The 43,988-nt window shown below is 59.2% G+C and carries 42 protein-coding genes and 1 tRNA gene; 30 read left to right on the top strand and 13 right to left on the bottom strand.

The genetic code is table 11. From position 1 onward, the window contains the following. The 7 genes from NDJ10_RS14080 to NDJ10_RS14050 all read left to right on the top strand — a co-directional run. The coding region (locus NDJ10_RS14080) for an FAD-binding protein (protein ID WP_296163398.1) at positions 1–559 on the top strand (559 nt) is incomplete at its 5' end. A 131-nt stretch (positions 560–690) separates the two neighbouring features. Then, positions 691–2,472, top strand: coding sequence for an acyl-CoA dehydrogenase (locus NDJ10_RS14075; protein WP_296163396.1), 1,782 nt, complete (start codon positions 691–693; stop codon positions 2,470–2,472). Between the two features lie 44 nt (positions 2,473–2,516). Next, positions 2,517–3,149 (top strand): acetate uptake transporter, encoded by a 633-nt coding sequence (locus NDJ10_RS14070; protein WP_296163395.1) that lies wholly within the window; start codon positions 2,517–2,519, stop codon positions 3,147–3,149. Between the two features lie 94 nt (positions 3,150–3,243). Then, the gene (locus NDJ10_RS14065; protein WP_296163392.1) at positions 3,244–4,590 is read left to right on the top strand and encodes an acetyl-CoA hydrolase/transferase C-terminal domain-containing protein; all 1,347 of its coding nucleotides are present in this window, start codon (positions 3,244–3,246) and stop codon (positions 4,588–4,590) included. Between the two features lie 37 nt (positions 4,591–4,627). Continuing rightward, positions 4,628–5,476 (top strand): 3-hydroxybutyryl-CoA dehydrogenase, encoded by an 849-nt coding sequence (locus NDJ10_RS14060; RefSeq protein WP_296163389.1) that lies wholly within the window; start codon positions 4,628–4,630, stop codon positions 5,474–5,476. A 104-nt stretch (positions 5,477–5,580) separates the two neighbouring features. Then, positions 5,581–5,657 (top strand) — tRNA-Ile (locus tag NDJ10_RS14055). 82 nt (positions 5,658–5,739) lie between these two features. Further along, positions 5,740–7,881, top strand: a complete 2,142-nt coding sequence (locus NDJ10_RS14050; RefSeq protein ID WP_296163387.1) for an adenylate/guanylate cyclase domain-containing protein — start codon at positions 5,740–5,742, stop codon at positions 7,879–7,881. A 22-nt stretch (positions 7,882–7,903) separates the two neighbouring features. Here the strand turns inward: NDJ10_RS14050 and NDJ10_RS14045 are convergent, their stop codons facing one another. The 5 genes from NDJ10_RS14045 to glsA form a co-directional block, all read right to left on the bottom strand. Next, a complete protein-coding gene (locus NDJ10_RS14045; RefSeq protein ID WP_296163385.1) occupies positions 7,904–9,856 on the bottom strand; it encodes a TolC family outer membrane protein in 1,953 nt (650 codons plus the stop codon). A 36-nt stretch (positions 9,857–9,892) separates the two neighbouring features. Further along, a complete protein-coding gene (locus NDJ10_RS14040) occupies positions 9,893–10,366 on the bottom strand; it encodes a FecR domain-containing protein (RefSeq protein WP_296163383.1) in 474 nt (157 codons plus the stop codon). A gap of 141 nt (positions 10,367–10,507) precedes the next feature. Continuing rightward, on the bottom strand, positions 10,508–11,845 hold the full coding sequence (locus NDJ10_RS14035) for a hypothetical protein (RefSeq protein WP_296163382.1): 1,338 nt from the start codon (positions 11,843–11,845) through the stop codon (positions 10,508–10,510). A gap of 77 nt (positions 11,846–11,922) precedes the next feature. Then, positions 11,923–12,288, bottom strand: coding sequence for a cyclic nucleotide-binding domain-containing protein (locus NDJ10_RS14030; protein WP_296163404.1), 366 nt, complete (start codon positions 12,286–12,288; stop codon positions 11,923–11,925). Then, on the bottom strand, positions 12,210–13,469 hold the full coding sequence (gene glsA, locus NDJ10_RS14025; protein WP_296163379.1) for a glutaminase A: 1,260 nt from the start codon (positions 13,467–13,469) through the stop codon (positions 12,210–12,212). The genes NDJ10_RS14030 and glsA overlap by 79 nt, the downstream gene beginning before the upstream one ends. A 215-nt stretch (positions 13,470–13,684) precedes the next feature. On the opposite strand from glsA, the gene NDJ10_RS14020 reads away from it, so the two are divergent. The 9 genes from NDJ10_RS14020 (at position 13,685) to aspS (ending at position 24,914) form a co-directional block, all read left to right on the top strand. Beyond that, positions 13,685–17,581, top strand: a complete 3,897-nt coding sequence (locus NDJ10_RS14020) for an FAD/FMN-binding oxidoreductase (RefSeq protein WP_296163377.1) — start codon at positions 13,685–13,687, stop codon at positions 17,579–17,581. A gap of 32 nt (positions 17,582–17,613) precedes the next feature. Next, positions 17,614–18,027 carry a DUF971 domain-containing protein gene (locus tag NDJ10_RS14015; protein ID WP_296163375.1) on the top strand — a complete coding sequence of 138 codons (414 nt, stop codon included), beginning with the start codon at positions 17,614–17,616 and terminating at the stop codon, positions 18,025–18,027. Positions 18,028–18,056: 29 nt separating this feature from the next. After that, a complete protein-coding gene (gene ubiE / locus NDJ10_RS14010) occupies positions 18,057–18,788 on the top strand; it encodes a bifunctional demethylmenaquinone methyltransferase/2-methoxy-6-polyprenyl-1,4-benzoquinol methylase UbiE (protein WP_296163373.1) in 732 nt (243 codons plus the stop codon). 59 nt (positions 18,789–18,847) lie between these two features. Next, entirely contained in the window at positions 18,848–19,837 is a 990-nt protein-coding gene (locus NDJ10_RS14005) for a TIM44-like domain-containing protein (protein WP_296163370.1), read from the top strand. A gap of 35 nt (positions 19,838–19,872) precedes the next feature. Then, positions 19,873–20,424 carry a hypothetical protein gene (locus tag NDJ10_RS14000; RefSeq protein WP_296163366.1) on the top strand — a complete coding sequence of 184 codons (552 nt, stop codon included), beginning with the start codon at positions 19,873–19,875 and terminating at the stop codon, positions 20,422–20,424. Next, positions 20,421–21,989 (top strand): ubiquinone biosynthesis regulatory protein kinase UbiB, encoded by a 1,569-nt coding sequence (gene ubiB, locus NDJ10_RS13995; protein ID WP_296163364.1) that lies wholly within the window; start codon positions 20,421–20,423, stop codon positions 21,987–21,989. The genes NDJ10_RS14000 and ubiB overlap by 4 nt, the downstream gene beginning before the upstream one ends. A gap of 83 nt (positions 21,990–22,072) precedes the next feature. Continuing rightward, entirely contained in the window at positions 22,073–22,399 is a 327-nt protein-coding gene (locus NDJ10_RS13990; protein ID WP_296163362.1) for an FmdB family zinc ribbon protein, read from the top strand. Positions 22,400–22,404: 5 nt separating this feature from the next. Beyond that, positions 22,405–23,061, top strand: coding sequence for a DUF502 domain-containing protein (locus NDJ10_RS13985; protein WP_296163360.1), 657 nt, complete (start codon positions 22,405–22,407; stop codon positions 23,059–23,061). 50 nt (positions 23,062–23,111) lie between these two features. Then, positions 23,112–24,914, top strand: coding sequence for an aspartate--tRNA ligase (aspS, locus tag NDJ10_RS13980; RefSeq protein WP_296163358.1), 1,803 nt, complete (start codon positions 23,112–23,114; stop codon positions 24,912–24,914). A gap of 213 nt (positions 24,915–25,127) precedes the next feature. Here the strand turns inward: aspS and sugE are convergent, their stop codons facing one another. Continuing rightward, a complete protein-coding gene (gene sugE, locus NDJ10_RS13975) occupies positions 25,128–25,442 on the bottom strand; it encodes a quaternary ammonium compound efflux SMR transporter SugE (RefSeq protein ID WP_296163356.1) in 315 nt (104 codons plus the stop codon). A 482-nt stretch (positions 25,443–25,924) separates the two neighbouring features. Here sugE and nudB point away from each other — a divergent pair, with 482 nt between their 5' ends. From nudB to NDJ10_RS13940, 7 genes are all read left to right on the top strand, one after another. Then, the gene (gene nudB, locus NDJ10_RS13970; protein ID WP_296163354.1) at positions 25,925–26,404 is read left to right on the top strand and encodes a dihydroneopterin triphosphate diphosphatase; all 480 of its coding nucleotides are present in this window, start codon (positions 25,925–25,927) and stop codon (positions 26,402–26,404) included. Continuing rightward, a complete protein-coding gene (locus NDJ10_RS13965; protein ID WP_296163352.1) occupies positions 26,401–27,135 on the top strand; it encodes an endonuclease/exonuclease/phosphatase family protein in 735 nt (244 codons plus the stop codon). The genes nudB and NDJ10_RS13965 overlap by 4 nt, the downstream gene beginning before the upstream one ends. Before the next feature lie 8 nt (positions 27,136–27,143). Next, positions 27,144–28,364: a cardiolipin synthase ClsB gene (gene clsB / locus NDJ10_RS13960; protein ID WP_296163350.1), complete on the top strand. Its 1,221-nt coding sequence runs from the start codon at positions 27,144–27,146 to the stop codon at positions 28,362–28,364. 104 nt (positions 28,365–28,468) lie between these two features. Next, on the top strand, positions 28,469–29,170 hold the full coding sequence (gene folE / locus NDJ10_RS13955) for a GTP cyclohydrolase I (protein ID WP_296163348.1): 702 nt from the start codon (positions 28,469–28,471) through the stop codon (positions 29,168–29,170). A 2-nt stretch (positions 29,171–29,172) separates the two neighbouring features. Beyond that, entirely contained in the window at positions 29,173–29,595 is a 423-nt protein-coding gene (locus tag NDJ10_RS13950; protein ID WP_296163347.1) for a BLUF domain-containing protein, read from the top strand. Between the two features lie 15 nt (positions 29,596–29,610). Beyond that, the gene (locus NDJ10_RS13945) at positions 29,611–30,453 is read left to right on the top strand and encodes a DUF429 domain-containing protein (RefSeq protein WP_296163402.1); all 843 of its coding nucleotides are present in this window, start codon (positions 29,611–29,613) and stop codon (positions 30,451–30,453) included. A 9-nt stretch (positions 30,454–30,462) separates the two neighbouring features. Continuing rightward, positions 30,463–30,948 (top strand): thermonuclease family protein, encoded by a 486-nt coding sequence (locus NDJ10_RS13940; RefSeq protein WP_296163345.1) that lies wholly within the window; start codon positions 30,463–30,465, stop codon positions 30,946–30,948. A gap of 4 nt (positions 30,949–30,952) precedes the next feature. Here NDJ10_RS13940 and moeB read toward each other — a convergent pair whose 3' ends face one another. From moeB to gpmA, 3 genes are all read right to left on the bottom strand, one after another. Then, a complete protein-coding gene (moeB, locus tag NDJ10_RS13935) occupies positions 30,953–31,723 on the bottom strand; it encodes a molybdopterin-synthase adenylyltransferase MoeB (protein ID WP_296163343.1) in 771 nt (256 codons plus the stop codon). An 8-nt stretch (positions 31,724–31,731) separates the two neighbouring features. Further along, a complete protein-coding gene (locus NDJ10_RS13930) occupies positions 31,732–33,204 on the bottom strand; it encodes a S41 family peptidase (protein WP_296163341.1) in 1,473 nt (490 codons plus the stop codon). Between the two features lie 82 nt (positions 33,205–33,286). Further along, the gene (gene gpmA / locus NDJ10_RS13925) at positions 33,287–34,030 is read right to left on the bottom strand and encodes a 2,3-diphosphoglycerate-dependent phosphoglycerate mutase (protein ID WP_296163339.1); all 744 of its coding nucleotides are present in this window, start codon (positions 34,028–34,030) and stop codon (positions 33,287–33,289) included. Between the two features lie 96 nt (positions 34,031–34,126). Between gpmA and NDJ10_RS13920 the strand changes: the two genes are divergently transcribed. From NDJ10_RS13920 to nadA, 6 genes are all read left to right on the top strand, one after another. Beyond that, a complete protein-coding gene (locus NDJ10_RS13920) occupies positions 34,127–34,534 on the top strand; it encodes a rhodanese-like domain-containing protein (protein WP_296163336.1) in 408 nt (135 codons plus the stop codon). 15 nt (positions 34,535–34,549) lie between these two features. Next, on the top strand, positions 34,550–34,810 hold the full coding sequence (grxC, locus tag NDJ10_RS13915; RefSeq protein WP_296163334.1) for a glutaredoxin 3: 261 nt from the start codon (positions 34,550–34,552) through the stop codon (positions 34,808–34,810). Between the two features lie 64 nt (positions 34,811–34,874). Then, entirely contained in the window at positions 34,875–35,324 is a 450-nt protein-coding gene (gene secB / locus NDJ10_RS13910) for a protein-export chaperone SecB (protein ID WP_296163332.1), read from the top strand. A gap of 49 nt (positions 35,325–35,373) precedes the next feature. Continuing rightward, positions 35,374–36,399 (top strand): NAD(P)H-dependent glycerol-3-phosphate dehydrogenase, encoded by a 1,026-nt coding sequence (locus NDJ10_RS13905; RefSeq protein WP_296163330.1) that lies wholly within the window; start codon positions 35,374–35,376, stop codon positions 36,397–36,399. 30 nt (positions 36,400–36,429) lie between these two features. Further along, complete coding sequence (gene nadC / locus NDJ10_RS13900; protein WP_296163327.1) at positions 36,430–37,308, top strand: carboxylating nicotinate-nucleotide diphosphorylase; 879 nt, start codon at positions 36,430–36,432, stop codon at positions 37,306–37,308. A 43-nt stretch (positions 37,309–37,351) separates the two neighbouring features. Then, on the top strand, positions 37,352–38,473 hold the full coding sequence (nadA, locus tag NDJ10_RS13895; protein WP_296163326.1) for a quinolinate synthase NadA: 1,122 nt from the start codon (positions 37,352–37,354) through the stop codon (positions 38,471–38,473). A gap of 16 nt (positions 38,474–38,489) precedes the next feature. Here the strand turns inward: nadA and NDJ10_RS13890 are convergent, their stop codons facing one another. Beyond that, a complete protein-coding gene (locus NDJ10_RS13890) occupies positions 38,490–39,395 on the bottom strand; it encodes a DMT family transporter (protein WP_296163324.1) in 906 nt (301 codons plus the stop codon). Positions 39,396–39,501: 106 nt separating this feature from the next. Between NDJ10_RS13890 and NDJ10_RS13885 the strand changes: the two genes are divergently transcribed. After that, positions 39,502–40,497: a quinone oxidoreductase gene (locus NDJ10_RS13885; RefSeq protein ID WP_296163322.1), complete on the top strand. Its 996-nt coding sequence runs from the start codon at positions 39,502–39,504 to the stop codon at positions 40,495–40,497. 3 nt (positions 40,498–40,500) lie between these two features. Here the strand turns inward: NDJ10_RS13885 and lspA are convergent, their stop codons facing one another. From lspA to NDJ10_RS13870, 3 genes are all read right to left on the bottom strand, one after another. Next, on the bottom strand, positions 40,501–41,001 hold the full coding sequence (lspA, locus tag NDJ10_RS13880) for a signal peptidase II (protein WP_296163321.1): 501 nt from the start codon (positions 40,999–41,001) through the stop codon (positions 40,501–40,503). After that, a complete protein-coding gene (gene ileS / locus NDJ10_RS13875) occupies positions 41,001–43,895 on the bottom strand; it encodes an isoleucine--tRNA ligase (RefSeq protein WP_296163318.1) in 2,895 nt (964 codons plus the stop codon). The genes lspA and ileS overlap by 1 nt, the downstream gene beginning before the upstream one ends. Further along, positions 43,885–43,988, bottom strand: a 104-nt coding sequence (locus tag NDJ10_RS13870; RefSeq protein ID WP_296163400.1) for a riboflavin kinase, incomplete at its 5' end; no start/stop codon positions are given. The genes ileS and NDJ10_RS13870, both read right to left, overlap by 11 nt.

The raw sequence follows: 43,988 nt of genomic DNA, 5'->3' as shown, positions 1-43,988 counted from the left end.
GCGCCCCATTTATGCCGGCAACGCCATTGCCACGGTGCAAAGCACAGACGCCATCAAGGTGCTGACGGTGCGCACCACCGGCTTTGACGCCGCCGCACAAGGGGGTGCAGCGGCCATTGAAAGTGTGCCCGCGCTGGCAGTTGCCGGCAACACCACTTACCTGGGCTCGGAGATCGCCAGGAACGACCGCCCCGAGCTGACCGCCGCCAAAGTCATCGTCGCCGGTGGCCGGGCGCTGGGTTCGGCGGAGAAGTTTGCCGAACTGCTGACCCCGCTGGCCGACAAGCTGGGTGCGGCCATTGGTGCCAGCCGTGCTGCGGTTGACGCGGGTTATGCCGCCAATGACCTGCAAGTGGGCCAGACCGGCAAGATCGTGGCGCCCCAGCTCTACATTGCAGCGGGCATCAGTGGGGCCATCCAGCACCTGGCGGGCATGAAGGACTCCAAGGTGATCGTGGCCATCAACAAGGATCCCGAGGCACCGATCTTCAGTGTGGCCGACTACGGGCTGGAGGCCGATCTGTTTGTGGCCTTGCCTGAGTTGACGGCCGCGCTTTGATACCTTGCGGGTCAGACCACTCGCGCAGCGACGTGCTCTGACCCCAACTAGTTTGCGAATTGCGCCAGTTCCTGGCGTAGCACGGTTTTTCGATCCAGATTCATTCATTCAATTATTTTTAGGAGCATCACATGAGTTATCGCGCACCCGTCAAAGACATGCTGTTTGTCATGGACAAACTGGCAGGACTCCAAAACGTCACCCAACTGCCGGGCTTCGAGGATTACGGCATCGAGACGGCACAAGCTGTTCTGGAAGAGTCAGCCAAGTTCTGCGAATCCGTGGTGGCGCCGCTGAATTGGGAAGGTGACAAGACGCCGTCGTCGTTCAAGGACGGCGTGGTGACCACCACGCCAGGTTTCAAAGAGGCCTATGCCCAATACACCAGCGGTGGCTGGCAGGGTGTGGTCCATCCTACCGAATACGGTGGCCAGGGTTTGCCTAAGCTGATTGCCACCGCTTGCACCGAGATGCTGCACGCCGCCAGTTTGTCGTTTGCCTTGTGTCCGATGTTGACCGACGGTGCCATCGAAGCGATGTTGACTGCGGCCAGCGACGACTTGCGCAGCAAGTACGTCGCCAAGCTGGTCTCAGGTGAATGGACCGGCACCATGAACCTGACCGAGCCGCAGGCCGGTAGCGACTTGGCCGCGGTGCGCACCCGCGCCGAGCCCCAGCCCGATGGCACGTACAAGGTCTTCGGCACCAAGATCTTTATCACCTACGGTGAACATGACATGGCCGAGAACATTGTGCACCTGGTGCTGGCGCGCTTGCCCGATGCGCCCGAAGGCGTCAAAGGTATCTCGCTGTTTGTGGTGCCCAAATTCCTGGTCAACGCCGACGGCTCGTTGGGCAAGCGCAATGACGCATGGTGCGTGTCGATCGAGCACAAACTGGGTATCAAGGCCAGTCCGACTGCGGTATTGCAATTTGGTGACCAGGGTGGTGCCATCGGTGAACTGGTGGGTGAGGCCAATCGTGGCCTGGAATACATGTTCATCATGATGAACGCTGCGCGGTTTGCCGTGGGCATGCAGGGCATTTCGGTGGCCGACCGCGCGTACCAGTTGGCCGTGACCTACGCCAATGACCGGGTCCAGTGCCGCGATCTGGCCGGCTCGCCAGGCCCGGTGGCGATCATCCATCACCCCGATGTCAAACGCATGCTGCTGACCATGCGTGCCACCACCGAAGGCGCGCGGGCTCTGGCCTATGTGGCAGCCGCCCTGTGCGATGTGGCCCACCACAGCCCCGATGAAGAGGTGCGCCGGCAGAACCAGGCGGTCTACGAATACCTGGTGCCAATCGTCAAAGGTTATTCGACCGAGATGTCACTCGAAGTGACGAGCCTTGGGGTCCAGGTGCACGGCGGCATGGGTTTTATTGAGGAAACCGGGGCTGCGCAGCACTACCGTGATGCCCGTATCCTGCCGATCTATGAGGGCACGACGGCGATTCAAGCCAATGATCTGGTGGGTCGCAAGACGGTTCGCGACAAGGGCGCCGTGGCCAAAGCCTTGTGCGCGCAGATCGCCTTGACCGAGCAGGATCTGGCAGCACGCAATCACCCTGCTTGTGCTGTGATGGGCGCGGCGCTTGAGGCCGGACGACTGGCGCTGGAGCGCAGCGTTGACTATGTGGTCGGCCATGCCAAGACACAAACCAAGTCGGTCTATTGCGGGGCGGTGACTTATCTTCAGTTGGCCGGTATCGTGCTTGGCGGCTGGCAAATGGCACGCGCCATGATGCTTGCGCTGGATCTTCATGACTCGGACCCTGCCTTCTATGACGCCAAGCTGGCCACCGCACGTTTTTATGCCGAGGCCATTTTGCCCAAAACCTCGGCCATGGCCACGGCGGTGGTGCTGTCCGGCAACACCGTCAACAGCATATCTGCCGACATGTTCTAAGGCTAAGACGCCCATTCACCCTCAAAAATAACAGAAGGACAAGTATGCAGCAGCAACCCGTTACCGAAACCAAGATCGTCATGTCCGATCCCACCGCCCTGGGCGTTTTTGGTTTGTCCATGGTCACGTTCGTGGCGGCTTCGGCCAAGATGCACTGGACCAATGGCGTGACCTATCTGATTCCCTGGACGCTGTTTTTGGGTTCGATCGCCCAGATCTGGGCATCGACCATCGACTTCAAGAAGAACAATTATTTCGGTGCGGTCGTGCTCGGGGCCTACGGTCTGTTCTGGATCTCGGTGGCCATGCACTGGGCCATCAGCCTGGGCTGGTTCGGCCCGGTCGATCCGAGCAAGGCCGATCCAAGGCAGTTCGGGTTCGCCTGCATCGGCTACTTCATCTTTTCGCTGTTCATCATGGTTGCCGCCTTTGAGGCGAACAAGGTGTTCGGCGCCATCCTGATTTGCATCAACATTTTGCTGCCTTCCCTGGCGTTCTCGATCTTTGGCATCAATCCGGTGTTCTTTGGCGATGTGGCCGCCTGGGCTGAGTTGGCTGTTGCCGTGCTGGGCTTCTACTGTGCCGGCGCGGTATTTCTGAACAGCTTTTTCGGTCGGGTCATACTGCCGCTGGGCGCGCCCATGGGCTTCATACGCAAGGGGCCGGCCAAGGTATGAGTCAGATCAAGGGCAGGATGGCCGCAATTTTCGCAGTGCCATCCTGTCGCATTCTTATTTTTGATAAAGCAACTTCTATTGCAAAGGTTAGGTCATGACAACACGTCTACAGGATCAATATCGGCAAAAGCTCGTTAGCGCCGAACAAGCCGCCAGACTGGTGAACTCGGGCGACGTCGTCTTCATGGGTGAATTCGTGCAGACTGTGGAAGCCTTCGACGCGGCATTGGCATTGCGCAAGAACGAGTTCAAGGACGTCAACCTGGTCACCACGACCCGTGTCAAACCCTTGAAGTGCGTCGAGGCCGATCCGACCCGCGAATCCTTCATCTGGGACGACTGGCATTTCTCCGGGCTCGGGCGCAAGATGGCCGAGCAGGGGCTGGCCAGCTATATCCCTCTGTGTTACCACCAGGGTGGGCGTGGCGTTGAGCTGTATCAGGAACCTGACCTTGTCGTGGTACAGGTCACGCCGATGGACGCGCATGGGTTTTTCAATTTCTCGACCAGTTGCTCGATGTCGCCAGCGTACTGCCGCAAAGCCAAGAAGGTGGTGCTTGAAGTCAACACGAACACGCCGCGCTGCCTCGGCGGACTCGACGATTCGATCCATATCTCCAAGGTCGACATGATCATCGAGGGACCCAACAGCCCGCTGGTCCAGTTGCCAGAGTCCAAGACCAGCGAGACCGACCGCATCATCGCCGGCCATGTGATGGACCTGATTGAGGACGGCTCGACCATCCAACTCGGCATTGGCGCGCTGCCCAACATCGTGGGCTCGATGATTGCGCACAGCGGACTGAAGGACCTGGGGGTGCACACCGAGATGCTGGCCGACTCGTATGTGGACATGTACGAGGCCGGGCGTATCACCGGCAAGCGCAAGTCGATCGATCGCGGCAAGATGGTCTACACCTTCGCAATGGGCTCGCAAAAGCTTTACGATTTCCTCGACAACAATCCGGCGGCAGCGATCTTCCCGGCAACCTACACCAACGACCCCTGTGTCATCGGTCAGAACCCGAAGGTGGTGGCGATCAACAACGCGATCGAGATCGACCTGTTTACCCAGGTCGCCAGCGAGGCTGCGGGGATACGGCAAATCTCAGGAACTGGGGGTCAGTTGGACTTCATCCTGGGCGCCTTCAAATCCGAGGGGGGCAAGGGCCTGATCTGCATCAACTCGACCTACAAGAAGAAGGACGGCTCGATTGGCTCGCGGGTTGTGCCAACGCTGTCGCCCGGCACCATCGTCACCTGCCCACGTTCGATCGTGCACTACGTGGTGACCGAGTTCGGCGTGGCCCAGATGAAGTCGAAGTCGACCTGGCAGCGCGCCGAGGCGCTGATCGATATTGCGCACCCCGACTTCCGCGAGCAGCTGATCAAGGATGCCGAGGCAATGGGCATCTGGCGCCGCTCCAACAAGATGCTTTAACTTTTTTTGACAAATCGATTTTCAAGGAGTATTTGCAGTGAACATTACAACAGTTGGTATTGTTGGCGCCGGCACCATGGGCAACGGCATTGCGCAGGCGTGCGCCGTGGCGAGCATCCAGGTGATCATGGTTGACATTTCGGAGCAGGCCGTGGCCAAGGGCCTGGCGACCGTCTCGGGCAGCCTGGATCGCTTGCTGAAAAAGGAAAAGATCACGGCGGACGACAAAGCGGCCGCGCTGGCGCGCATCAAGGGCAGCACCCGTTATGAGGATCTGAAAGCGGCGCAGTTGGTGATCGAGGCTGCCACCGAAAATTACGAACTCAAAGTTAAGATCGTCAAGCAGCTCGATGCCTTGCTGGCGCCCGAAGTCATCCTGGCGACCAACACCTCGTCAATCTCGATCACCAAGCTGGCAGCGGTGACCGGCCGGGCCGACCGCTTCATCGGCATGCACTTCTTCAATCCGGTGCCGATGATGGCGCTGGTTGAGCTGATCCGTGGGTTGCAGACCAGCAACGCCACGCACGACACGGTGCATGCCATGGCCAAATCGTTGGGCAAGTCGCCGATCACGGTGAAGAACGCTCCGGGCTTTGTGGTCAACCGCATCTTGATTCCCATGATCAACGAGGCGTTTTTTGTGCTGGCTGAAGGTTTGGCGACGCCCGGGGACATTGATGCCGGCATGAAGCTGGGCTGCAATCAGCCGATTGGTCCGCTGGCGCTGGCCGACATGATCGGCCTGGATGTTTGTCTGGCCGTGATGGATGTTTACATGGCCGAATTCAACGACAGCAAGTACCGTCCTTGTCCGCTGCTCAAGGAGATGGTGGCGGCCGGCCGGCTTGGGCGCAAGACCGGGCAGGGCGTTTATAGCTATTGAGGTCCGTTTCAAAGGCACGACGATGAAACTTGGGCATCCGGTCCAAATTGGTCAGCAACGCGCTGAGTCACCACAAGTAGCCCATTACAATCCGCAGCTCGGTCGGGCCGTTAGCTCAGTTGGTTAGAGCAGAGGACTCATAATCCTTTGGTCGTAGGTTCAAGTCCTACACGGCCTACCATTCTGTCTGAAACTCGAACAGAGCAGCGGCATGACAGCGCTTGATCCGCGTTTATTCTTTCAGCCGTATGAAGGACCACACAATGCGTCGCTGGTTTCATTTGAGCTTGAACATACTGATGCCAGTGTTGGCGGTCGGTATCGGTGCCGCCCTTCTGCTGATTGACCCGCCCTTGATGCAAACCTTGCGTCAAGCGGTGTTTGACCAATACCAAAGAGTTCACCCGCGCGTCTATCAGCCGGCACCGGTCAGGATCATTGACATTGATGAGGAGAGCCTGGCCAAAGTCGGTCAGTGGCCCTGGCCCCGCAGCCGGATTGCAGAGTTGGTGGAACGCATGCGCAAGGCCGGGGTGGCGGCGGTGGGCTTCGACGTATTGTTTGCCGAACCCGACCGGACCTCGCCCAAGGCCATGCTCAATATCTGGAACCTGCCTGCCCCAGCCCGGCACAGTATTGCCGGCCTGCCGGATCATGATGATCTGTTTGCCGCTGCGCTTGAACCTGGTGGCGTGGTGCTGGGTTTGTCCGTCGAGCGTGAAGGCATCGGGCTGGACTTGCCGGCCCAGAAATACCGTTTTGTGAACATGGGCGAGTCGGCCTTGCCCTTTGCCCATGTCTTTAGCAGGGCGGTACCGTCCTTGCCGCTGTTGAGTGAGGCCGCCGCAGGCAACGGCGTGTTGACGTTTGTGCCTGACAACGATGGCGTGGTACGCCGCGTGCCGCTGCTGTTGCGCTTAGGCGACACCCTGGTGCCTTCGCTGGTGGCGGAGGTGCTGCGGGTGGGGCAGGGGGCACAAAACTACGTGCTGCGCACCTCCGAAACCCCGGGTGTTGGCATGACCGAGGTGAAGATTGGCCAGTTTGCCGTGCCCACCACCGCTGCGGGCGAGGCCTGGGTTCACTTTACCGGACCGGTCAAGGAGCGCACCATCCCGGCCTGGAAAATTCTGGCGGGAGAAATCCCGGATGCCGATTTGCAGGGAACCCTGCTGCTGGTGGGCACATCTGCCCAGGGCCTGATGGACCTGCGTTTCAGCCCGCTTGGTGGTGTCATGCCAGGGGTTGAGGCGCATGCGCAATTGCTCGAACAGGTGCTCACAGACAGTTACCTCTATCGCCCGGCCTGGGCCAATTCGATCGAAGCCATGACCATCGTCATTGGTGGCCTGGCGCTTGGCACGCTGGCACTGGTGACGGGCGCGCTGGCCTCTGCCCTTGTCGCCTTGCTGGTGATCGGCGGCGTCATCTGGGCTGGTTGGCTGGCCTTTATCGATCACCGCTTGCTGCTTGACCCGGTCACACCTGCCCTGGGCATTTTCATTGCCTTTTCGCTGTCCAGTGTGATGCACCATCTTTCAACCGAACGCCGCCAGCGCTTTGTTCGTGAGGCCTTTTCGCGCTATGTGTCGCCCAATCTGGTGTCATACATTGTGGAGCACCCCGATCAACTGGAACTTGGCGGGAAACGCCAGGAGTGCAGCTTTGTATTTACTGATCTGGCAGGTTTTACCAGTCTGATGGAAAAGATCGATCCGGGTGATGTGATCGCACTGCTGAACGCGTACCTGGACCAAATGATCAGCATTGCGTTTTCCTTCAATGGCACGCTGGAGCGCATCATTGGGGATGCCGTGGTGATCATGTTTTCGGCACCCGTGCAGCAGTCCGACCACCGCCAGCGCGCGTTGAACTGCGCCATTGCCATGCAGCGTTTTGCCTCGCGTTATGCCGATGACATAAGGGCCAGGGGACTTGCTTTTGGCCAGACCCGCATCGGGGTGCATTCGGGAACCGTCATTGTCGGCAATTTTGGTGGTTCGCACATGTTTGACTACCGTGCCCTCGGCGATACGATCAACACCGCGTCGCGCCTGGAAAGTGTCAACAAGCATCTTGGCACGCGCATGTGTGTCTCTGAAAACACCTTGTCAGGCTGTACCGGCGTTGTTACCCGCCCTGTGGGTCGACTGGTGCTCAAGGGCAAGACGGAACCCCTGATGGTGTATCAGCCTATTCACAATGGACTGGACGTTCCTGGCGCGTCTTTGGATGATCCGCAATATGCAGCCGCCTACGCGCTGCTCACACAAGACCCGGTGGCAGCCCGGGTCGCGTTTGAGCAACTGGCCCGGGAGCGACCCGAAGACCCGCTGGTCCGGCTGCACTTGCAGCGACTGCAAGAGAATCAGACTGGCGACTTGATCGTGATGTCAGATAAGTAGCAAGCAAGCGCACCGGGGGGGGTTAGCGCAAAGTCACTTCACCGCGACGGTTACGTGGCTCGTTGGTTTCGTCCGGGGTCGCAACCTGTGGACTGCGCTCGCCATAGGATTCGATGGTCATGGTGCTGTCTTTCAAACCCAGCTTCTGAAACTGTTTGGCAATGGCCTGGGCGCGTTTGAGCCCCAGTGCTTCGTTGCGCTTGGTATTGCCAACAGTGTCGGTGTGACCAACCAGCCAGACATCGAGCATCTTGCGTTCTTTGGCACGCGCCAGCATTTTTGGCAACAAGGCCCTGGACTCTTGGGTAAGTCGCGTACCCCCCCGGAGGAAGTACAGCACAAACTGTTCAGGAACTGGCGGCCGGGCCGCCATTGCCGCGCCAAAATCCTGCTGCATTTTTTTCTTGTCCACCTCAAAGCTTGCGCCGCCAGCCAGGGGTACGGCCTGCCCCGATTGGGTCAGCACCTGCTCGCCCTGTTTGCTTTGCAAGGTGATCCGTCCAATGCTGCCGTCAGGACTCGGGATCAAGACAACGTAGGAGCCGGGTCCAGCTGGGGTGGCAAACCTGGCCTTGATGGCGTCAACGCTGTCCACCTCGGTCACTTCAAACGCGCACAAGTCCGTTGTTTCCATGCGGCCGCGGTCCTGTCCGACCGCTTCTGCTGTAGGTACGTCGGCGCGTTTCACCCCCAGTGCTGTCACCAGTTGGCCCATGCTAGCCAGCGTGCGCGCCTGCGCAGCAGCCTGGTTGTGACGGGCGTTGATGTAGGAACGGGTGGCCTCGAAATATTCACTTTGGCTGTCCAGCACATCCAGCAAGGTACGCTGGCCGATGTCAAACTGCTGGCGATAAGCCTCGCGCGATTTTTCTGTCGACAGGCGGTGCTGGTCCATGTAGCGCAGTTGCTCGTTCAGGCGGAGCATGTCACTGTAGGCAATGGTCAGGGTCTGGCGTACATCGCGGCAGGCCTTGTCCTGCAGGTCACGTGCCTGCGCCTGTTGGTCTACTGCCTGGTTTTTTCGGGCGCCGTCGGAACCACCACGATAAAGGTTGTAGTTCAGCGCCAGCTCCATGCCACTGACTTTGGTATTGCCCCTGATGCCATCCAGGTTCTTGTCGCGGTTTTGATAGGCACGAAAGTCCAGTCGCGGCATGAAGGCGGCTTGCCGCGATGCAGTCGCCTGTTGGTAGGCTCGGGCGTTTTCCAAAGCGGCGTTCAAGGTCGGACTGGTTGGCAATCCTTCCTGCAGCAAGGCGTCAGTGGAGCTGGGCATCTTGCCCAGCGTGAAAGGTTCAGGCAGGCCTGGCAGACTGGCGGGGGGCTTTTCTCCAATGATCCGCAGGTAGCGTGCACTGGCGTCATGCAGGTTGGTCAGCTCGGTCAGCAGGCTGGATTCTGCCAGTGCGAAGCGGCCGTTGGCCTGCTCGACATCAGCGCCGCGGCTTACGCCGGAAGAAGAACGCTCTTCGACCAGTTGTGCCGCCTGTTTGTGTTCGACGTAATTTTGCGTGGCGGCATCGACCAGTTCGCGGTAGCGTGTCACGTCAATGTAGGCGCGAATTGCCTCCATGGCGGTGGTTTCGGAAATTTCGGCCAGTTCGTAGTAACGCGTCAGTTTGGCATAGCCAAGGCGTTTTGCCTCGCTGGCGGTCAACATGCCGTCAAATAGCATCTGGTTCAGCGTGATCCCGGATGATTTGACACTGTATTTGCCGTAATCAGTCGCTGGGTTTTTGCGACTTTCCCTGCCTGCCGAAGCTTGTACATCAAGCTGGGGCAGAAACCCAGCGCGTGTGATGTCCTGTTCGTTGCTGGCAGCCTTGAAACCATTCCAGCGCGCCTGTACATCAGGGTTGGTCAGTACCGCCTGGCGCGCTGCCTGCACGAGTGTTTCTGGAAGGGCTTGTGCCTGGGCGCCCCAAACGGTCACCAGGGCCAGCATCAGGCCTGTCAATTTTGTATTTAGAGTCATGCGAGCCCCTGAAAATAATGGTTTGATTGGTGAAAATCAATTATTCGGTGCAGGTGCTTGCACGTTGACCAGGAATTGCGTGCCCCGCACACCAATGGTGCCGGTGGGCGTTTTGACTGAGACCGCGTCAGGTTTGAGCTTGGCGATCACACCGGAGAGGTAGTTCAGGCTGCCCTTGTCCAGCCTGGCGCCCAGTTTGAACTGGCCCTGTGCCGGTGCAAACAGGTATTCATCCACCGTTAATTCAGTGTCGGGCCCAAACGACATCAAGGTGTTGTCCTTGAAGGTCACCCCCATGCTGGCGGCTTTGGCGGTCTTGAGCTGGCTTCCGAGAAGGACGTCGGTGCCAACTTGGGCTTTGACGCTTTGCCCTCCCGTAATGACCCAGGCGTCTCCACTCACGGTTTTGACCGCTCCGACTTTCTCGGCCTGGGCATGTGACAGCTGCATGATCCCAGTGAGTATTAACAAAACGCCTGCAGTCAGATAGTGGTGGATGGTGGTTTTCATTTTTATCTCTTCCTGTAAAGGCCTACTTATAACAATAAACACACTTTTTTACAAAAAAATTAAAAAAACCCGTTTCAAGAGAAAAGTTATCTGGCGGGAAGACGGTCAATGGTGAGGCATGGCCTTGCCATGCCCCCGGGACTAAACAGGCATGCTGACGGCATGCAGCTTGCGTTCCAGCGTCAAAAGCTGCTCCTGGCGTGACATATCAATTTTTGCCATTTTGCAGATGATGGCGCTGACCATGTCGTAGTCCAGCATTTGCAAAAATGCAAGTGGCTTCAAAAGGCCATCAAACATCTGCTGCGCCTGTTGCCGGACTTGCTGGGTGGCCACCTGACCCAGAAAACCATAGACGCAGGCGGTGAGGGGCAATGCGTCCAGGCCAGGATTTCCCTCAGGTGCCAGTCCGTGTTTGAGCAACTGGCGCAAATCGGCATGGAGGATGGGTTCGTTAGGGGGGGCGGGGAACTGATCACCCTCTGCGCAGCGCATGCTGTCCAGAAACAGGGCCATGGTCCAGACGGTACCCGTGCTTCGCGTCAACGCCTCAATGATGGCCACAGTGCTTAGCACGGCCGTCAGGTAGTCACGTACAAACGCAATGTTTTGTCGGGCCGTCACCTGCATCTGTATGACGGCTTCGGCGGTGGGGTGGTTTTCATAGCTTTGACCTACCCAGGCGGGGTTGAGCTGACTTAAGAAAATGTCCATGGCCAGCAGGGCCTTGCGGTATGCCAGCAGGGACCTTTCGCCAGAAACGGTCCGCGGCATCATGGATTCTTCGACCAGCAACATGGAGTTTATCAAGCAGTACTCAGGGGCTGCCTCGATGAAGCCGGTCACGTCCCGATTGGCGATGTCGACCGCGTTTGTTATCGTGGTCTTGACCAATGCCGTGCTGGTACAACGCGCCTGAACACGCTGGGCCAGTCTTTGCGCTGCGCTGTTGCCTTTGGCGTCGGGAGCACGAAAAGGGATGGTCAATTCAATGCAGGCCACTACGGCCATCAACTGCAAATGGCTCAAATGCGCTTGCAGCAGCCGAGCGGCGACCACGGCGCTCAGAAATTCATTCATGCCATGGCGCGGTGACAGACGTTGTCCTGGATGAAAACCAAAAATATCAACGCAGAGGGCAATCGCCTGGTCGTCGGGCGCAATTTCCAGCAGCCGCAAGAAGCCTAGTTCAGGGCGTGTCACATCTTCCAGCAAGGCGGACACGCAGGTCGGGATCCCTCCGTCAGCCTGGTAGAACACCACGTCATGAAAAAGTGCAGCCAGGATCTGGATCGGTTGCATGCTTTCGCACAAGCCAAGAACATGGAAAGCGGTGTGGTAAGTCCGCGTTTTTGCTTCCATGCACTGGTGCACCAGCATGGCCAATTTCTGCACTCTGGCGGGAGGTACATGCACTGACAAGCCCTTGAAGGCATGGCCAAACCAGTGATTCATGCGATGGATCGTATCGATCGGCATGCCAAGCAGCTCCTTTGTTCAAACCCAACAGCCTGTTTTTACTGTTCAGGGTGGCGACATTTGAACATGAATGCGTGCTATTTCAGGGCGGCGAGTTCACGGCCGTTCTGGCGCAGCATGGTGGTCAGCCTGCTGGCCAGATTGCTGAGCAAACGGATTTTGATGGTGGGAGCCTGGGTATCGAGCTGGTCAAAGGCTTCGCGGGTCAGCACCCGGCAGGTCACCGTATTCAGCGCCGTGACGTTTGCCGAGCGTGGTGAACGGTCCAGAAAAGCCACCTCGCCAAAGGTTGCGCCCGAGGAGAAGGCATCGAGTCGCGCGACCCCTTCCTGGGTAGAGATGCTGACCATGGCGGAGCCTGCTGTCAAGACAAACAGTTCGTTCGAGGCCTGGCCGGCGGTAATGATGGTTTGACCTTGGGCATACGTTCGGGAGGCCAGCAACTGATCGACCAAAGCCAACTCTTCTGTGCTGAGTCCAAGAAACAGATCACATTCAGCCAAAGGGGTCTGGCTGCCCCCGGCAGGACTCGGACAACTGACTCAATGGAAGCGAAGGTCAGCGCGCCATGCAGATGGAAAACACGCAATTTTTTGCCAACGTTCAAGAGGTAGTCATTGGCCTGTTGCGTGCGGCGCTGGTTGGATTTGACCGAACGCCGCATGGTGGCCCTGCGGATGGCCGGGATGGCCCGCTGCGATGCATCAAACATGTGCAGGCCCAGATCGGCCGTCAAGGCATGGCACACGGCGAGCCCGCGAACGCTGTTGCCTTGCTGATCGAGTCTGGGTGAGAAGACGGCAATCCCCAGGCGACCCGGTTGCACGGCCATGATGCCCCCACCGACACCGCTTTTGGCGGGCAGCCCGGTACGGTAAAGCCAGTCGCCTGAGGCGTCGTACATGCCGCAGGTGGCCATCACGGAAAGGACGTTGGCAACGAATTTTTCAGGAACGGCACGCTGGCCAGTGAGGGTGTTGACGCCGCCGTTGGCGAGGGTGGCGCCCATGATGGCCAGATCGCGACAGGTGACGCGGATTGAGCACTGCTGAAAATAGGTCTCCAGGGTGGCAGTGGGATCATTTTCAATAACCGAAAAATTACGCAACATCCAGCCGATGGCGCGGTTGCGGTGCCCGGTTTCACTTTCTGACCGATAGACCTTGTGGTCAATGTCAAGTTGGCGGCCGGCATAACGGGAGAAGGTTTCCAGAATGGTCGCGGTCTTGTCCTCCATGCTGTCGCCGGGAACCAGGCTGCAGGCGGCAATGGCGCCCGCATTGATGAGTGGATTGAGCGGCGTGCCGCTTTGGGGGTGCAGGCTGATGGCATTGAACGCGTCACCGGAGGGTTCGACGCCAATTTTTTCAAGCACCGCGGCTTCGCCATGCTGTTCAAGCGCCCGCCCGTAAGTCAGCGGTTTGGAGACGGACTGGATGGTGAAAGGCTGGCTGCAGTCGCCCACCTCATAGACATGACCGTCCTGGGTGGCGATGCAAATGCCAAACCACCCGGGGTCAGCCAGACTCAGCTCTGGAATGTAATCGGCCACCTTGCCGGACGTCAGGCCACTGAAACGGGCGTGTAAAGCCTGAAGGTAATCCTGGATTGGAGATTTGGCCACGTTGGTGCAAAGTGAGTTAGGTGATGGCTGTGAAGCAATAACAATGCCTGAGTTGATCGATTGCTGACGCCCGGTTCTGGTGCGTTTTGGGCGTTTGCCCCCGGTTGCCATCACCTCAGTAGGGCAATGCTGCGCTGCGGTAACATCGCCTGCCCAGCTTGAGCGTGCCTGCGACAGGGTGCCAACGCCCGCGATGGCTGTTACCAAACTATCCGATGAACGCTCCCATTCAGCTTAAGTCCTTGCTACCTGCCGGCGCAACTGCGCCGCATGAGCCCGAACGCATCCGCGAAATTCCCTACAACTACACCTCGTTTTCAGACCGCGAGATCGTCATTCGCCTGCTCGGTGCACCGGCCTGGGCTTGGTTGAACAAGTTGCGCGATGAACGACGTACCGGCCGCTCGGCGCGCATGTTGTACGAAGTGCTGGGCGACATCTGGGTGGTGCAGCGCAATCCCTATTTGCAGGATGACCTGCTCGACAACCCGAAGCGCCGTGTGCTGCTGGTGCAGGCTTTGCAACACCGTCTGGGTGAAATTGAAAAGCGCCGCAAGCCCGCCGATGATCCCGAACGCGATGCGCTGGTCGGGCAGTTGCTCGACGTGGCGCGCCAGGCGGTTCAAGCCTTTGATGCCCACTTTGTTGAAACCGCCAGTTTGCGCCGTCAGGCTCAAAAGGTGCTGGCCAGGCTGACGGCCAGGGACAACATCAAGTTCGACGGACTGAGCCGTGTCAGCCATGTGACCGATGCCACCGACTGGCGCGTGGAGTACCCGTTTGTGGTGCTGACGCCAGACTCCGAAGCCGAAATGGCGCATCTGGTCAAGGGCTGTATCGAGCTCGGTTTGACCATCATCCCGCGTGGCGGCGGCACCGGCTACACCGGTGGCGCGATCCCGCTGACCTGGAAGAGTGTGGTGATCAACACCGAAAAGCTGGAGGCCATGACCGAAGTCGAAATGCGCATGCTGCCAGGGCTTGACCATGAGGTCGGCACGGTCTGGACCGAGGCCGGTGTGGTCACCAGCCGTGTGGCCCATGCCGCCGAGCGCGCCGGTTTTATTTTTGCGGTCGACCCGACATCGGCCGATGCCTCGTGTATCGGTGGCAACATCGCCATGAACGCAGGCGGAAAAAAAGCCGTGTTGTGGGGCACCTCGCTCGACAACCTGGCCAGCTGGCGTATGGTGACACCGCAGGCTGAGTGGCTGGAGGTGACCCGAATCAACCACAACATGGGCAAGATCCATGATGTGGACGTGGCCAGCTTTGAGTTGCAGTATTTCAAGGCCGACGGCAAAACGCCGCTGCGCTCTGAGCGGCTGGACATTGCCGGTAAGTCCTTTCGCAAGGAAGGCCTTGGCAAGGATGTGACCGACAAGTTCCTCAGTGGCCTGCCGGGCATCCAGAAAGAAGGTTGTGACGGCCTGATCACCAGCGCGCGCTGGGTGGTGCACCGGATGCCCCAACACACGCGCACCGTTTGCCTGGAGTTTTTTGGCAATGCCAAGGACGCCGTGCCCAGTATCGTCGAGATCAAGGATTTCATGTTTGCCGAGCAGCAGCGCTCGGGTGTGGTGCTGGCCGGACTGGAGCATCTGGACGACCGTTATCTGAAAGCGGTGGGCTATACCACCAAGAGCAAGCGCGGCGCTGCCTTGAGTGGCGGTGGCGTACCCAAGATGGTGCTGTTTGGTGACATTGCGGGCAATGACGCCGACGAGGTGGCACGCGTCACCAGTGAGGTGGTGCGCATTGCCAACTCGCGCAGCGGCGAGGGTTTTATTGCCATCAGTCCCGAGGCACGCAAGAAATTCTGGCTCGACCGCAAACGCACGGCGGCCATCAGCAGGCATACCAATGCCTTCAAGATCAACGAAGACGTGGTGATTCCCCTGCCGCGCATGGCCGAGTACACCGACGGCATTGAGCGTATCAACATCGAGCTGAGCTTGCGCAACAAACTGGCGCTGTGCGATGCCTTGCGGGATTTCCTCACCCAGGGTCATTTGCCTGTGGGGCGACACGACGATGCCAGCGAGATCAGCGCCGCCGAACTGCTGGAAGACCGCGTGGCACAGGCACTGGCGTTGCTTGACGAGGTGAAAACGCTTTGGTCGGGCTGGCTGCGCGATGTCGAGCCCATGTTCTCCCAGCTGCAGGACCATTCCCTGCGCGCCAGCTGGAAGACACAAATCCGCCAGCCACTGCAGCAAATTTTCAGTGGCGTGGCCTTTGAGGCGATTCTGAAGGAATGCAATGCCATCCACCAGCGCGTGCTCAAGGGCCGCGTCTGGGTGGCGTTGCACATGCATGCCGGTGACGGCAATGTGCACACCAACATTCCGGTCAACAGCGATGATTATGAAATGCTGCAAGCGGCCCACGGCGCGGTCAAACGCATCATGACGCTGGCGCGCAGCCTGGACGGCGTGATTTCGGGCGAACACGGTATCGGCATTACCAAGTTGGAGTTCTTGAGCGACGCCGAACTGCAGCCGTTCACCGACTACAAGGCCAAAGTCGACCCCGAGGGCCGCTTCAACAAGGGCAAGTTGCTGCGCGCCGAGCCGACGTCAGACAGCCTTTATGCCGACCTGACCAACGCCTACACGCCCAGCTTTGGCCTGATGGGGCATGAGTCCTTGATCATGCAGCAGTCCGACATTGGCGCCATTGCCGACAGCGTGAAAGACTGCCTGCGCTGCGGCAAATGCAAACCGGTGTGTTCCACCCATGTGCCGCGCGCCAATTTGCTGTACAGCCCACGCAACAAGATTCTTGCCACCTCCCTGCTGGTGGAAGCCTTTTTGTATGAAGAACAAACGCGCCGTGGCGTCAGCATCAAGCACTGGCAGGAGTTTGAAGACGTGGCCGACCACTGCACCGTGTGCCACAAGTGCCTGAGCCCGTGCCCGGTCAACATCGACTTTGGCGACGTTTCGATGAACATGCGCAATCTGCTGCGCAAGATGGGCAAAAAAACCTTCAGGCCCGCCGGTGCGGCAGCCATGTTCATGCTCAACGCCACCAACCCCGAGACCATCAAAATGGCGCGCTCGGTGATGGTCAATGTGGCCATCAAGGCGCAGCGCCTGACTGCGGATGTGCTGAAAGTGATGGGCCGCAAGCAGACCAAGGCACCACCGGCCACGCTGGGTACGGCACCGATCAAGGAGCAGGTGATTCACTTCATCAACAAAAAGCTGCCCGGCGGTCTGCCCAAAAAGACAGCCCGCGCCCTGCTCGACATCGAAGACAAGGATTACGTACCGATCATCCGCAACCCGAAAACCACATCATCCGAGACCGAGGCGGTTTTCTACTTCCCGGGCTGCGGTTCTGAGCGCCTGTTCAGCCAGGTGGGCTTGGCCACACAAGCCATGCTGTGGCACGCCGGCGTGCAAACCGTGCTGCCACCGGGTTATCTGTGCTGTGGTTACCCGCAACGCGGCTCAGGCCTGTTCGACAAAGCCGAGAAAATGATCACCGACAACCGCGTGCTGTTCCACCGGGTTGCCAACACGCTGAACTACCTCGACATCAAGACCGTGGTGGTGAGTTGCGGCACCTGTTATGACCAGTTGCAAGGTTACAAATTCGAAGAGATTTTTCCTGGGAGCCGGATCATCGACATCCATGAGTACCTGCTGGAAAAAGGCATTACGCTGGCCAACGCCGGGGCCTTCCTGTTTCACGATCCCTGCCACAGCCCGATGAAACTGCAGGAGCCGCTCAAGACCGTCAAAGCCCTGCTCGGTGACAATGTGATCCAGTCCGAGCGTTGCTGTGGCGAGTCGGGCACGCTGGCGCTGAATCGTCCTGACGTCTCGACCCAGGTGCGTTTTCGCAAGGAAGAAGAAGTTCTCAAGGGCGAAGCGCAGTTGCGCCAAATTCCCGGTGTCGGCGCCAAGGACAATATCAAGATGCTGACCTCCTGCCCGGCCTGCCTGCAGGGTCTGAGCCGTTTCGGAGAGGATTTGCAAAACGGACTGATGGAAGCCGATTACATTGTGGTGGAGATGGCCAGGCAGATACTGGGCGAACAATGGATGCCGGATTACGTCAAGGTCGCCAATGACGGCGGCATTGAGCGCGTGCTGGTTTGAGTTTGATGATGATTTCAAAGAGGTGACATTTCATGGCAGGTTTGCAAAACGGTGCCCCAACGCCACAAGACATCACCGTGCACAGTCAGTCGCGCGTCCTGGAAATCAGTTTCTCTGACGGTGCGCAGTTCCGCATTCCGTTTGAGTTGATGCGCGTTTATTCGCCCTCCGCCGAGGTGGCAGGCCACGGGCCGGGCCAGGAGGTGCTGCAGACCGGCAAGCGCGAGGTCACGCTCACCGGGCTGGAGCCGGTCGGCAACTACGCCGTGCAACCCAGCTTTTCAGACGGGCACGACACGGGTATCTACTCGTGGGACTACCTGTATTTTCTGGGTTCGCAACAGGACAAGTTGTGGGCTGACTACAACGCACGCCTGACCGCCGCCGGGGTTGATCGTGACGCGCCCATGCCCGAGAAGGCAGGCAGCAGTTGCGCCAGCCATTGAAATTTTTTTAGTCAAACTTTGATTCAATCATGAGCACCACCCATTTCGGTTTCCGCACGGTAGAAGAGGCTGAAAAGGCCAGCCACGTCAAAGGCGTTTTTGACTCGGTTGCCTCCAAATATGACGTCATGAATGACCTGATGTCGATGGGCCTGCATCGCATCTGGAAAGCTTATACCGTCACGGTCGCCAACGTGCACGAAGGTGACAAGGTGCTTGACATTGCGGGCGGCACCGGTGACCTGTCCCTGGCCTTTGCCGACAAGGTGGGCAAGAGTGGTCAGGTCGTGCACACCGACATCAACGAAGCCATGTTGCGTACCGGACGCGATCGTCTGGTGGACGCCGGCGTGGTGTTGCCCACGCTGGTCTGTGATGCAGAAAAGTTGCCGTTTCCGGACAACTACTTCAACCTGGTCACGGTCGCCTTTGGCTTGCGCAACATGACGCACAAGGACGTGGCACTGGCCGAGATGAACCGGGTGCTCAAGCCCGGTGGCAAGTTGCTGGTGCTGGAGTTTTCCAAAGTGGCCAAACCGCTGGAAAAAGCCTACGACTGGTATTCGTTCAAGGTGCTGCCTAAGCTGGGCGAATGGGTGGCAGGTGACGCCTCCAGTTACCAGTATCTGGCCGAGTCAATCCGCATGCACCCCAGCCAGGAAGAGCTGAAATCCCTGATGAAAGTTAATGGCTTTGGCCATGTCGATTACCATAATATGACGGGTGGTCTGGTAGCCTTGCATGTCGGTATCAAGTGTTGAGTTGTTTCAGTTTGGTAGCCGCCTGATTATTTTTTAGGTTCAAAACATTTGGAGACGGTATGAAACGATGGCTTTCTATGTTGACAATGAGTCTGGTGCTGGTGGCCGGCCAGGCCGAGGCGGCCAAACGCTTTGGCGGCGGCATGTCCTTTGGCAAACAGTCAAGCAATGTGACGCAACGCCAGGCTGCTCCCGCTCCTGTCGCGCCCACGCAAGCTGCAGCAACCAAAGCCCCCGCTGCTGCTGCTCCGGCTGCTGCGGCTCCCAAGAAACCTTGGGGCGCCATGCTGGGTGGTTTGGCAGCCGGCCTGGGTCTGGCCTGGCTGGCAAATTCCCTGGGTCTGGGCGAAGCCATGGGTCAAGTATTGATGTTTGCCTTGCTGGCGATGCTGGTCATGGCCGCAGTGGGCTGGTTCAAACGGCGTAAAAATCAGGATTCGCAGGCTTCTGCCTCGCCTTTTGCATTCCAGGGTGCCGGCGCAGCCAATCCAGCCTCCGTGCCGGTCAGTTACCGTCCGGAAAACGTGGGGAACGATGCCTCGGCGAGGCCCTGGGAGCGCACTGCCACTGCCTTTGACAGCTCGTCACTGGCTGGTGCTGGACCTGCCGCTGCCGGAGGGTCGATGATTGGTTCCAGCTTGTTGGGATCGCAGACCTGGGGAATTCCGGAAGGTTTCGATTCCGAGGGTTTCCTCAAGGCCGCCAAAGCCAACTTTGTCTCGCTCCAGGCGGCTTGGGACAAATCGGACATTCCTGCACTGCGTGTCATGATGACCGACACCATGCTCAAGGAAATCCAGGCGCAACTGGCCGACCGTGAGGCACATACCGGCGGTTCTGGCAACCAGACCGAGGTGGTGATGATCGAGGCCCATTTGCTCGGCATTGAAGACCTGGGTGACGAATACATGGCCAGCGTTGAATTTACCGGCATGATCCGCGAAGAGCCATCTGCCGGTCCGAGCCCGTTCCGGGAGGTCTGGAACATGATCAAGCCGAAAAACGGTCGCAGTGGCTGGTTGGTGGCAGGGGTACAAGCCCTGCAGTAAGTTTGGTCGTCCGGTTTCAGGGAATAATGGGGTCTATGGCAACACAGACCCCTTTTTCTTTTCTGGAGAGTTTTGTAGAAAAACTCCCGCTTCCCAAATTTACGCCTCCAGCCTGGGCCGTCAATGAGGCCCAGCACCGCATTGTCCTGCTGCTTAACCATGTGCTGATGCAGGAAAGCGAGGCCATGGCCCGCCTGGTGCGCCAGAAAGACCGCATCATGCTGGTGCAGTGGCGCAGCTTTTACTTCAAGTTGGTCGCCACGCCGGCCGGTTTGCTCGATCTGGCAGACGAACAGGCCAAGCCTGACCTGGTCTTGACTGTCACTGACGAGTCGCCGCTGGCTGTGGCGCAAGCCGTTTTCAAAGGTGAAAAACCAGCGGTGCGCATTGAAGGTGATGTGCAATTGGCCGCGGAAGTCAACTGGCTGACCGAGCATGTCCGCTGGGACATGGAAGAAGACCTGGCGCGTGTCATCGGTGACGTGCCGGCCCATACCTTGAGCCAGGTGGCCCAGACCGTGCGCACCAGCTTGCGGGAGTTCTTGGCCAAAGCGGCAGCGTTCGCGCCCGGCAAGCCAGCCAAATGACCAATATTTTTCGCGGTGCCTTCATCCTTTGGGTGATGTTGCGCAATGGTCTGGATGAACTGGCGCTCAACAGTTTCAAGAAGCCGTGGCTGCTGCGGCTGGCACGCGTATTGACGCTGGGTCGCAAGCTCGACGCGCCCCGGGGCCAGCGTATTCGTCAAACCCTGGAAAGCCTGGGTCCGATTTTTGTCAAATTCGGCCAGGTGCTATCGACCCGGCGCGATTTGCTGCCGGTGGACATTGCCGATGAGCTGGCCTTGTTGCAAGATCGCGTGCCACCCTTTTCCAGCGAGGTGGCGGTTGCCATCATCGAACGCACCTTCAGGAAATCAGTGGGCGATATCTTTGTATCGTTTGAGCATCAACCGGTGGCCAGTGCCTCCATTGCCCAGGTCCACTTTGCCGTGCTCAAGGACCGACAGGGCCAGCCGCGCGATGTCGCGGTCAAAGTGCTGCGGCCAGGCATGTTGACGGTGATCGACAAAGACCTGGCGCTGTTGCGCATGATGGCGGGCTGGGTGGAGAGTTTGTCGGAAGACGGCAAGCGGCTCAAGCCGCGCGAGGTGGTGGCCGAATTTGACAAATACCTGCATGACGAGCTGGATCTGGTGCGCGAGGCATCGAGTGCGGCGCAATTGCGACGCAACATGGCCGACCTTGACCTGGTCCTGATTCCCGAGATGTACTGGGATTACTGCATGCCCGAAGTGATCGTGATGGAGCGCATGAAGGGCGCGCCGATCAACCAGGTGGCGCGTTTGCGAGAGGCCGGGGTCGACATCCCCAAGCTGGCCCGCGATGGCGTCACGATCTTTTTTACCCAGGTTTTCCGCGATGGTTTTTTCCATGCCGACATGCACCCCGGCAACATCCAGGTGAGCCTTGATCCGGCGACCTTCGGCCGTTATATTTCGCTCGACTTTGGCATTGTGGGTACCCTGACCGAAGGTGACAAAGAGTATCTGGCACAAAATTTCATTGCTTTCTTTCGCCGCGACTACAAACGTGTGGCGGAGTTGCACATCGAATCGGGCTGGGTGCCGGGTGCCACGCGTGTCGACGAACTCGAAGCGGCTGTGCGTGCCGTGTGCGAACCTTACTTTGACCGGCCACTCAAGGAAATTTCCCTGGGCATGATCTTGATGCGCCTGTTCCAGACGTCGCGCCGTTTTCAGGTCGAGATTCAGCCGCAACTGGTGTTGTTGCAAAAAACCCTGCTCAATATTGAAGGTCTGGGGCGCCAACTGGATCCTGAGCTGGATTTGTGGCATACCGCCAAACCTTTCCTTGAAAAATGGATGGTGGAGCAGATCGGGCCCAAAAAATTGCTCAAGGAATTGCGTAATGAAGCGCCGCGGTACGCCAAGATGTTGCCTGAACTGCCACGCCTGTTGTTCGATTTTCTCAAGCAACCAACCGCCGATAGCAGTGCCAAGGAGTTACGCGCCCTGTTGATGGAGCAACGTCGGACCAATAAATTGCTGCAAGGTCTGGTCTATGGCGCGATCGGTTTTGTGCTCGGCCTGATCGTCATGCAGATATTGGTACGGGTGCGGGTTTTCTAGTCTGGACCGGCCCTGGCCTCCGGTTCCTGGGGGCGACTTTATAATTACCGGTTTTGCGACTCATTCACACAGGTCTGATTACCATGCCAATTTATGCCTACAAATGCAACGCCTGCGGCTTTGCCCAGGACGTGTTGCAAAAAATGTCCGATCCCGTGCTCACCGAGTGCCCTACCTGCGGTAAATCCAGTTTTGCCAAGCAGCTCACGGCGGCAGGTTTCCAGCTTAAAGGTTCGGGTTGGTACGCCACCGACTTCAAGGGTGGCAATGGCGCTACCGCGGTGGCTGCATCCACGGCGACGGAAGCACCCGCCGCAAGCGATGCTGCCGCCAGCACCTCACTTGCTGCCAAGACGGAGGCTGCGCCTGCCGCCGGTGGCTGTGGTGGTGCTTGCGCTTGCCACAGTTAAATTCCATGTCCCTGAAAGTTTCTGTGCCGTTTAAAAAATACCTGTTGACCGGGCTGTTGGTCTGGCTACCCACGGCTATCACCTTTGCCGTCTTGTTGTGGCTGATGGAATTGCTCGATGGCATTTTTGTCGGCCTGCTGACGGTGCTGCAGGCCATGCTGCCAGGATCCCTGATGAGTACTCTGGAGTACTTCAAACATATTCCCGGACTCGGTGTGATTTTGGTGTTTGGCGGCTTGTTGTTGACTGGTGCGCTGGTGTCCAATGTGGCGGGGCGCTGGTGGCTGGTCCAGTGGCATCGCATCCAGACCAATATCCCGGTCTTCAAGACCATCTACAACAGCGTGAAGAAAGTTTCCGACACGTTGTTTTCAAGCAATGGCAACGCCTTTCGCACGGCCATGCTGGTGCAGTATCCGCGCCAGGGCGCCTGGACCATTGCGTTTCAGACTGGGTCGCCGGGCGGCGAGGTGGCGACACATCTGGGGCCCGATTTCGTCAGTGTCTATGTGCCCACCACGCCCAACCCCACCAGCGGTTTTTTCCTCATGGTGCCGCGCAGTGAGGTGATCGAGCTCAACATGAGTGTGGACGAAGCCCTGACCTATGTGATTTCAATGGGTTCGGTGCCGCCCAGCGCTCCGGATCTTTTGCCGAAGTAATTTTTTTGATAACCCGCCACTGTTCCCAGGTGGCTTTAGAAAGCAGTTTTATGGCGATGCGTTCTCATTATTGCGGTCTGGTGACCGAGGCCCTGATGGGCGAAACCGTGACCCTGTGTGGTTGGGTCAATCGTCGGCGTGACCATGGCGGTGTGATTTTTGTCGATGTGCGCGATCGCGAGGGCTATGTTCAGGTGGTCTGCGACCCCGACCGCGCCGACATGTTCGGGGTGGCCGAAGACCTGCGCAATGAGTTTTGCATCCAGGTCAAGGGCCTGGTGCGGGCGCGCCCGGATGGCACCGTCAACGCCAACCTCAAGAGCGGCAAGATCGAAGTGCTGTGTCACGAGCTCAAGGTGCTCAACCCCTCGGTCACGCCACCGTTCCAGCTCGACGAGGAAAACCTCAGCGAGACCACGCGTCTGACGCACCGGGTGCTCGATCTGCGTCGGCCCTACATGCAAAACAACCTGATGCTGCGCTACCGCGTGACCATGGAAGTGCGCAAGTTTCTGGATGCCAACGGGTTCGTCGACATTGAAACGCCGATGCTGACCAAGAGCACGCCCGAGGGCGCGCGCGACTACCTGGTCCCCAGCCGGGTCCATGACGGTCACTTCTTTGCGCTGCCGCAAAGCCCGCAGTTGTTCAAGCAGTTGCTCATGGTGGCGGGATTCGACCGTTATTACCAGATCACCAAATGCTTCCGCGACGAAGACCTGCGCGCCGACCGCCAGCCCGAATTTACCCAGATCGATATCGAAACCTCGTTCATGGAAGAAGAGGACATCCGAGCCATGTTCCAGGGCATGATCAAGACCGTGTTCCAGAACACGCTTGGCGTCGACCTGGGCGAGTTTCCGGTCATGACTTACCAGGAAGCCGCGCGCCTGTATGGCTCGGACAAGCCCGACCTGCGCGTCAAGCTTCAGTTCACCGAACTCACTGACGTGATGGCCGATGTGGACTTCAAGGTCTTTTCCACGCCTGCCACCACCAAGGGCGGCCGTGTGGTCGCGTTGTGCGTGCCCGGTGGCGCCGAGATCACCCGTGGCGAAATTGACAACTACGGTGAATTCGTCAAGATTTACGGCGCCAAGGGCCTGGCCTGGATCAAGGTCAATGACGTGGCCAAGGGGCGTGATGGTCTGCAAAGCCCAGTGGTCAAGAATCTGCACGACGCGGCGCTGGCTGAAATCCTGAAGCGCACCGGTGCCAGGAATGGCGACCTGCTGTTTTTTGGCGCCGACAAGGAAAAAATTGTCAATGACGCCATTGGCGCGCTGCGCATCAAGATTGGCCACAGTGCTTTCGGCAAGAAAAACGGCCTGTTTGAAGACCGTTGGGCCCCGCTGTGGGTGGTGGACTTCCCGATGTTCGAGTACGACGAAGAGTCCGACCGCTGGATGGCGGTGCACCATCCGTTCACCGCGCCCAAGGACGGCCACGAAGACTACATGGTGACGGCGCCGGAAAAGTGCATTTCCAAGGGCTACGACATGGTGCTCAACGGCTGGGAAATGGGCGGCGGTTCGGTGCGTATCCACCGTGCCGATGTGCAGAAAAAAGTGTTCGATGCGCTCAAGATCACGCCCGAAGAGGCGCAGCAGAAATTTGGTTTCCTGCTCGATGCGCTGCAATACGGCGCGCCGCCCCATGGTGGCCTGGCCTTTGGCCTGGACCGCATCGTGACCCTGATGACCGGTGCCGAGTCGATCCGTGACGTGATCGCCTTCCCCAAAACCCAGCGCGCCCAGTGCCTGTTGACGCAAGCGCCGAGCCCGGTCGATGAAAAACAGCTGCGCGAGTTGCACATTCGTCTGCGCACACCTGATGCCGTCAAGGCCGGTTAAGTTTCAGAAAGTTCGCTTCGTGCCAAATGAAAGGGCGCACGAATAGGTTGGCCGTTTTGGCAAGGTGTTGCCAGCACCGAGGAGCACCTCGGTCTGACTTGCCGACCGGTGGCTCCCGGAAGGTCTCTTCTGCTTCACTCCAGAGACGCGCGCGTTGCCGGGCAGCGCAGCGCAGACCCATAACGGAGCTGCTGTCGCTCGCCGCTTGGTCAGTCAAGCCGTCAACTTCAGGCCTACGATTCCCGCAAGGATGAGGCTGACGCAGGCAAGCCTGGCGACGGTCGCCGGTTCGCTGAAGAGTACGATCCCGAGAACGACCGTACCCACCGTTCCGATACCGGTCCAGACTGCATATGCGGTGCCAACAGGCAGGGTCCGCATGGCCAGGCCGAGCAGTCCGATGCTGACGACCATCGCGGTGACCGTGCCCGCAGTCGGCCAGAACCGAGTGAATCCTTCGGTGTACTTCAGCCCGATAGCCCAGCCGACCTCAAACAGACCGGCGATAACCAAGATAAACCAAGCCATAACGCATCTCCCCGGCGCATGCACGCCAGATTTTGGGTCGTCCCGGGAAGTTGGAAAACCGGCAAGGTCGTCCTTGCCAGCAGCGGACCACGAAGCGCATCGGGTCTCGCGACATACTTTTGAAGTGAGGCTTATCAGTGTAGCCCCGCGTCGCCGAAGCAGGAGGGGCTCGAACGTTAAGTCCAACGCACTGGTCGTCAAGCCCCTTTACACAGCCATGACGCACCAGGGGTGTCAACCTGGAAGCCCTATGAGCTCAAGCGAATTGATGCCGACTTTTTCACCGCCAAGTAATAATGATCGCGGTGGCTAAAATGGCCGTTCAAGCCAGAGGGGTCTCTTATGAAAGGTACCGCCACCGAAGCCAAAAACAGATGTGGCGCTCCCCTTGTCGCGCGTCGGGGCCACCGTGTCGCATTTGCCGGTCAATTTGTGCCCCGTGGTCAAGATCAAAGGTGAACAACTCACGACTGCTTTCTGACATGCCCCGTCCGTTCAAAATTCCGCAGTCGGTGCTGGTCGTCATCCACACGCCAGCGCTCGATGTGTTGTTGATCAAACGTGCCGATGCTGATGATTTCTGGCAATCCGTGACTGGCAGCAAGGACCGCCTCGATGAGTCCTTTGCCGAAACCGCCCGCCGCGAGGTGTTCGAAGAGACCGGTATTGACTGCGCGCCTGGCTCATCTCTGGCACATCAACTGCATGATTGGCAGCTGGAAAATGTGTATGAGATTTATCCACGATGGCTTCATCGTTATGCACCCGGCGTGATGCACAACACCGAACATCTGTTTGGCTTGCAGGTGCCAGCAGGCACCCCGGTGCGTCTGAGTCCGCATGAGCACACGGACTTCCAGTGGCTGCCCTACGAGGTGGCGGCAGAGGCCTGTTTCTCGCCTTCCAACGCCGAAGCCTGTCTGCTGTTGCCAAGATTTCTTCAGAAGCAAAGCCAGCCATGAACATCATCCGGGTCGCTACCTACAACATACACAAAGGTGTGCAGGGACTGGGACCGGCGCGGCGCTTGGAAATCCATAACCTTGGACTGGCAGTGGAGTCGCTGGATGCCGATGTGGTGTGCCTGCAAGAGGTACGGCACAGCAATCGTCTTGAGGCCAAACGGTTCCCGCATTGGCCAGAATTGGCGCAAGCTGATTTTTTGGCACCCCAGGGCTACGAGGCGGTGTACCGTACCAATGCCGTCACACGCCATGGCGAGCATGGCAATGCTTTGCTTTCACGCTGGCCGGTACTCACCCACCAGCATGAAGACATGTCGGATCACCGCTTGGAACAACGCGGCTTTTTGCATGTCACGCTTGATGTGCATGGGCAGATGGTGCATGTATTGGTGGTGCATCTGGGGCTGGTCAAAGCAAGCCGGGGGCGCCAGGTGGCGCAATTGCAGCGGTTTATTCATCGAGAAATACCTGTGTCTGCCCCGTTGCTGGTAGCTGGCGACTTCAACGATTGGGGCAAGACGGTGCAGCTGGCGCTGGCACAGACAGGTTTGCACAGCTGGGACGCAAGGGCGCCAACTTACCCGTCGCGTTTGCCTTTGGCGCAACTGGACTATGTGTTTGCCCGTGGCCTCAAGCCGATGGGTCTGATGGTGCCGCGGGGGCGTATCTGGTGGCGCATGTCAGACCATTTGCCCCTGATCGCCGAATTTGCCCTGCCGATGGTCTGAACCACAACATGTTCACACCCGGTCATCAGGTCGATTTGTTGCAGGGCTCGCAGGAATTTTTTCCGGCGCTGGTGCAGGCAATGGATCGCAGTGTGCAAGAGGTTCGCCTCGAAACCTATATCTTCAGCGTGGTTGATTCTGGCGCTCTGGTGGCACAGGCACTGGAGCGCGCCGCACTGCGCGGTGTGAAGGTGTTTGTCGTGATGGATGGTGCCGGCACCGACAGTTTGAGTTCCGAATGGGTGAGTCGTTTTTCGGCGGCAGGCGTGTCGTGGCGTATTTTTTCGCCCTTGGGGCGCATGGGTCTGGTGATTCCAAGCCGTTGGCGTCGCTTGCACCGCAAGCTGTGCGTGGTGGATGGTCGCGTCGCTTTTTGTGGTGGGATCAATGTGCTGGACGATTTCTATGACCCCAATCACGGGGTCCTGGATTCGCCCCGGTTTGACTTCACCGTGCGCGTGACCGGCCCGCTGGTTGAATCAGCCCACGCCGCCCTGGTGCAATTCTGGTTGCGTTTGCAAGCCACGCGTGTCGTGCGGCAGGGGGATTTGACCGCAGCCTGGCAAGCTTTGCATGAGGCGGCCAAACTGACGCCTGAAGTGATGGTGCATGCTGTTGCGTCTGATGCGATGCCAGCTTTGGCCGTACCGGCACAGACCCGAGCCGACCTGATCTTGCGTGACAACCTGCGCCACCGCACCCGCATCGAGCGCGCCTATCGACAAGCCATCGGTGAGGCACAACACGACATCATCATTGCCAACGCCTACTTTCTGCCAGGCCGCAAAATCCGCCAAGGCTTGATGCACGCGGCACAGCGCGGGGTTCGGGTGCGCTTGCTGTTGCAAGGGCGCTATGAGTACTTTATGCAGTTCCATGCTGCGCGCATGGTGTATGGGAAATTATTGGCCGCCGGGGTCGAGATCACGGAATACCATGTAAGTTTTTTGCACGCCAAGGTTGCTGTGGTTGATGGTCATTGGGCCACCGTGGGCTCTTCCAACCTGGATCCCTTGAGCCTGTTGCTGGCACGCGAGGCCAATGTGGTGGTCGATGATGTGGCGTTTGCGCAGAATTTGCAGGAGCGCCTGGAGCACGCCATGCAGGTGGCTGGCACGCGGGTGGATCCCGCAGACTATGCCAACCGGCCACGCGTGCAGCGTCTGCTGGACAGGGTGGCTTATATGGTCATGCGCATATTGCTGTTCATCAATGGGAAACGCTATTGATTAAATAGCTTCATTGGCTTATAAAACAAGACCTTTAGCCCAATAACCTCTTTATAAAAAGACTGCTAACATCAATTCATATTCATTTACTGCGCACTTAACCCATGAATTCAGCTCCCCCCGAAGAAGGTACACCGGTCTCCGTCAAAATCCGCGAGCGTGTGCTGGCCGCGCGCAAGCGTTTTCATGCCAATGACAACATTGCCGACTTCATTCAGCCTGGTGAGCTTGAATTGCTGCTGGACGAAGTCGAAGAGAAAATGAAGGGCGTCCTGGGCAGTCTGGTGATTGACACCGAGCATGACCACAATACCGACGACACCGCCCGTCGCGTGGCCAAAATGTACGTCAAGGAAGTGTTTCAGGGTCGTTATGTCAAGGCGCCCACCATCACCGAGTTTCCCAACGCCGAGCACCTCAACGAACTGATGATTGTGGGCCCCATCACCGTACGCAGCGCTTGCAGTCACCATTTCTGCCCGATCATGGGCAAGATCTGGATCGGTGTGCTGCCCAATGAGCATACCAATGTGATTGGCTTGTCCAAATACGCACGGCTGGCCGAATGGGTCATGGGCCGTCCGCAAATCCAGGAAGAGGCCGTGGTGCAACTGGCCGACCTGATCCAGCAAAAAACACAACCCGATGGTCTGGCCATTGTCATGGAAGCCACGCACTTCTGCATGGGCTGGCGTGGTGTCAAGGACGTTGACAGCAAGATGATCAACTCGGTGATGCGTGGCAGTTTCCTGAAAGACGTCAATTTGCGGCGTGAATTTTTGTCCCTGATTCCCCAGAAAGGTTAATCATGTTGGTTCGTTTGCTTTACGCCAGCCGGGCTGTGGACACCAGTCCGGAGGCCATTGAATCCATCCTGCATCAATCACGGAACCACAATCCGTGTACCGGCATCACCGGTGTCCTGTGTTACGGCGGCGGCATTTTTTTGCAAGCCATTGAAGGTGGCCGCATGGCGATCAGTGAATTGTATGGCCATATCCAGCGCGATCCGCGCCACAAAGACGTGGTGCTGCTGCACTACGAAGAAATCTCCGAACGGCGCTTTGCCGGCTGGACCATGGGCGAAGTCAACATGACCCGCATCAATGCGTCGATTTTGCTCAAGTATGCTGAAAAGCCCGAGCTCGATCCTTATTCGGTCTCGGGTCTCGTGTCTCTGGCATTGCTCGAAGAGCTGATGGCCACGGCCTCCATTATCGGTCGCGCCTGAACGGTGCCTGTCCCGGTGTTGCTGGGGTGTGACTTTTCCAGCGCACCGACGTCCACAAAAACCATTGTTTTAGCGATCGGGGAGCTGCATCAGGGGCGCGTTCAGCTTTCAAAAATAGAACGTTTTGCCTCGTTTTCAGCTTTTTCCGATTGGCTCAAACAAGCCCAAAGTTGGATCGGTGCGTTTGACCTCCCGTTCGGCTTGCCGCGGGAGCTGGTGCAAACGCTTGGCTGGCCGACCGATTGGGTCGCCTGCATGGCGCATTATTGCGCGCTGAGCCGGGACCAGATTCGCCAAGCGTTTGCGGCTTTTTGCAATGATCGTCCGGTCGGGGGCAAGTTTGCCCACCGGGCGACCGATGGGCCCGCCGGATCGAGCCCGAGCATGAAATGGGTCAATCCCCCCGTGGCTTTCATGCTGCATGCTGGTGTGCCCTTGCTGCTGCAGGCTGGGGCCACACTGCCGGGTTTGTATGCGGGTGCGCCATGTGCAACAGATGACCCCAGCCCGGCACTGAAAATTGCGCTCGAAGGCTACCCGGGTTTGCTGGCGCGCGAGGTGCTGGGACGGCGAAGTTACAAAGCCGACGACAAGGCGCGTCAGACGCCCGAGCGTCTGATTGCCCGCAAGGACCTGATCACGGCGTTGGAGCAGGGGAACACCCGACTGGGTTTGCGGCTCAAGCTGACCCACGCCCAGCGTGACGCTTTGGCGGACGATGCCCGTGGCGATGCGCTGGATGCGGTGCTGTGCCTGATGCAGGCGGCCTGGGCGCAAACGCAGCACGACGCAGGGGATGCCCGCTACGGCTTGCCGGCCCATATGGATCCGCTGGAGGGCTGGATTGTGAGCGCCTGACGTTTTTCCATGTGGCAAAAAATTCTTTGTATCGGCTTGTTGTTCCCGCTCTGTGCGCACGCCAGGGTCTGGCTGGGCGAGGTCACGCATGTGTCGGATGGCGACACCCTGTGGATCAAGCCCGGGCGTGGCGTCGCGCCGCGTAAAGTGCGCTTGCTCGGACTCGATGCGCCTGAGTTATGCCAGGCCGGCGGCATGGCGGCGCGTGCTGCACTGCAAGCCCTGGTGGCCAAGCAGCCAGTGCAGGTGAGTGTGGACTTTCAGGACAGCTATGGCCGCGACCTGGCCCGTCTGCAGGTCGACGGACGTGATGTGGGCGCGACTTTGGTCGGTGCCGGTCATGCCTGGTCGAGTCGCTGGCGCGGCAGTGCGGGACCTTATGCGGTTCAGGAAGCCTCGGCAAAAGCAGCCGGATTGGGCTTGTTTGCCGACCCGGCGGCCGAGTTGCCGCGCGACTTTCGTAAGCGCCACGGCCCTTGTCAAACCGGGCGCTAGGCGTTCAAGCTTGGGCGGGTGCGGGTGCCGGGCTACCGCACACCGGGCAAGCCGCGTGACGGCTGATGCGAAGCTCGGTGAATTCCATGGCGCGGCCGTCCAGCATCAACAGGCGACCGGTCAGGGGACGGCCGGCGCTCGTGATCAATTTGAGCGCCTCGGCCGCCTGCATCGTGCCAATGATGCCCACCAGTGGCGCAAAGACGCCCATGGTGGCGCAGCGGGTTTCTTCAAAAGTGGTCTCGGGCGGGAACACGCAGGCGTAGCAGGGGGATTGGTCGTTGCGTGCGTCGTACACGCTCAACTGGCCGTCAAAACGAATGGCCGCTCCCGAGACGAGCGGTTTCTGGTGCGCCACGCAGGCTGCATTGATGGCGTGGCGGGTGGCAAAGTTGTCGCAACAATCCAGTACCACGTCCGCTTGGGCGACCAGGTGGTTCAGCAGCGCGGCGTCGGCCCGCTGTTGTACCGCGGTCACATGCACTCCCGGATTGATCTGGGCAATGGCCGTCTGGATGGACTGCACCTTGGGGCTGCCGACGCGATCCACCGTGTGGGCCACCTGACGCTGCAGATTGGTCATGTCCACCGTGTCGTGATCGACCACGGTGATGTGGCCGACGCCGGCCGAGCCCAAGTACAACGCGACCGGCGAGCCCAGGCCGCCGGCACCGATGATGAGTGCCTTGGCCGCCAGGATGCGCTCCTGGCCTTCGATCCCGACCTCATTGAGCAGGATGTGGCGCGAGTAGCGCAGCAACTCGTCGTCGGTCATGCCTGCCTTTAATTTTCTTTTGGCGTTTCGGGCCGCTCGACCAGGGTTTTGCTGACCACCACAGGCAGCCCCTTGAGCTGGTTCAAGGCCTGGGTCAGGGGAAAGTCCTTGGCCGAACCCAATTCGGGCAAACGACGCTCGGACGCCGGTTTCTTCATTTCTTCTTCGAACTTGATGCGGGCTTCTTCACGGGCTTTTTCGCGCGCGGCGTCCTTGACCTCGTCGCCCTGGCCGCTGGACAGGTGCTTTTCAAGGTCAGCCTCGCGCGTGCGCAGGGCGGCAAACAGGTTGCCGTCAGCGCTTTCGTCGACCATCACGTCAGGCACGATACCCTTGGCCTGGATCGACTTGCCACTGGGCGTGTAATAGCGGCTGGTGGTGAGTTTGAGCGCTGCCGTAGGACAGTTGTCCATGCGGTAAGCCGAATCCAGGCAGACCGCGGTCTGCACCGAGCCTTTGCCGAAGGTCTGGTTGCCAAGCAGCTTGGCGCGTTGGTGGTCCTGCAGCGCACCGGCCACAATCTCGCTGGCCGAGGCCGAGCCCTCGTTGACCAGCACCACCAATGGCACGGTCTTGAGCGCACCGCGTGTGACCTCTTCCAGGCGTTTCAGCGGATCGACACCCCCGCGGCGTTGGTAATAGCGCGGTGAGGCTTTGTAAACGAACTTGCTTTCTTCGAGTTGGCCATTGGCCGACACCACGGTCACGTTCTCGGGCAGAAACGCTGCTGAAATGGCTACTGCCGCATCCAGGTAGCCCCCGGGGTCATTGCGCAAATCGAGCACCAGGCCCTTGAGCTGTGGCTCCTGCTTGTAGATCTCTTCCACCTTGCGCGCAAAGTCGGCCACGGTGCGTTCCTGGAACTGGCTGATGCGCACCCAGGCGTAGCCGGATTCGATCATTTTGGCCTTGACGCTCTGGGTCTTGATTTCTTCACGGGTGATGGTGACCGGGAAGGTTCGATTTTCGTCCTTGCGGAAAATGCTCAACACCACTTTGGTATTGGGTTCGCCGCGCATGCGCTTGACGCCCTCGTTGAGCGTCATGCCTTTGACGGGCGTGTCGTCAATTTTGACAATCAGGTCATTGGGTTTGAGTCCGGCACGGTCCGCCGGAGAGTCTTCAATCGGCGACACCACCTTGATGAGACCGTCTTCCTGTGAAATTTCAATACCGACGCCGACAAATTTGCCGGTCGTGCCTTCATTGAAGTCTTTCAGTGCTTTCTTGTCCAGGTACACCGAGTGCGGGTCCAGTCCGGCCACCATGCCGGCGATGGCGTCGGTGATGAGCTTTTTTTCATCCACCGGTTCGACATAATTGGTCTTGACCATGCCGAAGACGGCTGCCAATTGCTGCAGTTCTTCCAGCGGCAAGGGGGCCAGCGCACCTCGCGCCACCGTTTGCAAAGACACGGTGGTCAGTGCGCCGGCAACCACGCCAACCGAGATCCATCCAGCGACTTTTAATTTGTGACCCATTGTGTTTCCAGACCCTGTGAGCGCTTAAGCGTGACCCATTTGGAGTGATGTACTCCGCCAGGGTTCCTTGCTGTCGCAAAAATTATTGTTTTCCCTGTGCTGCAACGGCAGCAGCTGCCTTGGCCGCAGCCGCTGCATCGCCCAGATAGTAATGGCGAATCGGTTTAAGCTCATCGTCGAGCTCATAGACCAGGGGGATGCCATTGGGGATGTTCAGGCCGACGATGTCGTCGTCGGAAATGTTGTCGAGGTATTTCACCAGCGCCCGGATCGAGTTGCCATGGGCCGCCACCACCACCCGTTTGCCCATCCGAAGGGCGGGGGCCAGTGCTTCGTTCCAGAACGGCATCACGCGCGCCACGGTGTCTTTCAGGCATTCCGTCAGCGGAACCTGCTCTGGGTTCAACTTGGCATAACGCACATCACTGCGCTCGCAGCGCGGGTCGGTAGGTTCCAGCGCAGGGGGCGGCGTGTCGTAGCTGCGGCGCCAGATAAGCACCTGGGCATCGCCATATTGTTTGGCCATGTCGGATTTGTTGAGGCCTTGCAGCGCGCCGTAGTGACGTTCGTTCAAGCGCCAGCTGTTGACCACCGGCAGCCAGGTGCGGTCCATTTCATCGAGGACATGCCACAGGGTGCGTGTGGCGCGCTTCAGGACGCTGGTGTAGGCGATGTCAAATTCATAGCCTTCGGCCTTGAGCAGCCGGCCAGCGTTTTTGGCCTGTTCCAGGCCTTCCGGGGTCAGGTCCACATCGGTCCAGCCGGTAAAGCGGTTTTCCAGGTTCCAGGTGGATTCGCCATGACGAATCAAAACGAGTTTATGCATGTTAAATAAAGGAATAAATGCAGGCGTCGGGGCAATGCTGCTGCTGCATTCTAAAATGCGCGGCTTGCTACAAGTCCCTTACCTAGGAAATTACCCGTGAAATTTATTCTTGATAACTGGATGTTGATTGCCGTTGCCCTGTCGGCGGCCACCATGCTGATGATGCCGATGATCAAAGGTGCCGGCCAGGGCAACTTGACACCGGATGGCGCGGTGCAACTGATCAACCGTGAAAAAGCCGTGTTGATCGACATTTGCGAGCCCAACGAATTTGCCGCAGGTCACCCGATTGGTGCCAAAAACATCCCAATGGGGCAATTGGAAGCCAAGTTGCCCACCCTGGTCAAGAACAAGGCCTTGCCCGTGATTCTGGTGTGCCAGTCGGGTGCGCGCAGCAGCCGGGCCCTTGGCATTGCCAAAAAGTTGGGCTATGAAAATGTGCAGTCGCTGGCCGGTGGCCTGGGCGCCTGGCGCTCGGCCAATTTGCCGGTAGAAAAAGCCTGAACCGGGGAGACCAAAATGCAAGCCGTCAAGATGTACACCACCGCCGTTTGCCCTTATTGCATCCGCGCCAAACAACTCCTCAAAGCCCGTGGCGTTGAGCAGATTGAAGAAATTCGCATTGACCAGCTTCCCGCTGAGCGCGACCAGATGATGGCGACCACTGGGCGCCGCACCGTGCCGCAAATTTTCATTGGCAGCACCCATGTCGGTGGCTGTGATGACCTGGTCGCCCTCGACGCCCAGGGTGGCCTGACGCCGCTGTTACAGGCGGCCTGAAAAACACCAATATTTCTCTGCATCGCTCGGATGCAAAAACCGCTTTTTTAACTGAAAGACCCTCATGGCTGAAACCCAAGACCCCATTTTTCAAATTCAACGCGTTTATCTCAAAGAAGCGTCGCTGGAACAACCCAATTCCCCTGCCATCCTGCTCGAACAGGAGCAGCCCACCGTGGACATCCAGTTGGGTGTCAATGCCGGCCCAGTGGCCGACGGTGTATTTGAGGTCATGGTGACCGCCACCGTGCAAACCAAAATCAAGGACAAGACCGTGTTTCTGGTCGAAGCCACACAAGCGGGTATTTTCGAGATCCGCAATCTGCCGCCAGAGCAAATGGGCCCGATCATGGGCATTGCCTGCCCGCAAATCGTTTATCCCTACCTGCGCGGCAATGTGGCTGATTTGATTCAACGCGGTGGCTTCCCCCCCGTGCACCTTTCAGAAATCAACTTCCAGGCCATGTACGAGCAGCAGCAAGCGGCGCAGGCTGAGCCGGCTCCGGCACAGTAATCTTCATGTCCGGCATCTGCGTGCTGCCTTGACGCCGGCCTGAGCCGAAATGAAAATCATCGTTCTGGGGGCTGGCGCTTGGGGTACGGCACTGGCGGCAAGTGCTGCCCGTCAACCTGCGACCCATGCCGTGACGCTGTGGGCGCGCGACCCCGTGCAGCTGGCGGCGTTGCAGGTGCAGCGTGAAAATACGCGGTATCTGCCGGGTGTGCGCTTGCCGCCTGCGCTCGCGTTCAGCGCCGACCCCTTGACCGATCTCAAGGCCTTGGTGGTCGATGCCGATCTGGTGGTCGTTGCGACGCCGATGGCGGCCTTGCGGCCCATGCTGACGGTGCTGGCGTCCTGCGCGGCACCGGTGGCCTGGGTTTGCAAAGGTTTCGAAGCCTCGGTGCTGGGTGACATCGGGTTGCTGGGCCACGAAATTCAGGCCCAGGTTGCGCCCGCCATGCAGGCCGGTGTGCTCAGTGGTCCCAGCTTTGCGCTTGAGGTGGCGCGGGGTCAACCCACCGCCCTCGTGGCAGCCAGTGCGCACGAATCGGTGCGCCAAGCTCTGGTGACGGCCTTCCACGGCCCCGCTTTGCGGGTGTATGCCAATGAAGACATCGTCGGCGTCGAGGTGGGCGGTGCCGTCAAAAACGTGCTGGCCATTGCCACCGGCCTGTGTGATGGATTGGGGCTGGGGCTCAATGCCCGCGCCGCCCTGATCACACGGGGTCTGGCCGAGATGACCCGCCTCGGGCTGGTGCTGGGTGCCCAGGCCACCACCTTCATGGGCTTGAGCGGCTTGGGTGATCTGGTGCTGACCGCCACTGGCGATTTATCGCGCAACCGGCAGGTCGGGCTGGCTCTGGCGCAGGGCCAGACCCTGACGCAAGCCACGGCCGCGCTGGGCCATGTGGCCGAGGGTGTTTACAGCGCCCGCACCGTGGTGCAGCGCGCCGCGCACCTGGGCGTGGACATGCCGATCGCCCAAGCCGTGGTGGCCTTGCTCGACGGCCTGTTGACGCCGCAGCAGGCGGTGGCTGATCTGATGGGGCGGGAGCCCACTGTCGAGCAACTTGACGTGGCCTCTTGAAATTGAGCGTTTGAACAGGGACACTTTGACATGACTGCTTATTTTGATTTTTCCCCCACTTTTCTGGCTGAACTGGCAACTGCCGATGTCGCCAGAGCGTTTCAGGAAGATGTGGGCGCCGGCGACCTGACCGCTGGCCTGGTCGATCCGACATTGCGCGCCCATGCCCGCGTGCTGGCACGAGAGAGCGCCGTGATCTGCGGACAGCCCTGGGCCGAAGCCGCCTTGCGCCAGATGGACCCCGAAGTCGACATCGCCTGGCTCGTCCCTGAGGGCCATCGCTGCCATGTCGACCAGGTGGTACTGGAAATCCATGGCCAGGCCAGGGCCTTGCTGACGGCCGAACGTACCGCGCTGAACTTTTTGCAATTGCTCAGCGCCGTTGCCACCAAAACCAGCGACTACGTGCAGGCCATCAGCGATGTGCCTGGCAGTCAGGCTAGCATTGTCGACACCCGCAAGACGCTGCCTGGTTTGCGTCTGGCGCAAAAGTACGCGGTCCATATCGGCGGCGGACTCAACCATCGGCTGGGACTGTATGACGCGGTCCTGATCAAGGAAAACCACATTGCCGCAGCCGGTGGCGTGACCGCTGTGTTGCACAAAGCCGCTTTGGTGGCGCCGCAGGCCCGTTTTATCGAAATCGAGATCGAAACCCTGGCCCAATTGAGCGAGGCACTCGATGCTGGCGCTGGCATGGTATTGCTCGACAACATGGGTTTGTCCCAGTTGCATGAGGCGGTGCAACTCAATGCCGGCCGCGCTATTCTGGAGGTGTCGGGCGGGGTCAACCTGTCGACGGTGTGCGCTATAGCAGCCACCGGCGTGGATCGCATTTCAATTGGAACCCTGACCAAAGACATCAAGGCAGTCGATTTTTCGATGCGATTTGCCACGGAGCCGCTATAAACGGCGCGAACAAACGTTGATTTTTCAGAATCGGGAGGTAGCCATGAACATGACCGTCAAAGAAGTTGACTATGAGCAGCCGCTAGCCGATGCCAGTGGCTCGGTCTGCGCCACCAAACATGCCTGGGCACGGGTGCCCGAAGAACCCAGCCGGGCTGAGCGTGCGGTCCTGAAAGACAAGATCCGCCGCCTGCTCAGGGAAAAAAATGCGGTGATGGTGTCGCATTACTACGTGCATCCCGACTTGCAGGACCTGGCCGAAGGAACGGGTGGCCTGGTCAGCGACTCGCTGGAGATGGCCCGTTTTGGTCGCGACCATTCGGCGCAGACGCTGGTGGTCTCTGGCGTGCGTTTCATGGGAGAAACGGCCAAGATCCTGTCGCCTGAAAAACGTGTGTTGATGCCCGACCTCGAAGCCACCTGTTCACTTGACCTGGGCTGTCCGGCGGATGAATTCAGCGCTTTTTGTGATGCCCATCCCGACCGTACCGTGGTGGTCTATGCCAACACCAGCGCGGCGGTCAAGGCGCGCTCAGACTGGCTGGTCACTTCGAGCTGCGCGCTCGACATTGTCAAGGCGCTTAAAAACAAGGGCCACAAGATACTGTGGGCTCCTGATCGTCATCTGGGCAGCTATATCCAGCGCGAAACCGGTGCCGACATGCTGATGTGGAACGGCTCATGCATTGTTCACAACGAGTTCAAGGCCCTTGAGCTGCAAAGCCTGATGCAGCAGCACCCGGGTGCCAAGGTACTGGTGCATCCCGAGTCGCCGGCCGAGGTCGTGGCGCTGGCGGATGCCGTGGGTTCGACCTCGGGCATCCTCAAGGCAGCCCATGAGATGGACGCCGACGTGTTTATTGTGGCTACCGACAATGGCATGATGCACAAACTGCGCACCCTCAACCCCGGCAAGCTGTTTCTGGAAGCCCCCACCTCGGGCAACAGTGCCACCTGCAAAAGCTGTGCCCACTGCCCCTGGATGGCCATGAACAGCCTGGCTGATGTGGCCCGTGTGCTGGAAACCGGCGCCAACGAGGTGCAGGTGGACCCCGCCATCATCCCTCGGGCCCGGCTGCCGATTGATCGCATGCTGGCGTTTACTTCGGCGCTCAAAGGCGGTCACGATGCGGGCAGTCTGGTGCCCAATATCGGGGCTGCCTGAGGCGCGACCTGTTGCTTCACCGCCGCGAAGCTGACACCCAGATGCCGCCCACGATCAGCACAAACGCCAGGGCGTGGTACAGGTGCGGCAGCTCCCCTAAAAAAGCGGCTGACAGCACGGCGGTGAACAAAGGTGTCAGGTTGATGAAAAAACCGGCCACCGACGGGCCAGCCCGTGCCACTCCGGCGCCGTAGGCACGGTAAGCGAGCAGGGCCGGGCCCATGGCGATGAACAGCAAGGCCAAAGCCAGGCCCCAACTCACATCGAGTCGACCCCAACCCAGCGACCACTCCACGCCCGCAGACAGGCCCGACCAGACCAGGCCAAAGGCAATTTGCGCCAGCAAAAACGCAGACCAGTCCTTCCTGATCCCGTCCGGTTCGGTGGTCGGGTGGGCCAACATCCAGCTGTAATAAGCCCAGGCAGCGGACGCCAGCAGGATGTAGAGGTCACCCGGTACCAGGTGCACTTGCAAGAGCACGTCCAGCTGCCCCCGGCTTAACACCAGCAACACGCCGCTGATCGACAGCAAGGCGCCCAGCCATTGCTTGCCTGAAATCCGGATGCCAAAGAAAATGCGTCCTATGAGGAGCGTCCAGACCGGCGTGCTGGCGCCTACCAAAGTCACATTGATCGGGGTGGAGGTGTTGAGCGCCAGGTAGAGCAGGGCGTTGTAGCCGCCAATGCTGAGCAACCCCAGTACCGCAAAACGTCGCCAGCTGGGCCACAGGGCACTGTCACGGCGCAGCACCGGGGCGGCCAGCGGCAGCAGCAAAACAAAGGCAATGGCCCAGCGCAGCAGGTTGAGCGTCATGGGGGAGACCAGCGGGGCGACCAGTCGCCCCAGCACGGCGTTGCCAGCCCAGAATATGGGCGGCAGGGTTAACAAGAAAATGGTGCTGGGGCTCAGTTTGGCATGCATGGCAAGACTGTAACAAGGCTTGGGGTGATGCCTGATGCCCTTGTGGCAGCTTTGATGGCTGAATCGTGGCAACATCGTTTCAGATTAACTTTTCAGGAACTTGAAGATGACAACGACTTCATCGCGCGCCATTCGTATTGACCAACATGGCGGGCCAGAGCAGCTCAGGCTGGTGGACGTGAACGTGGCAGAACCCGGGCCCGGTGAGATCCGCATCCGCCATCATGCCGTGGGGCTGAACTTTATTGATGTTTATCAGCGCAGCGGCCTTTACCCGATGACGCTGCCGCAGCAACTCGGCATGGAGGCGGCTGGGGTGGTGGAGGCGGTGGGCGAAGGCGTGATGCATTTGCAGGTTGGCGACCGGGCTGCTTATGCCAGTCAACCACCCGGCAGCTATTGCGAGTTGCGCGTGATGCCGGCCAAATGCGTCTGCAAGCTGCCCGATGCCATCAGTTTCGAAACCGGTGCGGCCATGATGCTCAAGGGCCTGACAGCGCAGTACTTGCTCAAAAAAACACAACCCCAGGGCGGTTTGCAGCCGGGTGACTTCGTCCTGTTCCACGCCGCGGCGGGCGGTGTCGGCCTGATTGCCTGCCAGTGGGCCAGGGCGATGGGTTTGCAGCTGATCGGCACCGCAGGCTCGGACGCCAAATGCGCGCTGGCCCAAGCCAATGGTGCGGCGTTTGTCATCAACTACGCCTGCGAAGACTTTCTGGCGCGCGTCAAGGAAATTACCGGTGGCAAAGGTGTCAAGGTGGTCTATGACTCGGTGGGCAAGGACACCTGGGACAAGTCGCTCGACTGTTTGGCGCCGTTTGGCCTGATGGCCAGCTTTGGCAACGCATCAGGCCCGGTGGCGCCGTTTGCGCCCGGCATCCTGGGAGCCAAAGGCTCGCTGTATGTGACGCGGCAGACGTTGTTCACCCACATTTCAACCCGTGAAAGCACACAGGCCATGGCTGATGATCTGTTCGAAGCCGTGACCAGTGGCAAGGTGCAGATCCACATTGACCAGCGCTACAAGCTGGAAGACGTGCAGCAGGCGCACCGCGATCTGGAAGCGCGCAAAACCACGGGTTGCTCTATTTTGACCTTGTAAGACTCAGCGCCCGCGCCGCACCCTGAGCAGTTCGTCCAGGATCAGGCAGGCGGCGCCGACGGTGATGGCGCTGTCGGCCACATTGAAGGCCGGAAAGTGCCAGCCGCGCCAGTGAAAGTCCAGAAAGTCCACCACATAGCCGTACAGCACGCGGTCGATCACGTTGCCCACGGCACCGCCCAGAATACTGGCGATGGCGAAGGCAAACAGTGTTTGTCCTGCATGTTTTTTGAGCAGCCACACCATCAACAAGGCGGCACCCGCGCCGATGATGGTAAAAAACCAGCGCTGCCAGCCGCCCGCGCTGGCCAGAAAAGAAAACGCCGCGCCGCTGTTATGCACCCGCACAATGTTGAAAAAAGTGGTCACCGTGGTGCTATCGCCCAATTGGTAGTAGCCCATGATCAGCACTTTGGTGAATTGGTCGGCAATCAGTAGCAACATGGCCCAGCCGAGCCAGGCCAGCAGGTTGATCCCGGCGGGGGTGAACGGCTTGCGCGCCATCAGGCAACCCTGCGGGCTTCGCCCGCGCCAAACAGGTTACTGGTGCAGCGGCCACACAGTGTGGGGTGGGCTGCGTCCACGCCGACATCGTCACGGTAATGCCAGCAGCGCTCACACTTGATGCCGTTCGAGGTGCTGACCTGGATGGTCATGGCCTCACCCGCATGCAAGTCAATGGCGGAGGTGATGAAGACAAATTTCAGGTCTTCACCCAGACTGGCCAGCAGGGCGTGGTCATCGGGATTCACCGTCAAGGCCACGTTGGCTTGCAGCGACGAGCCCAGCTTGCCATCGGCGCGCAGCACTTCAATTTCCTTGTTGACGGCGTCGCGAAGTTCGCGAATGCGTGCCCACTTGGTCAGCCGCGCAGCATCGACTTCTGCCATGGCAACATAACGGTCCATGAAAATTGATTCGCGCGTCGCCGCCGGCGTTTTGCCCGACTCACCCAGCACTGCCCAGGCTTCTTCGGCGGTGAAGCTCAAAAACGGCGCCATCCAGCGTAGCATGGCCTGGGTGATTTGCCACAGCGCCGTTTGCGCACTGCGCCGCGCCAGCGATTTGGGCGCAGTGGTGTAAAGCCGGTCTTTCAGGATGTCGAGGTAAAACGAGCCCAAATCTTCGGAGCAGTAAATTTGCAGCTTGGCCACCACCGGATGAAATTCATAGACCTCGTAATGCGCCAGGATGTCGGCCTGCAAGGCAGCGGCGCGGCTCAGGGCGTAGCGGTCGATTTCCAGCATCTGGTCCAGCGGCACGGCATCCATGGCCGGGTCAAAGTCGCTGACGTTGGCGAGCAAAAACTTCAGGGTGTTGCGGATGCGGCGGTAGGTGTCGACCACGCGCGCCAGAATTTTGTCGTCGCCGGCGATGTCGCCCGAATAGTCGCTGGCCGCCACCCATAAACGGATGATCTCGGCGCCGAGCTTCTTGCTGGTTTCCTGCGGATCGACGCCGTTGCCGGCGCTCTTGCTCATCTTGTGGCCCTTGCTGTCCACGGTGAAGCCGTGCGTCAGGATGCCTTTGTAGGGCGCTCGGCCATACATGGCACAGGCCGTCAACAGCGACGAGTGGAACCAGCCGCGGTGCTGGTCGTGGCCTTCCAGGTACAGGTCGGTTTCCGGGCCGCTTTCGTGTCCAGCGCCGGCATGCGAGCCCTTGAGCACCGTGGTGTGGGTGGTGCCAGAGTCAAACCAGACTTCCAGAATGTCGCTGCTCTTGGTGTAGCTGGGGGCGTCAGCGGCACAGCCCACGCGCGCCAGAATTTCTTCGGTGCTGGCCTTGCTCCAGGCCTCAATGCCGCCTTGTTCAACCATATCGGCGGCAAGGTCCAGAATTTCCATGGTGCGCGGGTGCAATTCACCACTGTCCTTGTGCAGGAAGAAGGGCAGCGGCACGCCCCAGCTGCGTTGACGGCTGATGCACCAGTCGGGCCGGCCGGCGATCATGTCGCGCAGCCGCACCTTGCCGTTCTCGGGATAAAACGCGGTGTTTTCAATCGCTTCCAGCGCAATCTTGCGCAGTGATTGGGGCGCTTTGTCCTTGGTGAAAACGCCTTCGCCTTCGTCCATGCGAATGAACCACTGGGCAGCGGCGCGGTAGATCACCGGTGTTTTGTGGCGCCAGCAATGCGGGTAGCTGTGCACGATGTCGGTGCTGCAAAACAGGCGACCGGCTTCGCGCAAGGTGTCGATGATGACCGGGCAGGCTTTCCAGATGTGCTGGCCGCCAAACAGCGGGAAGTCGGCGGCGTAAGTACCGTTGCCTTGCACCGGGTTCAGGATGTCGTCGTATTTCATGCCGTGGGCCACACAGCTGTTGAAGTCTTCCACACCGTAGGCAGGCGCTGAATGCACGATGCCGGTGCCATCGGTGGCACTGACGTAGTCGGCCAGGTAGACCGGGCTCAAGCGGTCATAACCAGTATCGACCGCGCTGAGCGGGTGTTTGAAGTGGATGCCGCCGAGCGCTTTGCCGTTGGTGGTGGCCAGCACCGTGCCGCTCAGGCCAAAGCGTTCCAGGCAGGCGTTGACCAGGTCCTGGGCCAGCACCAGCAGGCCGCGCTCGGTCTCGACCAGCGCGTAGGTGAGTTCGGGGTGGGCGTTGAGCGCCTGGTTGGCCGGAATGGTCCAGGCGGTGGTGGTCCAGATCACAGCGAACGCGTCTTTGGCGAGTGCGTCCAGGCCGAAGGCGCTGGCCAGTTTGGCCGGCTCGGCGCACAAAAAACCGACGTCCAGGGTTTGCGATTTCTTGTCGGCGTATTCAATCTCGAACTCGGCCAGCGACGAGCCGCAGTCAAAACACCAGTACACCGGTTTCAGTCCGCGATAGACAAAACCGCGCTCGATTACGCGTTTGAAGGCACGAATTTCTTCGGCTTCATTCTTGAAATCCATGGTGCGGTAGGGATGGTCCCAGTCGCCCAGCACGCCCAGGCGCTTGAAGTCTTCGCGCTGCAGGTCGATTTGCTCGGTGGCGTAGGCCCGACTCTTGGCCTGCATGTCGTCACGTGCCAGTTTGCGGCCGAACTTTTTCTCGATCGCGTTCTCGATCGGCAGGCCGTGGCAATCCCAGCCGGGGATGTAGGCCGCGTCCAGCCCTTTGAGCTGGCGCGCCTTGACGATCATGTCTTTCAGGATCTTGTTGACGGCGTGGCCCATGTGAATCTGGCCGTTGGCGTAGGGCGGGCCGTCGTGAAGGATGAATTTGGGCGCACCTTGCCGGGCATCACGCAGTTTTTGGTACAGGCCTTTGTCTTGCCATTGCTTGACCCATTGCGGTTCGCGCTTGGGCAGGTCGCCGCGCATCGGAAACGGGGTGTCAGGCAGGTTCAGCGTACTGCGGTAGTCGGCTTTGCCGGCGGGGCCGACGGCATCAGGTGTCTTAGTGGTCATGGTGGCGCAAGGTAGCAAAGTAGGCACGGGCGTGCTCGCAGTCCTGACGGATGCCAGCGGTCAAAGCGTCCAGGGAGTCGTATTTGAGTTCGT

The organism is Rhodoferax sp., from assembly GCF_023700745.1.
Classification (GTDB): Bacteria; Pseudomonadota; Gammaproteobacteria; order Burkholderiales; family Burkholderiaceae_C; genus Rhodoferax.
Note: the sequence above shows the minus strand (reverse complement) of the source record. Positions and strands in the feature narration are given on the sequence as shown.

Coding starts and splice junctions, on each gene's coding strand:
- NDJ10_RS14075 (WP_296163396.1), top strand. CDS start 691: ATGAGTTATCGCGCACCCGTCAAAGACATGCTGTTTGTCATGGACAAA.
- NDJ10_RS14070 (WP_296163395.1), top strand. CDS start 2,517: ATGCAGCAGCAACCCGTTACCGAAACCAAGATCGTCATGTCCGATCCC.
- NDJ10_RS14065 (WP_296163392.1), top strand. CDS start 3,244: ATGACAACACGTCTACAGGATCAATATCGGCAAAAGCTCGTTAGCGCC.
- NDJ10_RS14050 (WP_296163387.1), top strand. CDS start 5,740: ATGCGTCGCTGGTTTCATTTGAGCTTGAACATACTGATGCCAGTGTTG.
- NDJ10_RS14045 (WP_296163385.1), bottom strand. CDS start 9,856: ATGACTCTAAATACAAAATTGACAGGCCTGATGCTGGCCCTGGTGACC.
- NDJ10_RS14040 (WP_296163383.1), bottom strand. CDS start 10,366: ATGAAAACCACCATCCACCACTATCTGACTGCAGGCGTTTTGTTAATA.
- NDJ10_RS14035 (WP_296163382.1), bottom strand. CDS start 11,845: ATGCCGATCGATACGATCCATCGCATGAATCACTGGTTTGGCCATGCC.
- NDJ10_RS14020 (WP_296163377.1), top strand. CDS start 13,685: ATGAACGCTCCCATTCAGCTTAAGTCCTTGCTACCTGCCGGCGCAACT.
- NDJ10_RS14015 (WP_296163375.1), top strand. CDS start 17,614: ATGGCAGGTTTGCAAAACGGTGCCCCAACGCCACAAGACATCACCGTG.
- ubiE (WP_296163373.1), top strand. CDS start 18,057: ATGAGCACCACCCATTTCGGTTTCCGCACGGTAGAAGAGGCTGAAAAG.
- NDJ10_RS14005 (WP_296163370.1), top strand. CDS start 18,848: ATGAAACGATGGCTTTCTATGTTGACAATGAGTCTGGTGCTGGTGGCC.
- NDJ10_RS14000 (WP_296163366.1), top strand. CDS start 19,873: ATGGCAACACAGACCCCTTTTTCTTTTCTGGAGAGTTTTGTAGAAAAA.
- ubiB (WP_296163364.1), top strand. CDS start 20,421: ATGACCAATATTTTTCGCGGTGCCTTCATCCTTTGGGTGATGTTGCGC.
- NDJ10_RS13990 (WP_296163362.1), top strand. CDS start 22,073: ATGCCAATTTATGCCTACAAATGCAACGCCTGCGGCTTTGCCCAGGAC.
- NDJ10_RS13985 (WP_296163360.1), top strand. CDS start 22,405: ATGTCCCTGAAAGTTTCTGTGCCGTTTAAAAAATACCTGTTGACCGGG.
- aspS (WP_296163358.1), top strand. CDS start 23,112: ATGGCGATGCGTTCTCATTATTGCGGTCTGGTGACCGAGGCCCTGATG.
- sugE (WP_296163356.1), bottom strand. CDS start 25,442: ATGGCTTGGTTTATCTTGGTTATCGCCGGTCTGTTTGAGGTCGGCTGG.
- nudB (WP_296163354.1), top strand. CDS start 25,925: ATGCCCCGTCCGTTCAAAATTCCGCAGTCGGTGCTGGTCGTCATCCAC.
- NDJ10_RS13965 (WP_296163352.1), top strand. CDS start 26,401: ATGAACATCATCCGGGTCGCTACCTACAACATACACAAAGGTGTGCAG.
- clsB (WP_296163350.1), top strand. CDS start 27,144: ATGTTCACACCCGGTCATCAGGTCGATTTGTTGCAGGGCTCGCAGGAA.
- folE (WP_296163348.1), top strand. CDS start 28,469: ATGAATTCAGCTCCCCCCGAAGAAGGTACACCGGTCTCCGTCAAAATC.
- NDJ10_RS13950 (WP_296163347.1), top strand. CDS start 29,173: ATGTTGGTTCGTTTGCTTTACGCCAGCCGGGCTGTGGACACCAGTCCG.
- NDJ10_RS13940 (WP_296163345.1), top strand. CDS start 30,463: ATGTGGCAAAAAATTCTTTGTATCGGCTTGTTGTTCCCGCTCTGTGCG.
- moeB (WP_296163343.1), bottom strand. CDS start 31,723: ATGACCGACGACGAGTTGCTGCGCTACTCGCGCCACATCCTGCTCAAT.
- NDJ10_RS13930 (WP_296163341.1), bottom strand. CDS start 33,204: ATGGGTCACAAATTAAAAGTCGCTGGATGGATCTCGGTTGGCGTGGTT.
- gpmA (WP_296163339.1), bottom strand. CDS start 34,030: ATGCATAAACTCGTTTTGATTCGTCATGGCGAATCCACCTGGAACCTG.
- grxC (WP_296163334.1), top strand. CDS start 34,550: ATGCAAGCCGTCAAGATGTACACCACCGCCGTTTGCCCTTATTGCATC.
- secB (WP_296163332.1), top strand. CDS start 34,875: ATGGCTGAAACCCAAGACCCCATTTTTCAAATTCAACGCGTTTATCTC.
- NDJ10_RS13905 (WP_296163330.1), top strand. CDS start 35,374: ATGAAAATCATCGTTCTGGGGGCTGGCGCTTGGGGTACGGCACTGGCG.
- nadC (WP_296163327.1), top strand. CDS start 36,430: ATGACTGCTTATTTTGATTTTTCCCCCACTTTTCTGGCTGAACTGGCA.
- nadA (WP_296163326.1), top strand. CDS start 37,352: ATGAACATGACCGTCAAAGAAGTTGACTATGAGCAGCCGCTAGCCGAT.
- NDJ10_RS13890 (WP_296163324.1), bottom strand. CDS start 39,395: ATGCATGCCAAACTGAGCCCCAGCACCATTTTCTTGTTAACCCTGCCG.
- NDJ10_RS13885 (WP_296163322.1), top strand. CDS start 39,502: ATGACAACGACTTCATCGCGCGCCATTCGTATTGACCAACATGGCGGG.
- lspA (WP_296163321.1), bottom strand. CDS start 41,001: ATGGCGCGCAAGCCGTTCACCCCCGCCGGGATCAACCTGCTGGCCTGG.
- ileS (WP_296163318.1), bottom strand. CDS start 43,895: ATGACCACTAAGACACCTGATGCCGTCGGCCCCGCCGGCAAAGCCGAC.